Source organism: Streptomyces sp. NPDC022910, from assembly GCF_055561075.1.
The window spans coordinates 54,899-112,569 of sequence record NZ_JBVHHL010000022.1 but is presented as its reverse complement, the minus strand read 5'-3'; the positions used below and the strand labels follow the sequence as shown (position 1 = coordinate 112,569).

The following is a 57,671-nucleotide window of genomic DNA, read 5'->3' as shown; positions in this document are numbered from 1 at the left end:
GGCACCACCCAGCTCTACAAGTGGGGCGACCTCCAGAAGCAGATGGCCGCGGGCAAGTTGGGGATGTACATCGCCGCCCCTGACGACATCACCTACATGGTGCAGAGCCTCGGCGCCCACTACGAGGACTTCGGCATGGGCCCGATCCCCGGCCAGAACGGACCCGGCGTCGGCACCCTCACCGGCGGCGACGACTACATGTTCAACGTCAAGGACACCCCCGAGCAGATCAAGGCCGGGATCCAGTTGCTCAGCTACCTCTGGCTGACGGTGGGCCAGGGCCAGCAGTACAACTACGCCCGCTCCAAGGCCTCCGGCCAGGCGGTCGGACTGCCCCAGCCGCAGTTGTTCCAGGGCGCCACCGTCGCCAAGGACACCCAGCTCAAGGCCGCCAACGCCACCATGTCGGTGAAGGCCTTCGAGCCCTTCGTGAAGGCCAACGTCACCGGCGTCACCGAGCCCGCCAACGCCCAGGCCATCTACAAGATCCTCGACACCACGATGGCGTCCACGCTGACGAACTCCAACGCCGACCTGCAGAAGCTGCTGGACACCGCTGAGCAGCAGGTCAACCAGGTCCTCGCCAACGCCCAGTAGCCGCAAGGGGCGCCAGGCCCCGGGACGAGCAGCCTCCCAAGGAGATCGACGATGGCGGTCGCGACCGCATCCTCCGGAACCGACTCGCCGCCCGCCACGGCGGCCGGTCGGGCCGGGGCACTGCGCACATCCGTACGGCGCAACCTCGCCGCACACGGCTTCCTGATCGGCGCGGTGCTCTGCTTCGCCCTCTTCCAGTGGTATCCCATGGTCCGCGAAGTGATCATGAGCTTCCAGAAGGTGAAGGCGGGCAGGACCACCTGGGTCGGCCTGCACAACCTCGACCAGATCGTGAACGACCCCAGCTTCTGGCCGGCCTGGCGGAACACAGCCCAGTTCACCGGACTGGCCCTGCTGTTCGGCTTCGCGCTGCCGTTCGTCACGGCCGTGGTGATGAACGAACTGCGGCACGCGCGCGGCTACCTGAGGATCCTGGTGTACCTCCCGGTGATGCTCCCGCCGGTGTCCTCACTGCTGCTGTTCAAGTACCTGTACAACCCCGAGTACGGTCTGATCAACCGGTCACTGCAGCTGCTGCACCTGCCCACCTCCGGCTGGCTGCAGTCCCCGGACACGGCGATGCTCGCCGTCGTCATCGCCTCCACCTGGATGAACATGGGCAGCGCCACGCTGATCTACCTGGCGGCGCTGCAGAACATCCCCGGTGAGCTCTACGAGGCCGCCGAACTGGACGGAGCCGGACTGCTGCGGCGCGTCTGGCACGTGACGATCCCGCAGACCAGGCTCATCCTCTCGCTGATGCTGATGCTTCAGATCGTCGCCACCATGCAGGTCTTCGTCGAGCCCTTCATCCTCACCAACGGCGGCCAAGGGGTGGAGGGTTCGACCACCACCGTCGTCTACCTGATCTACCAGTACGCCTTCAACTTCTCCAACTACGGCGCCGCCTGCGCCCTCGGGCTGCTCCTGCTGCTGGTGCTCGCCGGGTTCTCGGTGATCTACGTGCGACTCAACCGGAGGCTGGAGTCATGAGCGACACCCGCACCTTGGTCAATCCGGCCCAGCTCAACCGCACGCTCTACCGCGCGACGCTGGTCCTGGTCGTCGTCGCCTTCACGCTGGTCTTCCTGGGCCCCCTCTACCTGCTGGTGACGGGAGGGCTCAAGGGCACCACCGAGTCCATCCAGACCCCGCCCACCTTCTACCCGCACCACATCGAGGCCTCCAACTACAGCGACGCGTGGACTCGCCTCAACATCGCCCACCTGCTGCTCAACACGCTCTGGTACGCCTTCGGGGCACTCGCCTTCCAGCTCGTCCTGGACGTCGCCGCGGCCTACTCGCTGTCCAAACTACGGCCGGTGCTGGGCAACGCGATCCTCGCCCTGATGCTGGCCACTCTCATGATCCCAGCCATGGTGCTGGTCGTCCCGCAGTACCTGACGGTGCTGGACCTGCCGCTGATCCACCAGAACCTGCTCAACTCCCCCTGGGCGATCTGGCTGCCGTCGGTGGCCAACGCCTTCAACATCTACCTGCTGAAGCGCTTCTTCGACTCGGTGCCCCAGGAACTGCTCGATTCCGCCGCCATCGACGGCGCCGGACCGCTGCGCACACTGCTCTCCATCGTGCTGCCCATGTCCCGGCCGATCATCGGCGTGGTGTCCATCTTCGCCCTGGTCAACGTGTGGAAGGACTTCCTCTGGCCGCTGCTGGCCGAGCCCGACCCGACCAGGCAGACGCTCAACGCCGGCATCTACTCGCTCTCACTGGGCGTGCCGGAGAACGTGCTGATCGCCGCCTCGGCCATCTCCGCCGTGCCGACGGTGATCTTCTTCCTGATCTTCCAACGCAACATCATGTCCGGGCTCACCGCCGGCAGCCTCAAGGGCTGACACCATCTCCCGAGGAGACTTCTACCGTGCACCAACCCCACGAGTGGTGGCGTGGCGCCGCGATCTACCAGATCTACGTGCGCAGCTTCGCCGACGCGGACGGCGACGGGGTGGGCGACCTGGCGGGCGTCCGGTCCCGGCTGCCGTATCTCGCCGAACTCGGTGTCGACGCGCTCTGGTTCACCCCCTGGTACGCCTCACCGATGGCCGACGGCGGCTACGACGTGGCCGACTACCGGGCCATCCACCCGGCCTTCGGCAGCCTGGGGGAGGCCGAGAAGCTGATCTCCGAGGCACTGGCGTCGGGTATCCGCACCATCGTCGACATCGTCCCCAACCACGTCTCCGACCGGCACCGCTGGTTTGAGGAGGCGCTCGCCGCAGGTCCTGGCTCCCCGGAGCGCGATCGGTTCTGGTTCCGCGAGGGCCGAGGCGAGAACGGCGAACTTCCCCCCAACAACTGGATGTCGCAGTTCGGTGGCAGCGCCTGGACCCGCGTCCCGGACGGCCAGTGGTACCTGCACCGCTTCGCCTCCGCCCAGCCCGACCTGAACTGGCAGCACCCCGAGGTGCGCCGGGAACACGAGGAGGTGCTGCGCTTCTGGTTCGACCGGGGCGCGGCCGGGGTCCGCATCGACTCCGCCGCCGAGGTCATCAAGGATCCGGCGCTTCCCGACCTGGTGGACGGCGCGGACCCGCATCCCTACCTGGACCGCGACGAGATCCACGACGTGTACCGGGACTGGCGCAAGGTCGCCGACTCCTACACCCCGCCGCGTGCCCTGATCGGCGAGGTCTGGCTGCCCGACCCCCAGCGCTTCGCCCGCTACCTGCGCCCCGACGAACTCCACACAGCCTTCAACTTCGGCTTCCTCACCTGCCCTTGGGACGCCGTGCGGCTGCGCGAGGCGATCACGACCACGCTGGCCGTGCACACGCCCGTCGGCGCGCCCGCCACCTGGGTGCTGGCCAACCATGACGTGACCCGGACCGTCACCCGCTACGGCCGTGCCGACACCGGCTTCGACTTCGCGGCCAAGACCCACGGCACCCCCACCGACCTCGCACTGGGCATCCGGCGCGCCCGGGCGGCAGCGCTGCTGAGCCTGGCCCTGCCCGGCTCCGTCTACCTCTACCAGGGCGAGGAGCTCGGCCTGCCCGAGGTCGAGGACCTGCCGCACTCGGTCATCGAAGACCCGATGTTCCACCGCACCGGAGGAGCCGACCCCGGCCGGGACGGCTGCCGCGTGCCGCTGCCGTGGAGCGGCGACGCCCCGCCGTTCGGCTTCGGCCCCGAGGGCGCTCAGCCCTGGCTGCCCCAGCCTCGTAACTGGTCGGCGGTGACGGCGGAGCAGCAGGTGGCGGACCGGGACAGCATGCTGAGCCTGTACCGCACGGCGCTGCGCCTGCGCCGGAGCGAGACCGCACTCGGCGACGGGCAGATGACCTGGCTTCCCAGCGGTCCCCAGGTCCTCTCCTTCACCCGCGACGCCGGCTTCGGCTGCGTCGTCAACCTGGGCCAGGAGCCGGCACCGCTGCCACCGCACCGGCAGGTCCTGCTGAGCAGCGCACCGCTGACGGACGGGCAGCTGCCCACCGATACCGCGGTCTGGCTGCGCCTGCCCTGACCCGGACGCGGCACCGACCGCACCCGGGCGGTGCCGCTCATGGAAGTGAGCGGCACCGCCCGCCCCTTCCCACAGCTCCCGCGAGGATCCATCGCCTTCCACCACAGAATCGAGACGCAGTGAACCGCACAAGCAGACGTACCGGCGCAAGGCGAAGAGCCGCCGCGGCCCTGGCGGTCGTGACAGCGTCGGTCGGCCTCACCGCCGTGCCGGCCGGCGTTGTCGCGGCGGCGGCACCGGCCGGTGCCGCCGGGGAGACCCAGGCCACGCCGGTGACCCGCGCCGGGCTGGACCCCGCCCTGGTCGCCGGTCGCGGAGCCGACCTCGGCTTCCTGGAGCAGGAGGCGGAGCACGCCCCGACCGACGGCACCGTCATCGGGCCGGGTCGCACCGCGTACACGCTCGCCGCCGAGGCTTCGGGCCGCAGTGCGGTCAGTCTCGCGCCCGGCCAGTACGTCGAGTTCACGCTGCCGCGGGCCGCCAACGCCATCACCGTGCGCTACAGCATCCCGGACGCTCCGACCGGCGGCGGGATCACCGCCCCGCTCGACGTCAGCGTGAACGGGCGCCACCGCAGCACCATGACGCTGACCTCGCAGTACGCCTGGCTGTACAACCAGTATCCCTTCACCAACGACCCCACCGCCGACGTGCTGCACCCCGACTGGTGGATCACCGAGTGCGGCTGCGTCCCCAACGCCACCACCCCGGCCCCGGTGATTCCCAAGCCTTTCCGGCCGAACCACTTCTACGACGAGCAGCGGCTGCTGCTCGGCCGTGCCTATCCGGCCGGTGCACACATCCGGCTGCGCGTGCCGCAGCGCAGCGAGGCCGCGACCACCGTGATCGACCTGATGGACTCCCAACTCGTCGCTCCGCCGAAGGCGGACCCGTCCGCGGTCAACGTGCTGGCCTTCGGAGCAGACCCCAGCGGACGGCGCGACTCCGCCGACGCTGTCGACAAGGCCATCGCGTTCGCCAGACGAGCACACCGGAAGGTCTACATCCCTCCGGGGACGTACCAGGTCAGCCGTCACATCATCGTCGACGACATCACGATCGAGGGCGCCGGCAGCTGGTTCACGATCATCAAGGGCCACCAGGTCACCCTCGCGGCACCGGCCCCGGACGGCTCGGTCCACACCGGCGTCGGTTTCTACGGCAAGGACGCTTCGGCGGGCGGCAGCCACCACGTGCACCTGTCGGGCTTCGCCATCGAGGGCGACGTGCGCGAACGGATCGACACCGATCAGGTGAACGGCATCGGCGGGGCACTGAGCGACTCGACCGTCGAGGGGCTGTACATCCACCACACCAAGGTGGGCATGTGGTTCGACGGGCCCATGAGCAACCTGCGGATCACCGGCAACCAGATCGCGGACCAGATCGCCGACGGCATCAACTTCCATACGGGGGTGACCGACTCCCTCGTCTCCAACAACTTCATCCGCAACACCGGCGACGACGGGCTGGCCATGTGGTCGGAGAAGACGCAGGACGCGGGCGACGTCTTCGACCACAACACCGTGCAGACCCCGGTGCTGGCCAACGGAATCGCGCTGTACGGCGGAACGGACAACACCGTCTCCGGCAACCTCGTCGCGGACCCCGTCCGGGAGGGCAGCGGTATCCAGGTCGGCTCCCGTTTCGGCGCCGAAGCCTTCACCGGCCACCTGTGGATCACCGACAACACCACGGTGCGTGCGGGTACCTACGAGCTCAACTGGAACATCGGGCTCGGGGCGATCTGGTTCTACGCCCTGGAGAAGGACATCGGCGCGGACGTCGAGGTGGTGGGCGACTCCTTCCTCGACAACACCTACAACGCGGTGATGTTCGTCGCCGACTGGCCGGTCAAGGACAAGTACTCGATCACCAACGTGCACTTCAAGGACATCAAGGTCGACGGTACGGGCACGTCCGTGGTCAGCGCCCGCGCCGCGGGGTCGGCGAGTTTCGAGGACGTGCAGGCCCGCAACGTCGGCGCGGTGAGCGTCAACAATTGCGGGTCCTTCCACTTCACCCCCGCCGGTTCGGAGTTCTCCGTCTCCGACCGCGGCGGCAACGGGTCCTGGCTCGCGCCGTGGGAACTGCCCAACACCATCACCTGCGACGACCGGCCTGCGGTGGTGCCCCCACCCGCACCCAGCCCCTGGCCGTAGGAGTCCAGAGGATCCCATGTGACGGGTCACCTCCCGGGTCTCCAGGCTCCGAGGGCCGGGGGCGGCCGGCTGCGAGGTCTTGGACCGCCGCTTGCTGCGCAGTGCCCGCGGCAGCAGCCGGGCCGGCGCGGTGAGCAGCGCCCGGTCCGGCCAGGTGGGATTCGGGGCGGCGACATGGCGGCGCAGGATCGCAACCTCGTGCCGCAAGATCAATATCTCGGTGTCCTTGGAGGCGGAGGATCGGGACAGCAGGACCAGCCACGCGAAGATCCGCGAGGTGATCAGGTAGAGCGTTCGTACGAGCACAAGCATCGATGCTGCCCTACTGGCCCCGAGGAGCCTCGTCCCAGGCCACGGGCTGCGCAGTCATTCTGAAGCGGTACGGGTCACCCAGGCCTACGACGCCCTCGGCCGGACCACGGCCGTGTGGACGGCCTCGCAGGACCCCGCCACTGACGACCCCTCCAAGACGTTCTCCTACGACACCACCATCGGTAAGCCGTGCGGGTGCCGATTATTACGTCCGAGCTGGTCAGGCCGCATGTGCGTACTCGCGGAAGAAGCGCCGAGTCGGTCATGTCGACGGACGTCGAGGCGGTCGAGTTGCTCGGGTTCGGTGATCGGTTCGGGGAGCGGCCGCATGGGTGCCGCGCTGTGCAGGGTGCGGTGAGGCCGATGCTGGTTGTAGGTCGACTCGAACTCGCCGAGCGTGTGGAGCAGGTGGGCCTGGTTCCAGATCAAGGTGCGGTCGAGGAGCTCGTGGCGGCAGGTCTGCACCCAGCGCTCCATGATCGAGTTCATGCGGGGCACGCGGATGCCGGTGGTGACGACCTCGATGCCCTCGGCCTCGAAGACGGCATCGAACGCACGGGTGTAGTTGCTGTCGCGGTCCCTGATCAGGTGTCGGACGGTGGCGCTGGCATCCTGGAGGTCCATGACCAAGTTCCTTGCGGCCTGGGTGACCCAGTCCGCGGTGGGGTGGGCGGTCGCGCCGAGGATGCGGATGCGGCGGTTGGCGTGCTCGATGACGGCGAAGACATAAAGGGTCGCGCCGTTAAGGGTAGTGACGGTGAAGAAGTCGCAGGCCAGAATCGCGTGCGCCTGGCCGCGCAGGAACGCGGCCCAGGTCTGACGGTCACGTTCGGGCGCCGGCTCGATCCCGTGAGGTCGCACGATCTCCCAGAGCGTGGAGGGTGCCACCTTGATGCCGAGCACGGCGAGTTCGCCATGGATGCGCCGATACCCCCAGGAGTTGTCGCCGCGCGACAGAGCAGCGAGGACGGTGACACTCAAGCCTTCGCGAAGCGCAAGCGAGAATCTCGAGACGGTGCCCAGGTCAACCGAGTGGTTCGCGAGCGGGGCACTGATCGGGGGAGACATCGCTCGGTGCCTGGGCCGGTGCCGGCCGGACGGGGCTCCGGAGCGGATCCGGGAGCCGTGCCGGCCGGCGCCGACCTGTGGGCGTGGGATCAGATGTGGCCGCCGGGCGTCACTGTGAAGGAAGCCGGACCGGCCGGCAGGTCCACCGTGTACTGGCGCAGGTAGGTGTCCAGGTACGGTGAGCGCTCTCCCTGGGTGGCTACGTCGTCGGACGGGTCGTCCAGGGACAGCCTCAGGACGGCGCCCGAGACCTTGACGGTCTGACCCGATGGGGTGTCACGCCACGACCCGGTCTGGATCGAGCCGATCTCCACGGCCAGGACATGCCCGGCCGCCAGCGTCCAGTCGGTCGCCTTGAGGTCGACGCTCATCCGGCCCGCCTTCAGCAGGGAGACCTGCTCGTCGAACATCACGGCCTTGCCGTCCGGGCCGACGTCGTAGAGCTTGAGCATGACGTTGCCCTGGCCCTTCGCGGTCAGCGAGATGTTCGGCGTGGCGGTCAGCCGTACGTCCTGGGCGAGCGGCTGCGACCAGACGAAGAAGCTGGAGCTGACCTCACCGGCCTGCTGCCTCTTCGCGATTCCCTTGGCCAGACCCTTGGGTGCCGGCTGCTCGGTCGCCGGGGCGTTCTCCATGTCCCAGTTGCCCGACGGCTGCACCGCCTTGGGCGCCGGCGTGCCGGCTGCGGCCAGGTTGGCGCGGGCGGAGGCACCGCCGTCGTCGAGGTAACTTCCCCTCCCCAGCGGGAGGGTGACGTCGCGCTCCGCCACGGGCCAGGTGTCCTGGGCTCGCCAGTGGCCGGTGGAGTCCTCGACGGAGTACGTCGGGTAGTCGACCGAGGGCTGAACTCCCTTGAGGTACTGGTCGTAGAAGGACAGCGTCTCGTCGTACCAGCCCTCGCGACCCATGGCCAGGCGACCGTCGCCCACCCGGTCGCCACCACGCACGTGGTCCCACTGGCCGACCCAACCGCGCTCCGGGCCGTTGTGGTTGGTGAGGTACTCCTGCATCTCCTCGGGCTTGGTGTTGTTCTCGATGAAGCCCTGGGTGACGAAGAGCGGCGTGTCGGTGCCCTGAGCCATCTTGGCCAGGTCACGGGAGGTCCAGAACGGGTCGTTCTGGTCGGATATCCGGTAGCCGGCCGAGTTCTCGGTCAGGCACCCGGGGTGGTCGTCCTCGTACCGGGCGTTGGCCTGATAGTGCCCGTCGTCGTCCGACAGCGGGGCCATCGTGGCAATGCCGTTGTAGGCATTCGCGGTTCCGGTCACATTCGGGCGGGGGACGCCGTTTGAGTAGATGTACTGGTACATGTCCCAGAGGGGCTCCCCGGCGACAACGGCCTTCAGTGCGGGCTGCTTCAGGTCGTTGCCGATGAGGCCGGTGACGGCGTCGTAGGACTTGCCGTACATGCCCACCGCGCCGGTCGACCACGGCTGGCTCGCGGCCCAGTTGATCGCGGCCTTCACGTCGGCCTGCTCACCGGGACCGCCCCAGTCGAGGCAGCCGGTCGAGCCGCCGAAGCCGCGCAGGTCGACCATGAGGAACGCGTAGCCGTGGGCGAAGAGGTCGCTGCCCTCGATGAAGTCCTGGAAGCGATTCGAGGGACCGGTGTGGGTCCAGCCCTCGGGGTTCGTCTGGCCCATGTGCCCGAAGTACGGGCCGATGGAGAGGATGACCGGCACCTTCTGTCCGTCGGGCACGCCTTCGGGCATCAGCAGGTCGCCGTGCAGTTCGGTACCGGAGCCGTCCGAGGACGGGAAGTAGTGCTGGGTCCAGACCGAGCCCTTTGGGACACGGTCGTTCTGCTCGTGCGTGATGCCGTCGGTCGCGGTGGCGACCGCCGTGGTCGGGGTCTGAGCGGAAGCGGCGGCCGGTGACGCGACGGCGGGGCCGGCGAGTGCGCCGGTCAGTGCCAGAGTCGTGACGAGTGCCAAGGCGGCCCAGCCGGGCGCGCGACGTCTGTTCACATGCTCTCCCGAGTCGTCGGTACGGAGCGGAACGGCGTTTCCGGTAGAGCGGCAGTGCCCTGCCCGTCATCGCAGCGACGACGACGGTCGCACACATGTCAGGAACGGGACCATGTGTGCGAACTCTGGCCGGAACCGATGGCGAGCGAGCCTAAGGTCAGCACTGAAACGCGTCAACGGTGCTGTGTATCCGTCGCGTTACCGATGTGATGGGAACAAGTCCGTTTCCTGTAGAGGCAGTTTGCAGGAGGCGACGGTGGAAACGACTGCTGTATCCCAGTGGACGGGGCTGGTGCGCCAGGTCGGCCGGGTCTTCGCCGACCCTCGCCACGACCCTGAAGGGGGCAGCCGGGAACGCCCTGGCCGCCCAAATCACCGCGTTCGCGATGGCCTGCTGCTCCAGGCCCGGCGTGGGCATGGCAGGCGTCCGTCACTCCCCTTGGGCAGCCGCCCAGCCCAGGGCGTAGCCGAAGCTGTTGAGTGCGCAGTGCACGGCCATGGGCGGGATCAGGCTGCCGGACCGGCGGCGCAGTTCGCACAAGAGCACGCCGGCGATGCCCGTGCCGACGACGGCGGCCGCGACGGACAGGATGACGCCGGGTTTCCCGGCACCGAAGACGGCTTCGGCCGCGGCGTTGGCCTTGGTGAGTCCCCGCGACGGCAGCACGTGCCAGAAGCCGAATAGAGTGGAGGAGACCGCCGTGGCCCATGCGGGGCCACGAAGCCGGTTGATCAAGGCCCACAGGACGCCACGGAAGCCCACCTCCTCCAGCAGCACCGTGCCGAACGGCACGCGCACCAGGACCCGGAACAACTGCTCCGCGGAAGAATGTCCGGCAGCGCGCTTGTCCTTGAAGGCCTCGTGGGTGAGCGGCAGGTGCCACGCGAGGAGGTAGACGGCGAGGACGGCTCCGGCCAGCACGAGTCCCCAGTCCAGCCCACGCTGCGCCGATGCGCGACCGAGGCCCAACTCCTCCCAGCTCAGACCGGACCGGCGGGCGATCGTCACGAGCAGCGCGGCCGCGGTGACGCACACCGGGACATACCAGTCGTCGGACAGCACAGTGGTCAGCGTGCTCACAGCCGTGAGCACGCTGACCGCGAGGAGCAGTGACCGCATGGTCTCTCCAGCATCCCTGACACGTAGGGATCCGGCAGATCACGACGCGCTGAGCAGGCGGGCATACCGGTACGGTTCGCCGCGCTGGACCAGCGCGGGCCTGTGCCGCTCGATAAGTCGTCGCTGCACGTCACGCCGGCGATATCTCCTGGCTGCGGAGACAGGAGATCGCCTGAGCGGGGGTGGGCCGCACGGACTCCCTGCCGAGCGAAGCCGACGCAATCGACTCCACGTGGCCGGTGCAGCGGAGGAGCAGGCGGGCAGGTGCGGCAGAACATGGTCTTCGCATAGTCCCGAGACGTGCGGATCTTGCGGTTGCACCTTCGGTGCCGGGCACGGCGATGCGGCGCATTTCCAGCCCCGCGGGCGGCCTGCACTCCCGGCGGGGAGTCCTCGACGACCGTGCAGTGATGCGGGGGCACGTCGAGGCGGTGGGCACCTCGGGGAAGACGTCGGGAGGTGGTTTGCCGTGTGGGACCGACGAACCCCTGCGACAGAAGATCCAGGACCCACTGTCACAGGTGTCCGTCAGCTGCACGTCTAGCCGCACGTCAGCGTCGGCGCTGCCCAGTCACCGTGGTCGTTGCCGTTGCCGTCGCCGGCGTCACCGACCTTGAGGTCGACCACCTGGGCGCCGCTGACGTCGACGTCGATCGGCACCGCGGCCTGTTTGCCGCGGAGCGTCGGCGTGGTCACCAAGGTCTTGCCGTCGGCGATCACGGAGAACGTCACCGTTCCGGCACCACCTGTCTCGTCGTCGACACCGACGTCCGCCGTCAAGCGAGAGCACTTTCCGGCGAGGTAGAGCTGGACGTCGCTGACCGAGTTGGTGCCCAGGCCCTTGGCGTAACTGACACCGGCGATGCTGATCGGACGGCCGTCCCCGGCCGCCTGTTCGCCGACGCTGCTGTCGCGCTCCACCGGCCCCCACCCGTTGGTGGACGACAGGAACGGCAGGTCGCTCACAGCGCTCTTTCCGGCCGGCGGGGCCGGCGGGATCCCGCCGACGATGCGCTTGTCATCGCCGACAGCCTGCCGTCCGTTCTGCAGGTAGCGCACGGTGACGGTGAGTGCCGAGGCGGACGGCAGTTTCCCGGCCGGCGGCTGGACCTTCCAGGTGAAGGTGGCCGATCCGCCGGGTTGCAGGCGCTTGACCGACGTGGGGCTTGTCGCGCTCACGCTCCAGCCGTCGGGTGCGGAGAGCGAGGCCGTCAGTCGGGCGGCGGACGGTCGGTCCTTCGGCACCTGCACCGTCGCCTCGGCCGTGAAGGCCTGTGCTGACTGGGCGGTGTTCGGCACGTCCAGGGTGACATCCGCTCCGGGACGCTTCGGCATCGCGTACTTGCGGTGGTCGTAGCGGGGGCTGTCGTTCTGCGCGACGCGCAGGGACGAGGCGTAGCTGCCGTAGTTGGTGAGCGAGACCTCGCCCAGGCCGCCGGTGCTGCCGTCCAGGTTCAACACGGCGATGGCGATGCTGTTCCGGCCGTTCGGATCCAGGATCCCGTTGGGGACCGGGAAGGTGTGCTGCGGACCGAGGTAGTTGACGTAGTTGCCGACCTGCCAGCCGTTTACGAAGATCGTGGCACGGTAGTTGCGTGACGGGTCGTCGGTGAACGTCAGCCCGAGAGAGGTGTCCTGGCCGTGCGGCAGGTCCAGGTTGACGTCGGTGCGGTACCAGGAGACCCCGGGGCGCGTGTCGGTCGTCGGCAGGGACACCCGGTTCCAGTTGCCGTCCGGGTAGCCCGGCAGGGACCAGCCGGCCCGCTCGCCGTACAGGCCGCCGGTCGAGAGCGGGCCGCGCACCGTGTCCTGCAGGTCCTCGCCGCCCCGTACGCCCTGCAGCCGCCAGGTGACGGTCGTCAGCGGCGCCCCGACGAGGGAGGCGCTGGTGAGGCCGCGCGCGGTCTTGTTGCCGTTGGTCGAGTTGTAGTCCTCCTCGTGCCCCATGTTCACGGTGAGTACGGAGAGGACGTTGTCCCCCTTGGACTTCACCGAACCGGCCGGGAAGGTGAAGTCGGCGCTGCCTGTGGTGGAGCTGCCCAGGAAGGTGCCGTTGAGCCAGGCGGAGAACGCCTGAGCCTTGCCGCCGGAGTCCGAGACCAGGTGGATGCCGGTCTCCTTGCCAGTGGCGCGGAAGCGGCCGCGGTACCACGTGTTGCCGGTGTGGAACCCGTAGTCGTCCGCGTAGAGCACCGGCAGCGAGTTGATGCCAGAGACGCTGTTGGTGGTCGTCCTGTCGGCCACCTGCCAGCTGGAGTCGTCGAAACCGGGGGCCGCTTCGGGGGACTCCTCGGCGTGCTTCCAACTCGTCAGCGCCGGCAGGTGTATCGGGGCAGCCACCGGGATCTTCCCCGTGAGGCTTCCTGTGTCGCTGGCCTGGGTGTCCGATGCCTTGCCGTTCCAGGTGACGTGGTCGGCAGAGGTGAACACCTCGATGTTCTTGTCATCGGCGTTGTCGCCGCTGAGCGCCACGGTCCGGCCGCCGTCCAGGCTGGTCGCCGTCCGCAGCAGGTGGGTGCCGCGCACGAGCACCGGGCCGGTCGCCGTGTCCTGACGCCAGAAGGTCTCGGCCGTGGCCTTGTCGCCCACGAGCAGCAGCAGCGGGCGCTTGCCGCCGTCGCTGATGCTGATGCGGATCAGGCCCTTGTGCGTGTAGTTCAGTCGCAGGTCACCGGTGGCCGCGTCCCAGGTGGTCGTGACCGCGCCGCCGCTGGTGGTCACGGCGGGCTTGGAGGAGTAGCGAAGGACGGATTCGCCGTCGCTGCCCGGGTCGCCGTAGAACACGGCGACGTCCCGGTTGCCGATGGTCGCGTCGGTCATGATCTCCGACGTCGAGTACTGCAGTTGTGAGTCCCCGAGACCGTAGTTCGCCACGATCACGTGCGAGTCGCGTCCGTCGAGCGTGATCGCGGTGCCCGGCTGCTGCGGCACGACCGGGTAGGTCGGCGTCGCGGTGGCGGCCGCCGGCACGTCGATGGCGTCGATGGACACGTAGTTGTCCGTCGACCCCGAGCTGTGGTTTCCGTCGACGACGATCTTCAGCGTGTGCGCCCCGGGCGTCAGGCCGGTCTTCTGGAAGATCACCGCCTGGTTCTCGCCGCCGGAGTCGTCGACCGTCGCCACCTTGGTGCCGTCGAGGTAGACGTCGGCGTAGCCGTGGTTGTTGGTCTTCGAGCCGATCCAGCGGATCGCGGTGCCGTCGAAGGGGACGGTGACCGAGTCACCGGCCTTGTTGGAGAACGACTCGGTGTGCTTGTAGTCGCCGCCGGTGTAGCTCTGGTCGGCCACGTGCGACCACGAACCGGTGTACTGCAGCGCTGAGTCGGGGTCGTCCCAGGTGTAGGTGGTGTCCGCGGACGGCTGTGCGTTGAAGTCCAGCGAGATGTGGGTCTTGTCGACCGCCGTGGACGTGGAGTTCCCGTGCCGCAGCACGTGGAACTGCGTCTTGGTGTCCGGGTTCATCCGGGCGGTGTCGACGACCGCCGAGTCGTCCGGCGGCGTGGCCCTGATCGCGTCGGTCTTGGTCAGCGGGGCGACCGACTGCGTGAAGTACCCGATCAGCTTGTCCTCGTAGTACTTCGGATCGAGCTGGCGGTTCTCGCGGATCGCGGCCCCGTAGTCGTAGGAGGTGTAGTTCTCCGGCATGCCCAGCCAGCCCCAGTTGGTGCCGCCGTAGGTCATGTAGAAGCTCTGCGCGGTGGCGCCGACGGCGATGTTCTGCTTGTAGAACACGTTGGCGAACTGGTCGTTGATCAGCTGGGCGCACTTGTCGTAGCCCGGCCCGCCCCAGGGGTCGAAGGCGCCACCCTGGAACTCCGGTGAGTACAGCGGCTTGCCGTCCGGGTGGTCGTAGCTGATGTCGGGGACGCCGTTCCACTTCGAGGGGCTCGAGCAGTCGAAGCCCTGCGGGTAGGAGTCCGGTCCGTCGACGTCCAGGGCGCCGGTACCGGAGTTGAAGGTGCCGTTGTTGTTGCCGGTCAGTGGTACCGTGATGCCGTCGGCGCGGGCCTTGTCCTCCAGGTGCTTCATGTAGGAGCGGCCGGCGGCCGTGCCGTTGTAGTACTCGTTCTCGACCTGGTAGGCGATGACCGACCCGGTGCCGTTGGTCAGCTGGTGGCGGGCGATGATCCGGTCGATCTGGGTCAGCCACTCGTCCGCGTACTTCAGGAACTGCGGGTCGTCGCTGCGGTTGTGCCCGGCCTTGGTGGTCATCCAGCCGGGCAGACCGCCGCTGTCGACCTCCGCGTTGATGTACGGCGCCGGGCGCGCAATCACGTAGAGCCCGGCCTCCTGGGCCATGTCGAGCAGCTTGTCGGCGTCACGCACCCCGCTGAAGTCGTACACGCCCGGCTTCGGCGAGTGGTATCCCCAGTCGAAGTACAACGAGGTGGCGTTGAACCCGGCGGCCTTCATCTTCTGGAAGATGTCGCGCCACAGGTCCGGACTCGGGAGCCGGAAGTAGTGGAACTCGCCGGACCACAGGTAGGTGCGCTTGCCGTCGACGAGGAACGAGTAGCCGTCGAGGCTCACCGTGTGCGCCCCCGTACTGGCGGCAGACGCGGCGGCGGGTGGCCTGCCGACGTCCTGCGCCGCGGCGGGCGCGGTCATGCCGGCGGCCAGGGCGATGGTCGCGGCCGTCGCGAGGACCGCCCTCCACCACCCACGGCGAACGGGTCTCGCAGCTTCTGAACCGATCCGATTACTCCGCACTGCGACCTCCATACCGCCTGAGCGATCAGCATCAAACAGACTCAGGCAAAGTCGAACAGTAAAGGGGCGCAAGGAGCGACACAATGGGTCGGGAGCACGCGGTCGAGGTGGCAGGGGCGCCTTGGAAGCCGTACGTCCGTCCGGTCACTGACCATGCGTCACGGGGTACGGTCACCGAACGGCACAGGAGGGGCGGAGATGACTGGCAAGAGCACCCTGACGCTCCTGAAGGCCTATCACGAGGCTTGGGAGCGTGGTGACCGGGAAGCAGGCCGCGGACATCGTGATCACCACCGCGCTGATCCCGGGCCGGTCGGGACCGCGCCTGGTGACGGCGCGGGACGTGGCGGTCATGAAGCCGGGCAGCGTCATCGCCGACATGGCCGCCGCCCAGCGCGGCAACGTCGAGGCCACCGTGCCGGGACGTGCGGTCGTCACCGACAACGGCGTCACCATCATCGGCTGCACCGACCTGGCATCCCGGCTGCGGGGTCCCCGGCGAGTTGTGGCCAGGGATCCGGCCATGGGCCCGGTGTTGCTGTACGGGGATGCGCTGTGCAGGTCGTGCGCGACGACGATTTCGCCGTCAAGGCGCGCCACCGGCCCGGCCTCAACGAAATCCGGAAGTGATCACTGTCGCGGACGCCTTGCTGACTGCTTCTGCCGAGAACCACTGGTGCGTGGGTCGGCCTGCAGGTCCAGTCTCAGCACACTCTGCACCTCCTCGACCCGGGGTTCGTGCTCGATGTGCTGACGCAGTTCGGCGAGACGCTCACGGGGTTCTGGCCGTCGTAGAGCACCTCGCCCCTTGACGTTGCGTTGACGGTTCGTCAGGGTGCATGCGGTCAAGCTGGAGTTCCTGGAGCCGGACGATCTGATCACCGCGATCGATGCCTCAGTGGACGCCGTGAAGTTCACCGGTTCAGTCGGACACCTGCTGAACCGCTGGGCCGGCACCTGTGCCTGGAGAAGCATTGCCATACGAGGGGTATTGACGGGCCTCGCCGACACCTTAAGATCCCTGCTGCTCGAAGTACCGATCATCATACGAGATATCGAACGGAGCCAGCTGACAGCTCAGGCCGGCTGCCCTACTCCGGCCGGTACGCAACGCAACGGTCTGTCACAAAGGAATGAGCCGCATGCCTTCAGATGCCGGAGTGCCGCGCAGAACCGTCCTCACCGTCCTGGGCGCCGCCTCCCTCGCCGGGACCTTCGCCGCCGCCGCTCCCGCCGGGGCCGCCGGACTCACCGGCACAACCGCGAGCGCCACTGCCGCGGACCTCCCCGCGGCAGCCGTCCACTGGACCTTCGACGAAGGCTCCGGCACCTTGGCCGCCGACTCCTCCGGCAACGGTCGCACCGCGACGCTCCAGGGCGCGGCCGGCTGGGACACCGGCAAGGTCGGCACCCACAGCCTGAGCCTCAAGGCAGGCGGCAACGCCACGGCGTCCGGTCCGGCCCTCGACACCTCCAAGGCGTTCTCGGTGGGCGCCTGGGTCAACCTCGCTCAACTGGGCGGCTACCAGACCGCCGTCAGCATCGACGGCAAGGCCGTCAGCTCCTTCTACCTGGGGCTGCGCGACGACACCGGCACCTTCGCCTTCGCCCGGCTGGGCTCGGACGCCACTCAGAGTGCCGCGGTGGCGGCCGCCGCTTCAGCGCCCGCCACCAACACCTGGATCCACCTGGTCGGCGTCAGCGACCCGACCGCCGGCGTCATTCGCCTCTACGTCAACGGCGTGCTGGAGGGGGAGACCGCCTACACCGCGGGCTGGGCCGGCAGCGGCGACACCGCCATCGGCCGTGCGCTCTACGGCGGTGGGCACGTCGACCAGTGGCACGGCCTGATCGACGACGTATGGATGTTCCCGTCCGTCCTCACCTCCGACCAGGTCGCAGCGCTGGCCGGGGTCCCCGTGGAGACCACGACGCCGCTGCTGAGCGTGGACGTCGGCAACCCCGCGCACGCCGTGTCCCCCATCCTCCCCGGCTTGATGTTCGAGGACATCAACCACTCCGGCGAGGGCGGCATCTACGCCGAGCTGATGCAGAACCGCTCGATGATGGCCAGCGACACAACGCCCGTCCACTGGTCCGCCGTCGGTGGAACGACCCTCGCACTCGACACCGCCACCCCGCTCAACGCCGCACTCAACCGTTCCCTCAAGGTCGTACTGCCGAGCAGCGCGGGGGCCGGAAACCGGGCCGGCGTCGCCAACGACGGCTTCTGGGGAATACCCGTGCGGCCCAGAACCGCCTACACCGCCAGGCTGTTCGCCAAGGCCTCGCGACGCATCGGCCCGCTCACGGTGGCCCTCGAGTCGGCGGACGGCGCGACGGTGTACGCGTCCGCGCACGTGCCCCACATCGGCACCGCCTTCCCCGACCGCCCGTTCGAGCTGACCCTGCGCACCGGTTCGCGCACCCCCGTGGTCGGTGACGCGAGGCTGACCGTCACCACGGCCGACCCGGCCGCCGCAGGCGAGACCCTGTGGCTCCAGCACGTGTCCCTCTTGCCACCCACCTACAACAACCGGCCCAACGGCCTGCGCATCGACCTGATGGAGAAACTGGTCGCTTTGAGGCCGAAGTTCCTGCGCTTCCCCGGCGGGAACTTCGTCGAGGGAAACACCATTGCGACACGGTTCAACTGGAAGAACACCATCGGTCCGGTCTGGGAGCGCCCCGGCCACATGGACGACGCGTGGGGCTACTGGTCCACGGACGGCCTCGGACTCCTCGAATACCTGGAATGGGTCGAGGACATGGACGCCCAGCCGGTCCTCGCCGTCTACGCCGGCTACTCGCTCAAGGGTGAACACGTCACCGGCGACGCGCTGGAGCCGTTCGTCCAGGACGCACTCGACGAGATCGAGTACGTCACCGGTCCTGTCACCAGCACCTGGGGCGCACGACGTGCCGCCGACGGACATCCGGAGCCGTTCCCGCTGGAGTTCGTGGAGATCGGCAACGAGGACTGGTTCGACTCCTCGGGGTCGTACAACGAGCGGTTCGCGGCCTTCTACGACGCGATCAAGGCGAAGTACCCGCATCTGAAGCTGATCGCCACGACGTCCGTGACGAGCCGCACGCCGGACCTGATCGACGAGCACTACTACCTCGCGCCATCCGCCGCCCAGGCCTCCACCCACAAGTACGACAACCGGGACCGTAATTCGACGAAGGTGTTCGTCGGAGAGTGGGCCGCGCAGGAGGGCCGCCCCACACCCGACCTCAACGCGGCGCTCGGCGACGCCGCTTGGCTGGCCGGGCTGATCCGCAACTCCGACCAGGTCCTCATGGAGTGCTACGCGCCGCTCTTCTCGCACGTCAAGAACAACGTCTGGGCCACCAATCTGATCGCCTACGACAACCTCACGAGCTACGTGTCGCCCAGCTACTGGGCACAGCACATGCTGACGAGCAGGCTCGGCAACACGGTGCTGCCGGCCGCCGCGCGTGCGCTGCCCGGCCTCGCCACCGTGGCCACCCGCTCCGGGAACCGTCTCTACCTCGCGGTCGTCAACTGCGGGACGGAGAAGGTGAACGTGCCGGTCGAGCTGAAGGGGCTGGCCAAGGGGGTCAAGCGGCAGGCCACCGCGACGGTCCTGACCGGCCCCTCGCGCGCCACCACCAACACGCCGACGGCACCCGACACGTTGGTGCCCAGGACGAGCACTGTGACCGGCGTGGCAGCGTCCTTCACCAGCACCGTGCCGCCGCTCTCGGTCACCGTGCTGGAACTCGTCCTGACCTGATCGGTCACTGCTCGACGCGCCTGTTTCCTGCAGAGTGCGGGTGACACCCGCGATGACGGCGGTCGTCAGCACCCAGCCGAAGGCGATCAGCAGGTAGGTCAGCCACTGGAGGCTGTTGTTCGACCAGTACCAGGCCGTCCGCTGCCCCAGACCGCCAATGGGGATCAAGAGGTCGAGTGTGTAGACGAGGGGCTGGAACGGGGCGCCTTGGCCTTGTTGGACCGGCTTGGGGGAGTGAGTGCCGAAGGACAGCGTGCCCAGCAAGATCAGCGCGAGGAGCCAGACGCCTGCCAGCCAGGGGCGGTAGCCATAGCCGACGGTCGCGTCGAGCAGGTGGCTCCACACGCGCGCGGCGGGGCGCTGGGACCGGGAGGGGCGCGCAGGGCGGGACCGAACCCGTGAAGCACCGGTGGAAACCCTGCGGAAGCAGTGCCGGTGGGGCCGCTTATGCTGCCCCAGACGATCACGCGGAACCTGGGGAGGGTGCGGCGGCATGTTCGACAAGCTGTTCGGCAGGGGTGCGGAGAGACCAGTGGCGGATCCGTACGCCCTTCCCGTCCCGCGCAGGCAGAGGAATGGGATGTACACGCTGCGCGCGCTCGGAGACGCGCGGGTGCTCGCGCTGGTGGAGGCGGCCGACGCGGGTGACTGGGTGGCGGTCAAGGCGGCGCTGGCCCCCTTCGATCTCGGCCGTGACGATCAAGTCCTCGGTGAGCTGGCCGACCTGAACGGTGTGCAGGACTGGATCGGCCAGGCCGTCGAGGAGGACAAGGAGTACCGGACGACGGCCCTGCTGATATCCGGGGCGCGCCACATCAACTGGGGCTGGGAGGCGCGCACCCGTGCGCGTGCCGTGGACGTCACGCCGGAGCAGTGGCGGGTTTTCCACGAGCGGCTCCACATCGCCGAGGAGCAGCTGCTCGAGGCCGCCGAGTTGCGGCCGGAATGGGTCACGCCGTGGCGCCGCCTACTCACCTCCGGCCGCGGCATGTCGCTGGGCCCCGCCGTCAACGAGACCCGGCTCGACGCCGCCCTGCGCCGCGACCCGCTGGACCTGGAGACGCACGTCGAGTGGGTGTCGCAGTTGCAGCCCCGTTGGGGCGGCGAGCCGGGCCAGGCCTTGGCGTTCGCCCGTGAGGCGTTCGCCGGGGCGCCTGAGGGGCATCGCCTCGGCTGTGTGATCGCCATGGCCCATATCGAGGAGTGGGTGGAGTCGGACAGCAAGGACTGCCTCGACACAGCTGGCACTCAGGAGGAGTTGAGGGATGCGGCCAGGCGCAGCATCCTCCACCCCGCCTACGAGCGACGCCCGGGCTGGCAGCAGGACTTCAACATGTTCGCCATGGCCCTGGCGCTGTCTTCGGAGAGCATCGTGGCCCCGCGTGTCTTCTACGAGCTTGGTGGCGCCTACACCTCGTGGCCATGGAGGTTCATGGCGCAGCCGGAGAAGATGTACGCCCGCTTCCGGCGCACCGCCTGAGCCCGCCACCCCGCCTGTCACTCCTCGATCACCCAACCCCGGACTGCCCGATGACTCTGCCCGACACTCCTGTGACTCCGGCCGGCGCCGACCGCACCTTCCAGGTGGATCTGCGCGGCCTCGTCGATCTCCTCTCCCACCACCTCTACTCCAGCCCCCGCGTCTACCTGCGCGAACTCCTGCAGAACGCGGTGGATGCGCTGACTGCGCGGCACGGCCTCGACCGGGCCGCCCCCGCCGACGCCTTCGGTATCCGCCTGTACGCCGATGGTTCGGTTATAAGTGTCGAGGACGACGGCGTCGGTCTCACCGAGGCCGACGTGCACACCTTCCTCGCCACGATCGGCCACAGCAGCAAGCGCGCCATGGGGGTCCCCCCGGCCGAGCACATTCGAGGCTGGGGGAGGATCGCCGAGCAACGTGGCGACTTCATCGGCCAGTTCGGCATCGGCCTGCTCTCCTGCTTCCTGGTCGCGGACGAGATCCATGTAGTGAGCCGTTCCGCGCGCACCCCCGACGCCCCCGTCGTGGAGTGGCGGGGACGCGGTGACGGCAGCTACAGCTTCCGCACCCTGCCCGCCTCCGCCCGCCCCCGCCCCGGCACCACCGTCACACTGACGCCGCGCGTCGACACAGGCGAGTGGACCCGGCCGGCACAGGTGCATGCGCTGGCCCGGCACTTCGGCTCTCTGCTGCGCCACCCCGTGACCTTCGACGACGGCACGGGCGGCCCGGGGGCATCCGTCAACCCCGAGCCCGCGCCTTGGGCGCGCACGTACCCCACGCCGGGAGCACGCTCCCGCGCGCTGGCCGCGTACGGCGAGGAGATCTTCGGATTCACGCCGCTGGACACCATCGAGCTGGACCTGCCGGCCGTCGGCCTGAAGGGCATCGCGTGCGTGCTGCCCGAGGCGGTACCGGCCGGGCGCCGCCACGGCCACCGCGTGCACGTCAAGGGCATGCTGCTGTCCGAGCAGGCCGAGGAGATCCTGCCCGAGTGGGCGTTCTTCGTACGCTGCGTCGTCGACGCCGAAAGCCTGCGTCCGACGGCGTCCCGCGAGTCCCTGTACGAGGACGACACCCTCGCCGCGGTCCGTGATGCCCTCGCCGAACGGCTGCGCGCGTGGATCGCCCGGACCGCCGCCAGCGACCCGGACCTCCTCGGGCGCTTCCTCCAGGCCCACCACCTGGCCGTGAAGTCGCTGGCGGTGCACGACGACGAGATCCTTCGGATGCTGCTGCCGTGGCTACCGTTCGAGACCACCGACGGACACGCCACGCTGGACGAGTTCGCGCGCACCCACCGCACCGTGCTCGTGACATCCAGCGTGGAGGAGTTCCGGCAGGTCGCGGCGATCGCCTCGGCCGCCGGGCTCGGCGTCGTCAATGGCGGCTATACCTACGACCGTGAACTGGTCCACCGGTTGCCGGAGATCAGGTCGGAGGTCAACGTCGCTGACCTCGACCCGGCAACGCTCACCGCCCACCTCGACCCCGTCGACCGAGAGACGGAACTGGCCGCCGCAGCTTACCTCGCCCTGGCCCGCGACGCCCTCGCCGTCTTCGACTGCGATGTCGCGCTGCGCACCTTCCAGCCCGTCTCCGCTCCTGCCCTCCTCCTCGACAGCCGCGAGGCCCGGCACGAGCGCACTCGTTCCCAGCTCGCCCGCGAGCAGCAGGGAGGCCTCTGGGGCGACATCCTTGGCCACCTGCGTCAGGAGGCTCCGCGGGCCCAGCTGATCCTCAACCAGCTCAATCCGCTGGTCCGCACGGCCGTCACCATCGACGAACCCGAACTGGCCCGCACCAGCGCCGAAGCCCTCTACGGGCAGGCGGCGATGCTGTCCCGGCGCCCGCTCAGGCCCGCCGAATCGAGTCTCATCAACCGCTCCTTCCTCGACCTTCTCGCCCACGCCCTCCGCAAGGACAGCTGACGATGCCGACCGCACCCCAGACCACTGACGAGCTGTACCAGGCGCTCCAGGAGAACGACCGGCGCCCCTACGGCCGTACCCGCACCGTCACGGCCGAGGAACTGGTGGACGCCGCCGAGCAGTTCGCGGAGCCGATCCCGCTCGTCCACGCGCTCCTCGAACTCCAGGAGGCGTACACCTACGGCTCCGAACCGCGGAAGTCGCCCGTCGTCTTCGCTCGCCTGCTCACCCTCTTCGACGAGCAGCCCGACGTCTTCGACGAGCGCCTGCGCCACATGCTGTTCTGGCGGTTCAAGTGGGTGGCCAACGCCCTGCGCGCGCTGCCCGAGATACCGCTGGCCAGCCTGCGCCAGTGGTTGACGGAGATGCGCGACCGGTACGAGAAGGCCGGCCTCGGCCTCCAGCCCTACTACGGACAGGCGTACCAGCTCGCCGCCCACGTCGGCGAGGGCACCACCCTCGCCTACGAGCTGTGGGCGGGCCGTACCCGCACCAGGCTCAGTGACTGCGAGGCCTGTGAGATCTGCGAGCGCGCTCTGTACCACCTCGCGGCGGGCGACGACGAGCGGGCGCTGCGCACCTGGGAGCCCGTCCTTGAGGGGAAGGAATCCTGCCAGGAGGAGCCCGCCCGCTCCGTCTCGTACGCGCTGCTTCCCCTGCTGCGCACCGGCCGCAGCGACCGGGCCCGCGAGCTGCACCTGGCCGGTTACCGCGGCTGCCGCCGCAATCCCTCGATGTCCGGAGAGGTCGGCCGGCACCTGGAGTTCTGCGCGCTGACCGGCAACGAGGCACGCGGCCTGGAGCTGCTCGCCGAAAACCGGAGCCTGTTCGACGACGTCGACTCGCCGCTGGACCTGCTCAGCTTCCTCACCGGCGTGGAAGTCCTCCTGCAGCGCGTCGAATTCCTCGGCCACGGCGAACTGCCCGCCGCCGGATACGCGGGCCGCATCTGGACGGTGGCCGGCCTGCGGGCCGAGGTGCGTGGCCGCGCCGACGACCTCGCCGCCCGCTTCGACGCCCGCAACGGAACCACGGCCCACACCGACCGGCGCAGGGCCCGCCTCGATCGTGCCCCCCTCCTGGACGCACTGGAACTGACCCTGCGCACCCGCGGCCTCGACGACGTGGCCCCAGCCGCCCCGGCTGCCGCGCCTGCCGCCCGCACGGCCGCCGCCGTTCCCGAGTCGCTGCCCGAACTCATCGTCCGGGCACGGGCGTTGGACGAACAGGGGCATCCGGACGCAGCGGTCTGCTGGGCACGGCTGCGCACGCTCGTCGCCGCCCCCGACTACGCCCACCCCGACGACCCGGCCGTGGGACCGCTCGTACAGCTGCGCGCGGACCTGCTGGCCGACGAGGCGAGCCGGGCGGGCGAGAAGGACGAGTTCGACGAAGCCGCCGCCCTGCACGAGGAGGCCGCGCGCCTGTACGACGAGGCCGGAGCGCCGGGGCACGCGGCGCTCGCCCGCGCCTGCGCCCTGCTCCCCGCAGGCGAGATCCCCGCGGAGCGTGCCGACGGAGCCGAGGCGAAGGCCGCCGCGCTGACCGCCGCCCACGCGGCCCTCGTCCGTTTGCACGAGGAGACGCTCGGCCTCGCCCCGTACCTGGAGGCCCGTATGCTACGGCTGCGGGCGACCGCGCTCGGCCTGCGTCTGCAGACGTCGAGGAACGAGGAGCACGTCGCGCCGGTCTTCGCCGAGGTGGACCTGCTGCTCGCCTTCGCCACCCGGCACGACATCGCCGGACAGGTCTCCGGCGCCCGCATGCTGCGGGCCAGTACGTACGCCCTCTCCGGCGATCTGCCTGCTGCGGTCACGGAGATCGACGCCCTCCTCGACCGGCTGAAGGCGCACGGCCCCGCCTGGCACCTGCCGCGCACACTCGGACTGCGCGGCCGGATCCAGCTGGGCCTCCAGGACGCGCAGGCCGCGCACGCGGACCTGACCGAGAGCCTGCGACTGGCCGCCGACTGGCCGTCCGACACGGTCGACACCGCCCGCCTCCATGGTGATCTGGCCCAGGCCTGCATGCACATGGGCCGCCCCGACGAGGCACTGCGGCACCTGACGCGCTCCGCGGAGCTGGAACTGCGTCACGGCAGCCGGACGGACGCGTTCTGCACCTACAGCAACGCGGCCCAGCTCAGCCTCGACGTGGGTCGCGTCGAGGACTGCATCGCTCTGCTCGACTCCGTCCTGGCCGAACCGGACGTCGCCGCCGGAGAGCTGGACGACCGGCTCGTCGCCCAGCTGCGCCTGACCCGCGCCCGCGCGCTGCACGCGGGGGAGGACCTCAAGGCCGCCACGGCGGAGTTCGCCGCCCTCGCGGCCGAGTCGGCCGGCTGGGACGACGACCCCGGGAGCCACGCCATGATCGCCGCGGAGACTGCCGTGCTCCTCGCCGAGTCCGGCGAGTTCGGCCGGGCCCGCGAGGCCGCGAACCAGGCCCTCGCCGCCCACGTCCGGGCCCCGCGCTACGAGCAGCTCAGCAGCTGCCTGCGCGAACTCGCCCGCCTCCAGGCCCAGCAGCAGGGTTCCGAGGGCCTGGCCGACGCCCTCGCCTTCCTCGCCGACGCGGGCAGGATCGCCGACGAGGCCCGCGCTGCGGGGTACGAGGCCCGTGGCCGCTCCCTGGACAGTGCCCTGGCCTACGAACACGGACGGGTCAACGCCTACGCCCGTGCGTACGAGCCCGCCCTGGCGGCCCTGGACAAGGCCCTCACCCTGCTCTGCGAACCGGGACCCGACGTGGACCACGCCGGTGAGTGGGCCGAGTGCGTCCGTCTCGCGGGTGCCGTGGAGGGCATCTACCTGGAACGCCCCGCCCCAGCCCTCACCCGCCTCGACGGGGCGGTCTCCCGCCTCACCGCCCTGGGCCACACCGAGGAGACCGAGCCGCTGACCTCCCTGGCGGCCCGGCTGCGCGACGAGGGGTGATGCGTCGGGGGCGGTGCCGGGGTGGCAGCCTGCCCCGGCACCGGGGGCGCCGCCATCCTTGGACATGTGTGGGCTTCGTGCAGGGCATCGGCGCGGCACTCGTCAGCCCGGCGGCGCTGTCCCTGGTGACGCTGCTGTTCATCCGGCCGCAGGAAAGGGCGCGGGCGATGGCCATCTGGAGCGGCCTCGCCGGAGTCGGCGTGGCCCTGGGCGTCGTACTCTCAGGGATCCTGACCGACCTCGCCTCCTGGCGCTGGATCGCCAAGCGCGGTCGGCCTGACGTCCTCGGAGCCGTCCTGGTCACCCTCGGCCTGCTCCTGGTCGTGTTCGGTCTGCTGGAGAAGGGCAACCACGCGTGGCGCGGAGGCGGCCGACGCGACCGGGAGCGCGGTGCCCGCGAGGGCGAGCGAGACAGTGACGAGTGCGGTGGCCGTGGCCCGGCGGTGGCACCGGCGTGACGGCATGGCAGAACTGCTTCCCATACGTGTGTTGCCTCCCGGTAGAGGCGTTCGCCCCCCGATGTGCAGCTCAAGCGCAGGGCGCCGTAGAAAAAATCCTTGATCCGCGGCAATACTTCGCAGTTCGGCGACCATTGACTGCACGTAAGCCACGCGTCGGCGCGGGCTGTTCAGTGAGGCCCAAGGGAGACGGCTCCCCACCTCGCCGTCTCGGAGGATGCTCAGTCGAGACAGAACTCGTTGCCCTCGATGTCCTGCATCACGAGGCACGACTCGTTGTCCTCATCGGCAAGCAGTAGTCGCACGCGTACCGCGCCGAGCGCGACCAGTCGTGCGCATTCGGCCTCAAGCGTGGCCAGGCGCTCTTCACCCACGAGCCCGGTGCCGACCCGCACGTCCAGATGCAGCCGATTCTTGACGACCTTGCCTTCGGGAACGCGCTGAAAGAACAGTCGCGGGCCCACACCTGAGGGATCAATGCATGCGAACCATGAACCCCGATCCTCAGGCGGCAGCGTGCGGTCGAAATCGCCCCAAGTAGCAAACCCCTCCGGCGGCGGCGGTACGACGTACCCCAACACCTCGCACCAAAAACGAGCGACGCGTTCAGGTTCTGCGCAGTCGAAGGTGACTTGGAACTGCTTGATCGATGACATCGGCGCACCATAGCAGGCCGGGAAGGATCGGGTAGGTGAAGTACAGGGCGTCGATCCCCTTCGTCGCCTCCGCCAGGGAGTTGAGGTCGAGGACGTCGCCTTCCACGATCTGCGCCCCGAGGCCGGCATGCCTCTCGGAGCGCTCAAGCTTATGGTGATGTGGGGTGGGCCGGTCGGGGGCGAAGGCCCGGGCGATCGGCACCGCTGTACTTCGGCAACAAGTTGCTGCGACGTCCGGCGCGGGCAGGTGGGGTACCGGCCCGAGAGAGCTCAACGACCTTCTCCAGGAGTCCTGCTGGGGCGGTTCGGTCACATCCCGCTGCTCGAACTCTCACTTCACGGCGTTGATGGCCGATTCGATGACCTTGGCGACCGGATCCGGGTTGGAGATGAGGGTGAGGTGCGAGCCACCTTGGAACTCGGTGACCTTCGAGCCTGCGCGCCGGGCCATCTTCATCTCGGACACGGGGGTGATGATCTGGTCTCCGCTGCTGATGAAGTACCAGGAGGGAATGGTCTTCCACGCTGCGTACTTGGAGGGGGTGTCGAATGCGGCGCTCGAGGCGGCGCGTTGCGAGGCCCAGAGATCTGTGGCCTGTTGCACCGGCAGGCTGTTGGCGAAGTTCTTGAGGAAGATGTCCTTCTTGAGATAGAGATTGCTGGCTCCAGCCGGAGCGTTCGCGTAGGGCACCGAGTCGAACAACGTGTTGGCTGGCGCTTTCAGGGCGGATGTTAAACCGCTCAGAGAGCCGGTGGTCTCCCCGACGGCAGGAGCAGCGGCGTCGACGTAGACGAGTGCCTTCACGTTCCCGCTCTCAGCGGCGGCATTAGTGATCACTGAGCCGCCGTAGGAATGGCCCACCAGGACGACGGGCCCGGGGATGCTCCGCAGGAAGGAGGCGACCGTGCGCGAGTCGCTGGTCAGGCCTTCCAGTGGGTTGGCGATGGCGCGGACGGCGTACCCCTTGCGCCGGAGAATCTCGAGCAGGTCCGGGACAACGGCATCGCGGAGAAGGACGTCACCGTCTACGTCGGCCCCCGCTGCCACTTCGTCCAGTACGCCCTGCGGGGCGGCGACATGTTCAACCAGGTCGCCGTGTTCGAGTCGCCCAAGGCCCTGGCCGGCCAGGCCGAGTGGGGCACTCCCGACGAGCTGGACGCGGCCTTCGAGGCCACCTGCGACACCGTGCGCAAGGGCATACCGCTGATGTGGCGGGAACGCTGATGGCAGATGCTCGACCGCGACCCCGTCGAGACCTGGGTGCACGGGCGGATCGCCCTGCTCGGCGACGCCGCGCACCCGCCGCTCCAGTACATGGCGCAGGGCGCGATCATGGCGATCGAGGACGGCTGGGTGCTCGCCCGGCACTACGCCCGGCTGGCCGAGGCCGCTCCGGCGGGCACCCGACCGGACTGGGACGCCGCGCTGACGGCGTACGAGGCGGTACGGGTGGAGCACTGCGACCGGGTGCAGACCACGGCCCGCGCCTGGGGCGAGCTGTGGCACCTCGACGGTGAGGCCCGGCACCGGCGCAACGCGATCATGCGGGCGCGGGACACCCATGACTACTCCTTCACCGACTGGGTGTACGGCCCGACCGCGCTGACGCCGGACGAGGAGCCCCCCATGTTCACGCCGATCCCGCTGTCCTCGGCGGTCGTCGAGGACGCGGCGGACGAACCCCTGACGGTGACGGGGAGCGGCACGCTGTGAGCGATGCCTACCTCTACGCCGCGGCCCGCACCCCGTTCGGCCGGTTCAACGGAGCTCTGGCCGGGGTACGGCCCGACGATCTCGCCGCCACCGCGCTGACCGACATGCGCCGGATCGGACAGGACACTCCTGACTTCGCGTGCTTCCAGTACTGGAAACGGAACGGTGGCGCCCGCGAGCCCTTCCGAACTCGTGGGCGCCACCTCGGAGGAGACCCGTTCCTGCGTGCGTCAGGTGTGCAGGAGCCGTAGGTCGATCGCGTCGGCCATTGCCTTCATGCCCGCGTCGTTGGGATGGATGTGGTCGCCCGAGTCGTAGGCCGGGGCGAGGGCCGCGGGGTTTGCGGGGTCGCGCATGGTCTGGTCGAAGTCGATGACGCCGTCGAAGGCACCGCTCGTGCGGATCCACTGGTTGACACTTTGGCGGATCGTCTCGGCGGCGGGCGTGTAGTACCCGTTGCCCTCGTCGGGCATCAGGGTTGCGCCGATGATGTTGACGTGGGCGGCATGTGCCTCGTCGATCAGGGTGCGGTAGCCGTTGATGAGGTCCTGGGCGCTCAGCGGCCGGCCGTCGGGGCCGGCGTTGTTGCCGATGTCGTTGATGCCTTCGAAGAGGATCACGTCCTTGACGCCTGGCTGGCCGAGGGCGTCGTGCCCGAAGCGCTTGAGGGCGCTGACCCCCTGCCACAGGTTGGGGACGTCGGTGAGGACGCGGTTGCCGCCGATGCCGGCGTCGACGACGCTCAGCCTCTGCGGGCCCGGTTCGGTGCCCAGCCGACGTCCGAGGAAGTCCGGCCACCGGGTGTAGGTGCCCGTGGAGGAGTGGTAGCCGTCGGTGATGGAGTCGCCGAAGGCGACGACGGTGCCCTTCGCGGTCGGCGACACGACGTCCAGCCCTGCCAGGTAGTACCACGAGGTCGTAGTGGTGCCGAACGCGGCGGCACTGTCGTCACCAGTGTGATTGCCGGAGGCGATGTAGGTCGTGTCGAATGCGTCGGAGTGCCAGGTCGACGTGCCCGTCGTGCCGGGCACGTAGAGGCTGACGAGCAGGTTCTCCCCGGCGCTGACCGAGATCGGGATGACGTCGCTGACCGCCTCTTCGCCGGCGGGGACCGTGACGTGGACGGAGTTGCCGAAGGTGACGTTCCGGGTGGTGCCGCGCGTCGCCTCTCCACCGCCGGCCTGGACGGCCACGTCCACGGCGCTGATGTCGAGCGGGGTGGTGCTGTACCGGTTGGACAGGGTGATCCGTGCGCCCGAACCCGCGACGCTGCTGTGCACCACCATCCGGATGGTCTGGTTGGTGAAAGACGGGCCGCCGGTCGTCATGCTGGGTGACCAGGCACTGACCCGGGTGCCCTTGCCGGCCGTCGAAGACGTGGCGGCGCTTGCCACGTTCGCCGTGCTCAGCGGAACGACCGCCAGGGCCATACCGGTCAGCGCGCCGACCACGGACAGCAAGGACCTGCGACGCGGTCGGCAACCCGCCGCGAGGCTTTCCTTCTTGGGGGACATCGTCAATCTCTCCACTCTTCTCGTCGTCCGCGGCGGGCTGGGCTCGCCGGCTCCGGGCTGAGGTGCTGCGGGGGCGTATGAGGCGGCGTCATCCCATGTCCACCCGGCGAAGACGCGCAGCATGCTGCGGACACCATGAATCCCCATCTCGGCGGGGAAGTTCGACCCGGTCCGGATTCAGGTCACAGACGGTATTCCGGACAGGAGGACGGTCAGTCGAATGACACGTCACAAGGTGGGGCTTCTTCGGCGGCCGGACATACGCCACCGACGTGGCGGTCAGGGGCTGGTCCTGACCGCCACGACCAGCGCGGCGGTGCCCTGCCCACAGGGCCTCGTTACGCGGGCCGAACGGGCCGTCCGGTCACGGGTGCCGAGCCGGCCTCATCCGAGGTTGCCCAGCGTGACGGACTTACCGGGGGTGAGGCTGATCTTGCGCGAGGCGCTGCCGGCGACGACGGTCGTGTCGCGACCGCCGACGCTCTTCAGCGTCACCTGGGTGACCTTGCCGTTCTTCCAGCTGAGGTCGGCGACGAAGCCGCCGCGGACGCCGACGCCGGACACCGAGCCGGATTCCGCCCACGCGGCGGGCAGCGCGGGCAGCAACTCGACGTGGCCCGGGCGCGAGTAGACCAGCATCTCGATGATCGCGGAGGGGGTGCCGAAGTTCGCGTCGATCTGGAAGATGCCGCGGCCCCCACCCATGTCCATGATGTCGAAGAGGTTCGCCGCGCTGCCGTTGCTGCCGTTCACCGACGGCTTCAGGTTGTTGACGACGAGTTGGTAGGCCTTCTCCGCGTTCTTCAGCCGGGCCCAGCACAGGCTGCGCCAGGCGTTGGCCCAGCCGAAGCTGTTCATACCGCGGGCAGTCAGCAGGGCCGTCGCGCCGGCGAGGATGTCCTTGGGCGTGGAGTCGTCCGGGCGGATCCGGTCGCCGGGGAAGAGGCCGATGAGCGGGGAGAGGTGCCGGTGTGTGGTCTCGCCGAGGTTGTCGGGCGACATCCACTCCTCCAGCCAGCCGGTCGTGGGGCTGACCACGGGCAGGTACAGGCGCTGACGCAGACCGTCGATGGTCGCGCTGTAGGAGGTGTCCTTGCCGAGTACCTGAGTTGTGGTGTGGTAGTTGCCGAAGAGGTTCCACACCAGTTCCTGGGCGTAGGTGATGCCCTTGGCGTCGAGCGGACCCTGCTCGGGCGACCAGTCACTGTCGGCGATCAGGACCTGGCGCGAGGCTCCCGAGGCGTCGGTCACGCTCGTGGTGATGAGGCGTGCCTCCCAGAACTCCACGGCGCCCTTGATGAGGGGGTAGATCTTTTCGAGGTAGGCGCGATCCTGCGTGTACTCGTAGTGCTCGAACAGGTTCTGGCAGAGCCAGGCGTTGCCAGCCGGATGCCACCACCAGCCTCCTCCGCCGTAGGGGTTGGTGGAGATGGCCACGGTCCAACCGGCGATTTTGCCGCTGGAGTTGCGGTACCTGTTGGTCGGGCTGTTGAACAGCCGCTGGGTGACGTCCGTCCAGGAAGGCAGCTGCGCAAGGCAGTAGTCCGTGAAGGCGTCGAAGCAGTCGGACAGGCCAGCGCGGTCGGCCATCCAGTAGTTCATCTGGATGTTGACGTCGGTGTGGTAGTCGCCCATCCAGTCCGGGTCGTTGCCGTCCAGCCATGGGCCCTGCAGGCCCATCGGCAGGCTGCCCCGCGACCCGGAGATCATCAAGTAGCGGCCGAACTGCAGGTAGGCCGCCTCGAGTTCCGGGTCGGGGACGTTGTCCCGGTAGCGGGCCTGCACCCGTTGCCAGGTGTCCAGCTTGCGCTGTGCGGCGGACGACGTGCCGAGGTTGATGTCCAACTGCTCGAACACCGGGCGGAAGTCGGCGACATGGGTGTGCAGCAGCGTGCTCGCTGAGTGGCCGGCCGCGTTCAGGACCTTGGTCCGCGCGAGGCGCTCCGGGTCCACAGACGGGTCGCGGAAGTTGGCAGCCGCGTCGGGCGCGTAGTTGGTGCCGCCGCTGACGACGACGGTGAGGTCCTTGCAGCCGCTGAAGGAGATCGACGTACCGTTGACGGCGACCGTGCCGGCGCTGCTGTAGGCCGTGACGGCGGCGCCGTACTTCAGCCCGTTGGCGAAGGAGGCGCCGAACGAGGCGTAGCGCCCGGCACTGCCGGCGGTGGTGGACTCGCCGTGGGTGCCCGCGAGGGAGACGGTACCGGTGTAGGTGCCGCTGCCCAGCTGGGAGAAGTACAGGACGATGACGTCGTCCGGGCGGCTGGCGAAGATCTGCCGCTGGTAGGTGATGCCGGACAGGTCGTACGACGCGCTGACGAGGCCCTGGGCCAGGTCGAGGGAGCGACGGTAGTTGTTGACGGAGCCCAGGTCGTGCCCGGGGATGTCGACGGTGAGCTTGGCCAGCAGGGTGAGGGAGCCGAAGTGCTCACGCTCGTAGGGGAACTGGCCCTCGGCGTCCAGGGTGTCGTTGAGGTCACCGGTCCACAGGGTGGCGTCGGTGATCATCAGGAGTTCGCCGGCGGGATCGTTGCTCGCGAGCGCTCCGAGGCGCCCGTTCCCGACCGGCAGACCTTGCTGGATCATCGAGTTGGAGGAGCCGGGAGCCTGCCACCAGAGCTGGTTCTTCACGGCGGCGGCCGCGGACAGCAGGGGAGAGTCGGTGGGGCGGACGGGGGCCGCCGAGGCGGTGAAGGCGGGCAGACCGCCGAGGGCGGCGGCCGCGCCGGCGGTGGCGGCGAGAGCGAGGAAGCCCCTGCGGCTCGGGTGGTTGTCGCGCGATTCGGTGTGCTGGGTGTCCACGTTGTGCACTCCATGTCCGGGGAACGGCGCATGCGGGAACGACGGATGCGGGCCGTCGGGCGTTGTGTGAGGCGAATACGGCGGGCGTGGGCACACCCGGCCGCTGCGTACGCTGCGGGACCGTAATTGGGGCGGGGACGGTCCCCGGGTGCGGGGCCCGGTCGTGTCACTCCCGGGCCCCGCGGGACTGATCAGGCGGAGTTGGGTACGTCGATCCGGTCGATGTCGGGTGAGTAGTCCCAGCCGCTGTCGAACGTGATGGTGTTGGAGCCCGCCTTGAGGGCCAACTGGACGCTGACGGTTTCGACCGTGCTCCAGTCGCCGGTGGAGGGGAACTTGAGGCTGGTGCCGTTGCCGCTGTTGGAGTAGACGGTCACCGAGCGGGGGTCGCCGCTGACGTAGGCGACGTTGACGGTGTAGATTCCGGCCTTCTTCACCGTGATGTCGTTGAACTGCAGCTTGCTGTCGAGGTAGAGGTTGCCGACCTTCTTGCCGCCGGAGCAGGAGTCGCATGCGGCGACGGAGGCGTTGCCGGTCAGGGTGTTGTCCGCGGACTCGGCCTCGTAGCCGGTGGTTGCCAGCGGGGCGCCGCCGGGCTTGACGGTGAACAGCCGTGAGCCGTGTGCGGGCAATGTCGCGGTGATCTTGTTCTTGTACGTCCCGAGGTCGTGGTGGTTCCACAGGTCGCGTACGGAGGCCGCGCCGGTGAACCCGAAGGATGCCCAGTCGGCGGTGACGGAGGCCGACGAGTTGCCGAGGTTGAACAGGGCGACGGTGTAACTGCCGTCGGAGTTCTTGGTTCCCCAGACCTGCTGGTCGCCCATGGGGGTGACGGGACGTGCGACGGGCGAGTTGTTCTGGTCGACGGCGATGACTTCCTGGTTGGTCAGCAGGGAGAGACCGTAGCTGTCCAGCTTGGTGAGGTCGTCACCGGTGAACAGCGGCGATTTGTTGATGGCCCACAGGGTCATGTAGCTCTGGCGCTCGGCGTTGGTGAGGCCGTCCATCGCCCCGTTGCCGACGTCGATCGCGTCGAGGTCGTTCCAACCGCCCGGGCCTGCCTTGCTGCTCCACGCGGGCGCGTCGTTCCACCGGTCGTTGACCGAGTTCTCCCAGGTGACCAGGGTGTCGCAGTAGCACTCGACGTCGGTGTCGATGCGCCAGCCGTTGGAGTACTTCTTCCAGTCGGCGGCGTGAGAGATGTCGAGCGACCAGGAGAGCTCCAGATGGATCGGGCGCCCGGTGGCGGCGATGGCCTTGTGCCAGGCGGCGACGTCCGCGACGTTGTTGTAGTTGTCACCGGACTTGAACGAGCCCGGACCCACCCCGTCCAACTTCAGGAAGTCGTAGCCCCAGTCGGCGAACATCTGCGCCTGCGAGTCGATGTACTTCTGCGCACAGGGGTTGTCGAAGTTCAGCTTGTAGGCGCTGTCCCAGCCGTTGGTGGTGCGCAGGTCCGGGTAGACGACGTCCGCGGTGGTGCAGCCGGGGGCGTTCCAGATCGGCACCTTGCCGTCGCCGTAGGCTCCCTTCTCCAGGCCGACGGGCAGGTAGATGCCGGCCTTGAGGCCCTTGGAGTGGATGTGGTCGGCGACCGACTTCATGCCGCCCGGAAATCGGACCGGGTCGGGCGTCTGCCGCCCGTACTGGTCGTACTCGGGCGTCCAGTTGTAGTCCATCCACCAACCGGCGTCGATGTTGACGTAGGTGTAGCCGTACTTCTTCAGCGTGGCGGCGAGCGCGTCCGTCTGCTTCAGGACGTTCGCCTCGGTGAGGTAGCTGTAGTTGCCGTCCGGGTTCAGGCCCGGGTATTTGGAGGACTGCATGCTCCAGCTGGACCAGCCCATGTACGGCTTGGCCGCCATGCCTGAGGTGGCGTCCGCGGTGGTCGCGGCCGAGGTGACGGCCGCGGTCGTGGAGTTGGAGGGGGCAGCCGTGGCCTGCGTGGCCGCGACCGGGACCGCTGTGGCGAGTCCGGCCGTGACGGCCAGGACCAGCACGGCTCTGAGGGTACGGCGCGGGGAGCCGGAGAGGGCTCCGCGCAGGGCTCTGTACGAGGATGACCGCATGGGTCGGGCCTCCTGTTGGTGGGGTGTGCGGGATCGCGCGGTTGTACCCGGTGGGGGACGGGCGTTGTTCCGGGCAGAGGACGGCGTTGTTCCGGGCAGGACGCCGGGGGAAGTGGTCGGGCAACCGACCGCCGGTGCGTCGGGTCGCGGCTCAGCCCTTGCCCGAGCCGATGGTGAGCCCGCTGATGAACTGTCGCGGCAGCGCGAAGTACACCAGCAGCGTGGCAATCGCGGTCATGAGACCACCTGCCGCGATGAGGTCGGTGTCGGTGAAGTACGCGTACGCGCTCTGGAGATGGGCCTGTGCGGAGGTGAACGGACGGTGGTCACCCGTCTCGATCCCCGGCGCCGAACAGCTCCTGGAGCACGGCTGTGCGGCTGGGTCCTGAGGCGGTCTGAGGGCTGCGGCTCTGCAGCGTCATGGCTACTCCTCGTACGTGTCTGATCCGATGAAGGACTGGATCGCGGTGGCCGCGGCCCCGCGCGCCCACTCCTCGAAGGGCAGGGGACGTGTCATCACGTCGCAATGCGAAGCGGTACCGAAGGCCGACGCGGCGAACGCGTCCCGGATGCCCTCGGCGAACAGGTCGTAGGCGGCCAAGCCCTCCCCGGAGATGATCACCCGCTCGGGTCCGAGGAGGTTCACCAGGGAGCCGATGGCCTTGCCGATGGCTTCACCGGCCCGTGCGTAGACTTCTCGGACACCCGGGTCTCCTCTGTGGGCCAGGTCCAGCGCCTCGTCTGCAGCGGTCACGTGCTTGCCCGTGGCCTCGCGCACTCCGCGGAGTATCGCGGGGTCCGCCGCGATCGCCTCCACGCACCCCCGGTTGCCGCAGTGGCAGAGCGGGCCGAACGGGTCGAGGGACAGATGTCCGATCTCGCCGGCCACGCCGTGCGCGCCCGACACCACCCGTCCGTGCACCACCAGGCCACAGCCGATGCCGGCGCCCACGGTCACCAGGGCGAAGTCCGAGAGCCCGACTCCGGCCCCGAACCAATGCTCGGCGACCGTGAGCGCCCGCACGTCGTTGTCGACCGTGACCGGCAGTCCCGTCGCGGTCCCCACGATCTCGGCGAGGGGTACGTCACGCCACTCCAGGAAGGGCGAGTAGCGGACCACACCGTTCGCCCGGTCCACGTCCCCCGAGATCGCGATGCCCAGCCCCCGCACCGGCACACCGAATCCGTCGGCCTCCGTGAGCAGTTCCTGCACCAGCGCGGTGATGGCGGGGAGAACTGTCTCCGGCTCGCGGCCGGTGAGCCGTACGTGCCGGGGGATCCGGATGCGGCAGCAGAGATCGGCCAGCACGGCGATGATCTCGTCGCCTGTCACCTTGATCCCGATGAACAGCGCCCTCCCCGCGTCCACCCACACCAGGCTGGCCGGACGTCCGACAGCGGGTCGCGCGCCTTCGTCCACACCCTCGACCAGATAGCCGAGCTCCATCAGCGGCCGAACCGCCTTGGTGATGGCGGCCGGGGAGAGCCTGGTCCGCCGCGCCGTCTCGGCCCGGGTGAGCGGGCCGTGGGAGAGCAGGGTGGTGAAGACCAGGGAAGCGGCCGGCGTCATCGCCGGGGCCGCCTCAGGGGAGGGGGTCGAGCGCATGGCCGGAAACCTAGGGTCGTTCTTTTTCGCTGTCAATGAAAAAAACAGGCTCCTTTTGAAGCATGCGAGTTGACCAGGGTCAGCCTGGAAAACAGAGACGGTGACCGGGCGTTGACACGTGATCCGAGGCAGGGTTGGCTGCGCACTGCTCCTGTGCGGCACTCCCTGAACGTGAGGATCAATGTCTGCGATCTCCTTCGACCCGGTCTCCGGTGTCTGGCTGCTCTCCACTGCGTGCACGACGTACGCGATGCGGATCGACGACACGGGAGCACCCTGCCACCTCGCCTGGGGACCTCGGCTGCCCCTTGCGGCGGCCGGCCAACTCGTGCCTCCCCGGGCCGGGGAGATCAGCAGCTTCGAGGGCCGCTCTCCGGCCGGCGAGGAGTTGCCGGTCGACGGTGGGGCCCGGTACGGATCGCCGTCCCTCAGGGTGCGGTTCGCCGACGGCACCCGTGCCTTCGAGTGGGAGCCGCTGGGCCACCGGATCAGCGAGCCGGTGCCTGGAACAACGGAACTCGCCCTTGAGTTCCACGACCGCCACTACCCGCTGGCGGTCACCCTCCACTACCGCGTCCACGACGACACGGATGTCATCGAGCGCTGGACCGTGCTGCGCAACACCGGACAGCAACCGATTGCTGTGCTGCGCGCGGACTCCGCCGCCTGGACGCTGCCGCTGCGCGACGACTACCGGATCAGCCATGTCACGGGCCAGTGGTCGGGGGAGGGCCTGCTGCACCGGGAGCCGGTCCCACACGGCGAGATCGTGCTCACCAGCCGGCGTGGCATCACCAGCCACCACGCGAACCCGTGGCTGATGCTGGACGCCGGCGATGCCACCGAGGACCGGGGCGAGGTGTGGAGCGCGGCTCTGGCCTGGAGCGGTAGCTGGCACCTCACCGTGCAGCGCACACCCGACGGACGTACGGCCTTCACGGGCGGGGCAGGGCATGACGGGGCGGCACTGCCACTCAGCCCGGGCGAGGAGTACGCGACCCCGCGCTTCGCGGCCATGTACACCGACCGCGGCTTCGGCGCGGCCAGCCGCTCCTGGCACGCGTACGTCCTGGCCCATGTGCTCCCGCACCCGGACGAGACGCGCCCCGTGCTGTTCAACTCCTGGGAGGCCACCGGCTTCGATGTCGACGAGGCCAGTCAGAAGGCGCTTGCGGCCCAGGCGGCGAAGCTGGGGGTGGAACTCTACGTCGTCGACGACGGCTGGTTCCGAGGCCGCCGCGACGACACTGCCGGACTCGGCGACTGGGCACCGGACTCCGAGCGGTTCCCCCAGGGGCTGGGTCCGCTGGTCGAGGAGGTCCACCGGCTCGGCATGAGCTTCGGCCTCTGGGTGGAGCCCGAGATGGTCAACCCGGACAGCGACCACTACCGTGCGCACCCGGACTGGGTGTTGCACCTCCCGCACCGCGCCCGCACCGAACTGCGCAACCAGCTGGTCCTCAACTTCGCTCGTGACGACGTCGCCGAGTGGGCGTACGGATGGTTGACCCGCTTGGTCGCGGACAACGGAATCGACTTCCTCAAGTGGGACATGAACCGCGCCTTCAGCGAGGCCGGCTGGCCCACCCGCGAGGACGGCCAGGACCTACTGTGGACGCGGTACGTGCACAACCTCTACGACGTCATCGACCGGCTGCGGGCGGACCACCCCGGGCTGCGGATCGAGACGTGCAGCGGCGGCGGCGGCCGCGTCGACCTGGGCATCCTCTCCCGTACGGACCAGGCATGGCCGTCCGACAACACCGACGCGGCTGACCGGGTCTCCATCCAGCAGGGCTTCAGCCAGATCTACCCGGCACGGGTGATGGCGGCCTGGGTGACGGATGTGCCCAACCAGCTCACCGGCCGCTCGGTGCCGCTGCGTTACCGCTTCCACGTCGCGATGGCGGGGGTCCTGGCGGTGGGCGGCGACCTCGCACGCTGGACACCCGAGGAATTCGCCCAAGGCGCAGACCTGGTGGCGGAGTACAAGAAGGTCCGTCACATCGTGCAGCACGGCACGCAGCACCGGCTGCGCGGTCCCGTCGACGACGGGCCGACCGCAGTCCAGTACACCACCACGGACCGCCGGGAGGTCTTCGTGCTCGTGTGGCAGCGGGCACCCCGCCACGGCACGCCGCGTCCCGCCCTCAGGCTCGCCGGCCTGGATCACGCCGCGCGCTACCGGGACGCCGCTACCGGCGCCGTGCATCACGCGTCCGTACTGACCGGGTACGGGATCAGGCCCGAGCTGCCCGCCGGTGACTGGTCGAGCACATCCCTGCACCTGATCAGGCTGGACGACGAGGCGGCTGACGGCACCGGCCGATCGGCGTCATGAGTGACGAGGCGGCGGCCCAACTACGTGAGTTGGGTGGTATCCGGTGTCGGCAATTCGAACCACACGGTTTTCCCTCGTCCGCTCGGTGAATTGCCCCATGCTGAAGCCAGCGCGGAGACGATGACCAGTCCTCGCCCGCCCTCGGCCTGGTCCTCTTCGCGGGGGACCGTCACGGCCTGCGCGGGATGCGGATCGCTGTCCCGGACCTCTACGCGTATGTGTTCGGGATACTTTCGGACGTAGACGTACACGTCGCTGTCACCGTGGACCAAGCCGTTGGTGACGATCTCCGACACCAGTAGTTCCTCCTCATCGGCTATGGCGGACAGCTCCCACCCCGCCAACCACTGCCGCAGAAGTCTGCGCGTCCGCTGCGCTCCTTGCAGATCGCGCCGGTGGATTCTCAACTGACGCACATTGCGCTGGGCTTCAGCCGAGGGTCCTTCGTAGACGACTAGGAGCAAGGCGGCGTCATCGGCGCACCGTAGGGGCGACTCGCTGAAGCCCCTGATGAGTTGGTCGCCGACAGACTCAAGATTCCCGGGGTGGTCGAAGGCCGCGCGCAGCACCCTGGGGTCCACATCGCCTCCGAGACCGGCCAGACCGTCCGTGTAGAAGGCGAGCAACGTGCCTGGCTGGAGTTGCAGGTCCGTCACCTCGAAGGTCGTCTCCGGGTCGATGCCGAGAGGTATGCCTGTGTCGAGGGAGACGGGTGGCATGCGGCCGTCAGCGGTGCGCATCAGAGGTGGTGGATGCCCAGCTGTGGCCATCTGCATCCTTCCGGTGTCCGGATCAAGCCAGGCGCAGCAACACGTGGCGAAGAGGTCGGTCTCCAGGCCGATCAAGAGCTGGTTCGCCCGGGAGAGCACGACTCCAGGGTCATGTCCTTCGGTCGCGTAGGCGCGCACCCCGCTGCGTAGCTCGCCCATCACCACGGCGGCGGCCGTGTTGTGGCCTTGGACGTCCCCGATCACCATCACGACCTGGCCCTCGGGAAGTCTGATGAGGTCATACCAGTCTCCCCCGAGTTCGATCCCGCTGGTCGCCGACGCGTACCTGCTGGTGCTCACCACTCCGGCCGGCTGGGGCAATACGGCTGGCAGCAGCGCGTGCTGCAGGTCATCGGCCAGCGCATGCTGAACATCCTGCATCTGGGTTCGTTCCACCGCTTGACCAACTGCCGTCGACAGCGCTGTCAGCGTTCCCCGCTCGGCGACGATGTCCCTGCGCTCGACGCCGAACGCCATCGACAGGGCGCCCACCGCTCTCCGACCGGCGAGCAGCGGCTGGATCATCCAGAAGTACTCCTGGTCCGACAGCGGCTCGGGCAACCGGCCGGCTGTGTGTGGATCCGCAGGGACGTACAGGATCTGCTGCTGCCGGTCGACCGTCTCCGTCTCGGGCATGCGCTGCGCGAGCAGGGAGCCGTTCAAGGTGCGTACGAATTCCCTTGCACAGCCTGCTGCATCTGCTACGCGAAGCCGATCTCCATCGACCAGGCTGACGACGGCGGCCTGGGCCTGGAATCCCTCCATGACACGGTCCATGGAAAGCTCCACGGCATCCCGGGTGCGGACCGTCGTCGTCAGGAGCGTGGCGAGTTTGTGCAGGTGGTAGATCAGCGGAACGGTTGATGGGGTCATGTTTTCGGCTCCCGCACCCTCGCCTTCCACGGCGACCACGTGCGGCACCCGAGGTGGAGCCATCGATGTCCCATGATCGGCCAACCGGTCCAGGTCGCGGGCCAGGAACGAGGCCGCGGTGGCCAGTCGCTCCCGTTGCAGCTCAGGGATCTCGTCGCCGACGCGCAGCCAGAAAGCCGTGAGCGTCCCGAAGCGACGGGTCGGGGAGAAGAGCGGTGCGGCCGCGGCGTCCAGCGGGAAGGGAGCGAAGACTGCCAGGTTCGGGTGACCTGCCGTGATTTCCATATGACGCACGGTCTCTACACGGCCCGCCTGCCATGCCCGTGACGACGAGTAGCTGTTGTCATCCAGCGGTACGCGTTCGGGGGCTCCCACTCCCATGGCGGTCACCGCCACGACCGCAGCATGGAGATCTGGAGTGCCGGGCACTTTCAGAAAGACCGTCGCGGCGGACGCGCCCAAATCGCGAACAACGTTCTCGGCCGCCGAAACCAGCAGCTGCTCTCTGTCCCACGTTGCGGTGGGGAGACGATTCCAATCCGGCGGTGTGGGCCCATACCGTTCCATCAATCTCGCCGCCCAACTGCCGTGGCGCTGATGCTGGCCCTATTTTACTTCCGCTGCCCCGACCTGCTCCGATTCCTGTGTGCTTATCGGGCCCGAAAGGTAGCGGCAGGGATCTCGTCGCCCTTCACGGCCGGTCTGCCGGGCCCGTCCTGCGAGTGTGGACGCGCCATAGGGGCGAGTGCCGCGGGACTGGCGGGTGCGGTCGGCGCCGGATCTGCGGGCTGCACTGTTCATCATCGACACCTGTTCCTCGCGATTCATCGTCATCATGCGCCACACACGCATCTCGGCGCCCACTCGAGCTCCTGCACCATGTCGTCTGCTGATCCAAAGACCATGAAGAAGTGGACTTCGCCTTTTCGGGGCGCGATCAGGTGCCGGAGCCCTACCCGGGGCCCCGCTCCGGACGGCGACGGGGGTGAGCGCCCCGTCCCCGTCCGGCAACCCGTGGCGTACGGGACTGATCAGCAACGTGTTCAATCCGAAGATCGCAGTCTTCTACACGGGCTTGCTGCCCACGCTCGCGCCGTCCGGTTTCTCGCCGCACAGTGGGATGGCTCTGCTGGTACTCATCCACACGGCCCTGACGCTCGTCTGGCTCGGCAGCTACGTGCTGGTGCTGGCCAAGGCCCGAGCCTTCTTCGAGAAGCCCGCCGTACGGCGCACCATGGACCGCATCACAGGTGTCGTCCTGATCGGGTTCGGCGTCAACGTGGCCACCTCCCAGACCTGAACCGGAGCACCCATGGAGCCGCGGCGCGGCGCCCCGCTCCTGCCCCTCGTACGGTTCTTCCACCCAGGGGCGTCGGGTGTGGCTTTCAAGGTTCTGCCGCTTGTGGCTTCCAATCGTCCAGCTCGGCCGGCGGAACGACCACCGGCGAACTTGTGAGCGCTTCGGCGAATTGACCCCAGATTTTCGTCGTCCGGTCAATCGCGGCCGCTAGACCTGCCGTTGACCAGTGTCGCTTGCGGGCCACGGTGCACGGCCGCACCGCGCCGCCCTGCCCGCCCGCGAGGGATTCCCTGCGATCAAGGAAATCTGATGCGAGTTGTCCAACTGATGACCGCGCCGGTCGTCGCGTTCATGGCCCTGGCGGGACTGGCCGCGCCGGCCACGGCAGACACGCTGTCGAGCAAGGACCCCCACTCGAGACACATGGAGGTTCGCCGGGATCACCCGGATGTGCGGGTGCCGGTCGTCGTTTCGAAGTCAGGCGAGGCTGTCATCGACCTGAACGCCGCGGCACCGGGCACCGACTGGGCCTTGGCGGGTGCCGAGTCCGCGGTCGTGTCCATCTCGGTCGACGGCCACTACGCCACCGACCTTGTCGTCTCCGGCGGGCAGCCCCTTCATCGGCAGCTCGCACTCGGCCACCTCACAGCGGGCGTGCACATGCTGCGTCTGCATTTCTCCGACGAGAGCTCTTCGGCGGCCGCCACCTCCGCCCTCGTCGACTCGCTGAAGGTCACGACCTACGCGCCGGACAGCCCCGAGTATCTGGTGCTGCGCTACGCCCCGGTCGTTTACGGGCGCAGCCTCGCCGACCTCGGCAGCCCATACCAGAACGCGACCACTGACACGCCGCTCATCGCCTGGCACGAGATCGCGCCGGCGGCCACTCCCGGCCACCGGATCCTCACCTACTCGGTGATCTGGAGCAACGAGGACGGCGGGACGAACACCCCCGCGCTCATGGCTCGTTGGGGTCGCACGACCGACATCGAGTGGATCTACTCGGTCGAGGTCGACGAACATGGCAACCGGGTTGCGGGCAGCGACACCTACCAGGCCCCCAACCATGCGACGCTGCACTTCAGTGGCAAGTACGAGGGTGATCACGCCCTGCTGGAGACCTGCACGTCGAACAACAACATGTGCGACGTCGTGGACGACCCGATGCGTTTCTTCCTGTCGACTCTGCAGACGCTGCCGGCCGATCAGCCTCGCGAGTACCTCATGGACACCAACCCCTGGACCTACGAGATCATGGCCAAGGAGATGCTCCGCGAGCACAAGGTCGAGGCTCCTTCGGCGTCCACGCCGTTCACGCCGGAAATGAGCGACCAGCGCAACTACCTGTACGCCGTCGTCAAGAAGACCACTCAGCCCGCCAACACGGGTTCGTCCTGGGTCGGAGTCTCCCTCGGTGTGCGCCTCGTCTCCGGCCAGACCGTCTACCTGTCCCACCACGTCGATCCGACCTGGTCGATCAGTCGTGACCTCCCGGCGGCCACGACGGTCGAGCTGCCGGCAGGCACCAAGGCCGACGACGTCGCCGAGGTGAGCGTTCATCGTGTGGTGGTCGGCACCGACACGGGCGCCACTGTGCACGTCACAGGCATCAACCGGGGCTTCTTCCTCGGTCAGGACTACCGTCCCCAGCAGTCGTTCCTGACCTGGAGCGGCGATGTGATCCTCGACGCGAACAACACCTCTGCCGTGATCTGGCGCCGCTGACGCCGTTCGTCAGGCGGGTGCCGGCCAGGGCGGTCGGCACCCTCTGTCGGCTCGGAATGCGGCGGCAGGCCGTCGTCCCGTGTGAAGGCGGGCGGGTAGTTCCCGGTGATGCTGTCGGCGGGCCCTGCTTATGTGCAGGCGATCCGGGTGTTCGGGAGGCCGCAGGACGCGTGTGGCGTGCACGCGGTCGCGTGCACGCCACATCAGGTCCGGACGGGGAAGGACGCAGAGCACCGCCTACTTGAAGTGGACCACCTGAGGGTCGTGGTCGCTCGACTGGTCGGAGAACTCGGCATTGATATGGACGACCTGGTACCCGGGCTTCTTGATGGCGGGAGAGACCAGGATGTGGTCCAGGGTCTGGGAGTTGCCGTCGTAGACGTAGCTGTAGCGCTCGTCCAGCGGCAGGGTGTTGATCAGGTCCGTGAGGACGCCACCCGAGGTCAACGTGGCGAGCGGCTTGGAGAACTGGTAGTCGTTCAGGTCGCCGAGGACGACGACCTTGGCCTTCGGGTCCTTGGCGAGAAGGCCGGAGACGAAGGTGTTGACTTCCTTCGCCTGGGCCGTGCGCTGGGTCTCGGAGCCGAGCGTCGGCGGCTGGAATGCGCCGTGCACCGGCTGGTCGCCACCCTTGGAGTTGAAGTGGTTGCCGACGACGAAGACCTGCTTGCCGCGGAAGGTGAACTCACCGACCAACGGCTTGCGGCTGCTCGCCCAGGCGTCCGAGGCGGGGTCGATCCGGCCCGGGGAGACCGAAAGCCGTACGCCCTTCTTCCCGTCGCTGACGGCTTCGACGGCCGTGGTGGAGTCGCCGCCCGGCCGGTCCACGAAGGTGACACGCTGCGGGTTGAAGAGGAAGACGCTGCGGATGTTGCCACCGGGCTCGCCGCCGTCGGAGTCGTTGACCGGATCGATGGCGCGCCAGTCGTACGACGGGCCGCCGGCCGCCTTGATGGCGTCGATGAACTGGGCGATGGTCTTGTCGGCCGTGACCGTACCGTCGTCCTCGGGGCCGTTGTCGTCCTGGATCTCCTCCAGGCTCACGATGTCCGGGGTCGCCAGGTTCGTGACGATCCCTTCGGCCAGCCGGTCGAACTTGCTCTGCGGGTCGGTCGGGTCGAGGTTCTCGACGTTGTACGTGGCCACGGAGAGCTCGTTGGACTTGCCCTTCTCGGCCACGTCGGGCGTGAGCCCGCCCGGCTGGACCTTTCCGAGAGTGGTCGCCTGGATGTTGTAGCCGCCGTAGTCGGAGTAGTCCACGGGGCCCGCTGTGGTGCCGGACAGGGTGTCGCCCACGTCGGCCTTGAGCTGGTCGCCCGTAAGTGAGGTGACCAGGAGCCGCCCGGAGTTGGGGTTGTCGTAACCGGTGATGATGGTGCCACCGCGGGGAGTCGGGTTCTGGTCGGGCTTGGTGGTGATCCATGTCTCGTTGTAGGCGTTGGTGGCGCCCACCACGCGCGAGTCGCCGATCTGCGCCAGCATGCCCTCATGGGCTTCCAGCCAGTCCAGCGCATAGGTGCCGGGCTGCAGTTCCAAGGACTCGATGCTCGCCCCCTGTGCCTGCGGCGCATAGGCGTCGGGCAGCGTCGCGGACTCGATGACCTCGGCCTCGGGCAGCTTGTTGCCCGAGGACAGTACGGCGGCCGTCGGGCCGGTCAGTTCGGTGACGGACTGCGTGCCGCTGCTCTTGCCACCGGGGTAGTACTCGCTCACCTTGCCCGAGACGAGCACCGAGTCGCCTACCTTGACCAGGGGCGTGGCGGAGCCCGTGTAGACGAAGACGCCCTCGCTGGTGGCCGGGTTCGCGTCCGGTTCGGGGTCCTGGATCCAGTAGCCCTTCGAGCCGGTGCTGCGCACACCGGTCACCAGGCCGGGCACGTTGGTGACGGTCTTGCCGTTCTGAGGGGAGATCCGGCCGGTGCCCTGGATGTCGTGGATGCGGAGGCTGCCAGGGGTGGGGGTGGGCGAAGGGGTGGGGGTGGGCGACGGATCGCCGGCGCCGCCCCCTGTGCTGTTGCGCGGGCTCGGCGCGGAACCGGTGAAGTCGGCCGAGTTGTCGTCGGTGTCGGCGAACGCGGCATCGCGCGAGACGGAGGTGGTGTTGCCGGCACCCGTGGCGGGAGAGCCCTCACGGACCACGGCGGTGCCGAAGCCGACCAGGTCCTCGATGGTGCCGTCCGCCGCGCAGTCGGCTGCGGTCAGGCAGGTGAGCGGGGTCGTCGAGTGGACCAGCGCCACGGTGCCGCTGGTCGCCGACATGGGGATCGTGCCGGTGGCGTCGGGCGTCGGCAGGACGGTGTCACCGCCGGACCCCTTGGCCTCCTGGATCAGGTAGGTGCCGCCCGCGGGGACGGCGCCCGTGAGCGGGGTGACTTGCCACTTGCTGGCGGCGCTGGGCGAACCGGGCAGGTACTGCACCGACCATCCGCTGAGATCGAAGGGGGCGGTGGCGGCGTTGCCCAACTCGATGAAGTCGTTCGTGTAGGAGGCGCCGGAGTTGCCACCGCCGCCGTACACCTCGGAGATGGCGGCGTCCGACGACGGTGCCGCCTGGGCGGTGAAGGGGAGCGCGACGAGCGACCCGGTGAGACCGACGGGAAGCGCTACGAGGAGGGCCTTGGCACCTCGGCCGCGCAGGGCCGGGGGTATGCGTGTCACGTGAGACTCTTTCTCGCGGGAGCAGTTGTGTCAGAGGCGCGGCTGAGATGTGGGGGGTATGTGGAGCTTTCAAGTCGCCGTAAAAATACGCGCGTAGACCCGTGTCGTACAAGAAGTTCAGCCGACTCGGCGGCAAACGTTCGCCGCCCGTTCGCCGTCGTCTCGATGATTCGGTCCGACCTCGGACCCACGGACGGCCGCTTGGCGGCGCTGCTGCTCCGGTGCTAGCGCGCGCCCTCCCAGAGCAGGCGCTCCCCTTGCCGCGGGTCGTCCTCCAGAGCGGGCTCTTCGGCGAAGACCTTCGTCGTGCGGGTGGTCGTGTCGTACGCGGGCCAGCCGGGGTTGCCGGTCTTCGCGAAGGAGACCCATGCTCCGTGCATCGCGTCCGCGAGAGCCTGGGGTGGGTGGGTGCCGAGCATCGGGGTGTACGACGGGTCGTGGAGGCGGTCGAAGACGAAGGCCAGTTCCAGGGCGTGGCAGGCGCCGAGGCGGCCGGCGAACCGTGGGGAGCGCCAGGCGAATTCGTACAGGTACGAGCCAGGGACGGACTCGGCCAGACGGATGGCGGGAATCCGGTAGAACCAGTCCGTCGCCACCGCCTCCAGAAGCTCGCCCGGGCCGGCGCCGGGGCGGGTTGCGTGGTACAGGGGGAGTGCCTTGTCCGGATCCAGGCCGTAGGCGGCCGCCATGGCACGCAGCCGCGATGCGGGGAAGGTGTTCAGGCGCTCCGTGGGGACCAGGAAGAGGCGGTACTCCTCGCGGTTGCTGCCGATCAGGAGGTCGACGCCGCAGTCGGGCCCGGGAAGAAGCAGACCTGCTGTCACCGGTTCGAACGGCATCATGTTGAGCGCCGCCTCGCCCCACAGGGCCGGGTCCGGACGGGCGCCCACCTCTGCGCGCAGTTCGCTCTGGGCGGGCAGGAGGTGGTGGAGCGGAACCGCGGCGAAGGCCTGCGGGGTCGGTTCGATGCCGAGCTTCGCGGCCAGGCGGGCCGCGATCAGGGCCGCCGAGGCGGGGCGCAGGAAGTGGTGGCAGGCACCGCTCTGCAGGATCGCCCGGCGGAACAGGCCGCGTGCCTCGCCCGTGGCCAGCAGTACGCCGATGCTCATCGCGCCCGCCGACTCGCCGAAGACCGTCACCTGATCCGGGTCGCCGCCGAAGGAGGCGATGTTGGCGCGGATCCAGCGCAGGGCTGCCAGCTGGTCCAGGAGGCCGCGGTTGTCGGGGAGATCGGGAAGGTGGAGGAAACCGTCCGCGCCCAGGCGGTAGTTGAGGGTGACGCAGACGACCCCGTCGCGGGCGAAGGCGCCGCCGTCGTACGCCGATGCCGAGCCGGAGCCGTTGGAGAACGCCCCGCCGTGCAGCCACACCATCACCGGCAGGCCCGCCCCCGGCTCCGGGGCGGGGGTCCAGATGTTGAGGTTCAGGCAATCCTCGCCGGGGATGTCGTCCTCCGGGATGAGGACGTCGAAGGGCGGGGCGTAGGGCGCGTGGGGCGCGGTCGGGCCGTAGGCCGTGGCGTCGCGTGTGCCCGTCCATGACTGCGGGGGGCACGGCGCGCGGAAGCGACGCGGACCGACGGGCGGGGCGGCGTAGGGGATGCCGAGAAAGGACGCCACGCCGTCCGGGGAGCGCCTGCCGCGGACGGCACCCTGATGAGTGGTGCACACGGTCATGCGGACAGGATCCCCAGCAACGCCGCGCCGAACTCCTCGGGGCGTTCCAGGTGCACGGCGTGTCCGGCGCCGGGCACGGCGATCTCCCGTACCGTGCCGCCCGCCGCTGCGTAGAGGTCAAGAACGTGGCGTGTCTGCGCCACCATCGGCTGGGCGGGGGTCCCGTCCCAGCCCGGCACCGCGCCGATCGAGCCCAGGTGTGCCAGGTCGAACATCGAGGTGTCCGAGACGATCACGTCGTCCTCGCCGCGTATCCACAGCAGCGGTGGCTTGGGGTCGATCAGATGCAGCTCGTCGATGCGGAAACGGAGGGGGGAAAGGCAGTTGAGGACCCCATGGGTGCCGGGTGCGACGCCCGGCCAGGCGGGGGACGCCACGCTGTCGCCCGGGTAGTGGTCGTCGCCGGTACGCGTGGTGAGCATGGACTCGACGTACTCGTCCTCGTACTCGGGGCGCAGGGGCGGCTTGACGTAGCAGTTGGCCAGGACCGAGCGGGGCGAGAGCGGGGAGTCCTCGCCTCGATCGCCCTTGGCGAGCCGCGCCACGAAATCCGGGTTGGCCGTGCCGCCGCCCGAGCCCGCCCCGTCTTCGGAGTTGAGGGTTCCGTCCTCTCCGTGCGTACCGCCGAAGCCGTACGGGGAGACCGGGTTGACCAGGGTCAGGGAGCGCACCGCGGACGGATGGTCGCAGAGGTACTGCATGATCACGCCGCCGCCCATCGACCAGCCCACCAGGTGTGCCCGGTCGATGCCGAGGGCCGCCAGCAGTGCGGCGAGATCGTCGGCGTGGTCGCGCAGGCCGCGCGTCGCGTCGATGGGCAGCGGGTCGGTGCCGCCGAAGCCGCGCAGGTCCGGTGCGATGGGGCGGTACCGGTCCGGAAGGAGGGACAGCGTGGTGCGCCAGAAGGCGGAGGAGGAGACGTTGCCGTGGACGAGGACGACCGGTTCGCCCTCGTCCCGGACGTCGGTGATCTGGACGGTGAGACGGTCGGTGGGCACGCGGCGGGTGCGGATCGTGGTCATGTGCGGTCCTTTACGAGAGCCAGGTGGCGATCTGGGCGGAGGCTGCGCTGTTCCATCCCAGCTCGAGGTGGTTGGCGCCGGCGATGGTGGCCGTGCCGCCGACCGTGGGGATGCCGGTGGTGTCGAGCGCGCTGGCGATGAAGACGACACCGTCGCTGGGCCCGCGGTTCTCGTTGAAGATGCCAGGCACGTCCGGGGATCCGCCGGCCAGCAGGTAGGTGGTGACGGAGGCGGGCACTCCGGCGTTGTGCAGCGGCGTGATCAGTGAGCCGGCGTCGATGGCGGCCTGGATGCCGCTGCCCGCGGTGTAGAAGCCCTGGCCGCCGTAGTACGTCGTGTACCAGTCCTGGGCGGCGCTGTCGACTCCGTACTCCCCGTCCCAGCGGGCCAGCATCTGACGCTGGCCGGGGTAGTCGTCGTAGCCGCCGGAGGGGGTCATCGAGAACTCGGGGTGCGCGGTGTACTGGCCGTAGCACGTCATGTGCGAATGCGGGGAAGGGGCGTTGACGTTCCCTCCGCACTCGGGCCAGATGGAGAAGTCGTGCGCCCAGCCGTGGGCGTACGGGTAGTCGTAGCCGCCGTTCGGGCCGCCGACGGTGATGAGCTTGCGTACGTCACCGGCGTACGACCGTCCCCAACTCGGCTTGAGGGACGACACGTACGCACGGGTCGACATCTCGCCCTTGCTCCAGCCGACGAGGTCCACCGTGCCGACGCCGAGCTTCGCCTTGATGACGGCGATCGCGTCGCCGACGATCTGCGCCTGCATCAGGTTGTCGCCCTGCTTGTGCGCGAAGCCGACGGCGAAGACGCGGTAGCCGCGTCCGGACAGGTACTGCATCAGCCCGGTGGACGGGCAGGACATGGCGCCGCAGCCGTAGCCGCCCGCCTCACCCGGATCGGCCCAGGCGCGATCCGCGGTGTCGTTGGCGCCGTGGACGAGCAGGACCGGCGTGGTGCGGCTGCCGGTGTTCCAGCCGGGGGCCGAGTAGAGCAGGAAGCGGCCGGAGTAGGGGCGGGAGACGCCGCCGAAGTACGTCACGCGCTGTCCGTCCTGGTCGCCGCGGCCGTCCGGCGGGTATTCCTCGGTGCGGAATCCGGTGGTGGTGTCGAGATAACGCTCCACGCGCTGCCAGCCGTTGGTGACGGCCCCGGCCCCGTAGCTCGCCTCGAGGGAGAGATAGGAGGGCGGCCCGGCCGCGGACGCGGCGGTGGCCGGCAGCCCGGCCACCACCGCCATCAGGAGGGCGACCGGCAGCCGCCACCAGCCTTCACGGATTCGCCCGTACCGCATGTCCTGGGGGTCCCCCGTCCGTGTCTTCACGACGTTGTCCCGCTCGGCGCACACGTTAGGCAAGGGGTGCAGGGGAGGGCATGTGTGCGGGCCCCACAACGGAGGCAGGCCGTATGGGGCGGCGGCCTGCTGTCCGGCTCTCTGCCCGACAGACGAAGCACGCGACCGCGGTCTTGTCCGGGAACTCGGCGAGGAAGACGACGCCGAAGGCGAGCGCCCTCACGCTGAAGCTGGTCAAGGTTCCTCGATCGGTCGGGGCTGTCCGTCGGGAGAACCGTCCGCTGACGCTGTCCTCGGCATCCCGCCCACACGGCCACCGTGGAGAGTGGCCGGCACCAGGAAGCCGCGCCCCCGGGCGCGCCGAACACCGGCGTGACCGGGCCGTGCGGAGCGCCCCTGAGCGGTGAGGAGCCGCCAGGCGGCGGGCAGCAGGACGGGGGCGACTGCTGCGGTGAGGGCGATGGTCCAGCCCGCCGGGCCGAGGGGCCGGCTGCCGAAGAAGTGGCTGAGGCCGGGGACGGCGACCACCAGGCCGAGGGCTGCGAGGGATCCCACGGCGGCGAGGGCGACCACCGGATCGCGGCCCGCGTCGGCGAGGGTCTGCATGAGCTGGGAGGCGATGAGGGCGACCAGGGAGACGGTGTCGGCCCGGGCCCGGGTTCCGGTCGCCCGGGCGACGGCCCATGCGCTGCCCGCGGCGAGCGCGGTGAGGGTGGCGCGCAGGCGGATGTGCCGGGTGAGGGCAGTGCCCAGGGAGGCCTCGGGGCCTTCCGCGAGCAGGTGCTCGGCTCTGCCTGCCGGAGGGCGGGCGGCGATGGCCATGGCCGGCAGCATGTCCGTGAGCAGATTGACGAGCAGCAGTTGGCGTGCGTTGAGCGCGCTCCGTCCGGTGAGCAGGGTCGTCGCCAGGACGAACGCGATCTCCCCGAGGTTGCCGCCGAGCAGGATGCCCAGCGCCTTGCGGACGGACGACCACATGGCCCGGCCTTCCACGATGGCGTCGACGATGGTCTCGATGCGGTCGTCGGTGACGACCATGTCGGCGGCGGTGCGCGCTGCGGGAGTCGCTTGGGAGCCGATGGCGATGCCGACGTCGGCGAGCCGGATGGCGGGTGCGTCGTTGGCGCCGTCGCCGGTCACGGCCACGACCCGGCCGGCCGAGCGCAGCGCGGCGACGATGCGCACCTTGTGGGCGGGGGTGACCCGGGCGAAGACCGAGATATGCGGCAACGCCTCGGCGAGGTCGGCGTCGTCGAGCGCGTCCAGTTCCACCCCGGTCATCATCCGCAGCCCCTCGTCCGGCTGTAGCTCACCGGCGATCGCGGCAGCGGTGCTGGGGTGGTCTCCGGTGAGCATGACGACCCGCACTCCGGCCCGGACCAGACGGCGGACGCTCTCGGCGGCGGTGGCCCGCACCGGGTCCGCCAGTCCGAGCAGGCCCAGCAGGCACAGTTCCTCGACCTCCGCGTCGTCGAGGGTCTGGTGAGCGTCAGCGACCCGGTACGACGAGGTACGTTCGGCGACCACCAGCACCCGTAGGCCGCGCCGCGCCATGCGGTCGATGTCCTGGTTGACCGCGTCCCGCAGTCCCGCGGTGAACGGCACGGTGGTGTCGTTCCGCCGGACCCGTTCGCAGCGGGGCAGGACGACCTCGGGTGCGCCCTTGACGACCAGCCGCGTCTGTCCGTCGGCCCGGCCGAGGACGGCGTGATATCCGCGCCCCGGTTCGAACGGCAGCTCCGCCAGCCGCTGCCAGCCGTGCGCCGCTTCCGCCCCCACCGGGACCGGGGCGGCCCCGGCCTCTTCGGCCCCGGCGGCGATGGCACGGTCCGTGGGATGGGTGAGCGCCGAAGCCGGGCCGGCGGGACCCGCGAGGGCCGCCGCGGCGACGACTCGGCGCAGTCGCGGGGTGAGCGCGTCGAGCCGGTGCCGTTCGAGGCCGTCGGACACCTGCTGGAGGCTGATCCTGCCCTCGGTGAGCGTGCCCGTCTTGTCGAAGCACAGCACATCGGTGCGGCCCAGGGCCTCGATGGTGGAGGCGCTGCGCACCAGGGTGTTGCGGGTGGACAGCCGGCGGGCCGCGGCCAGTTCCGCGACGGTGGCGACGAAGGGCAGTCCTTCGGGTACGGCGGCGACGCACAGGCTGACCGCGGAGCCCAAGGCTGCGCCGAGGGAGCGCCTGCGGATGAGGTCGACGAGGAACAGCGCGACGCCTGACGCGATGGACAGGGGCAGGAACCAGCGGCCCAGGGTGTTCAGGCGGTGTTCCACGCCGCTTTCCGGGGGCCCGCCCGCCGGGGCGGCCTGGGCGGCGCTGCCGGCCTCGGTGGCGGTTCCGGTGGCGACGACCACGGCGAGAGCGCTGCCGGCCGCCACCGTCGTGCCCTGGTACAGCATGGAACGCCGGTCCGCGACCGCCTGTGCCGCGGTCGGGGCGGGTGACTTCAGCACAAGCTGCGACTCGCCGGTGAGGCTGGCTTCGTCCACTTCCAGGCCCGTCGCCTCGAGCACCCGGCAGTCGGCCGGGACCGTGTCACCGGCGCGTAGTTCGATGACATCACCGCGCACCAGTTGGTCGGCGGGTGTCTCGGCGTCGGTCCGGCCCGCCCTGCGCAGCCGTACGCGGGCGGACGTCGCCTCGACGAGCCGCTCGGCCGCGCGGTCCGCGCCCAGCCGCTGGGCTCCGCCCACGAGCGCGTTGACGCCGAGCACCCCGCCGATGAGCACCGCGTCCAGTACGGAGCCCAGAATCGCCGAGATGCCGCCGCCGATCGCGAGGACGGGCGTGAGCGGATTGGCCAACTCCTCCGCGACCCTACTGACCAGGCTGAAGGCGCCGGTCGGCCGCTCGTGCCCGTCGAACCGGCGGCGCCGTGCAGCCTCGGCGTCGTCGAGCCCCCGGGGCGACGTGCCGAGCCGCGCGACGACCTGACGCACGGTCATGGCATGCCAGGGCGTCGGCTCCACGGCGGCGGGGACCGGACGGCTGCGCAGCGCCCAACCCGCCCAGACAGCGGCCCCGATCCCGGCGATGGCCGTACCGTCGGTCACGAGGCGGGCACGCGCCCAGGCGCCGCGCCGGGGAATGCCCAGTGCCACCGTCGCACCCACAAGGGCACCGACCGCTTCCATGCGGACGCACAGCCGGCTCAGCCTGCGGGCTTCCGGAAGAGCGGTCAGCAGCAGGTGCGCGACGTCGGGCGGAGCGGCGACATCGGCGTCCCACGGCAACCGACGCAGGCCACCGGTCACCCCGATGCCCAGGTCGGCCTGGGCCAGGGAGCGGCGGGCGCCGGTCGCGACCACGGCGACACAGCGGCCCTCGTCCTGGAGGGAGCGGACCAGCGCGACCGTGCGGGCGCCGCCTACGGGAACGGCCTCGTCCAGTCCGAAGCGGCGGTGCAGCCCGGTCGGACCACCCGCGAGCACCACCCGGCCGCAGTCGCGCGCCGCCTGCACCAGATGCTCAGCAAACGGGTGCAACTGGGGCACCACACCCGCGACTGCGACGGGCCGGCCCTCCCGGATGACGAACAGCACTTTCGCGCCCCGCTCCGCCCACTCCCCGGCCACAGCGGCTGTCTCCCCGCTCAGTGCCGCTTGCGTGTCGTCGTGCTCGGCAAGCGGCCGCAGCGCCCACACGCCGCGTTCCTGCGGCTGTGACGGGTCGGCGCCGTCGATCAGTTCGTGGATCACAGCGTGGATCTCGTCGAGGTCCCCACCGGCGACCGCGGTCCCGCCAGGCGTCTGCCCTGGGGCCCGTCCTCGGAGAGGGGCGCCCATCGCCCCGCCGCCATCCGTGCTCGGCGTGCCACCCGTCTGCTCGCCGGGCGGCGCCAGGGGCACCACCGTGCCGACCGTCCACGCACCGGTGGCCAGCACGCGGGCGTCGAGGACGACCGTGTCGATACGGTCGAGCCGGCGCAGTGCCTCCGGGCGCAGCACCAGAGCTCCCCGACCGGAGGCGGCCTGTCCCACCGTGGCGGCGAAGACCTCACGGCCGGACCAGGCGCCTCTTGGTGTACCTGCGATCATCAAGGCCAGCGCCCGGTCATGGCTGCGGGTCACGGCCGCCGTAAGGCCGTAACCCGCCAGTGCCGCCGGGACAGCCGCATTCGCGTACCGCCCGGTCTGCCCTGGCGGCATCGGCTTCGGCCGCTCATGGGCAGGTGCGGCGTCGTGGCGGTATGCCCCCTCGCGCCCGCCCAGCCGCAACGCCCAGTCCTGCCAGGCCAGGCGGCGGGCCTTGGCCTCCGTGTACCGCGCAGCGGCCAGGAGACCGGAGACGACGGGGCCGAGCGGACGGAACGTCAGCGTCGTGGTGATCAGATTCGCCGTCGCCCAGCCGGTCTCGGCAGCCGCCGCACCGAACTTGCGGCCCGCGGCGTCCCGCAGCCAGGGAGTGGCCTCCGTGAGTTGGACCAGGGCGGGTACGACCGGTGGCAGACCGGGGATCCGGGCGATCCGCCCCGCCACCGCCACGCCGAACGCCACCAGACTCCCGGCCACCTGCATCGCGGCACGGACCTCCGCCTCGGGGCCACCGGGGAATCCGACACCGCGCGGGATCCGAACCGCTTCGGCCGCTTTGCCCGCACCCTCCCCGTGGGCCGCTTCCCGAGCGGCCGCCTCGGCCTCCACCTCGGCTTCCGCAACCAGGCGGACGAGGGCGCCTGAGTCGATTCCGGCAGGTTCGCAGCCGACGAACACGCAGCCGAGCGTGCCGTTCACCTCCGCCCGGCCCACTCCAGGCACGTCACCCAGCCGGGCCTCCAGCTCGCGCGCCGTCTGTGTCGTCCCGGGCTGTCCCACGTGCCCGACCTCGATCTGCACCCCGCCAGGGACCTGCCATGTGCGACGCGTCCGCGGCATCAGCAGCCGTCCGAGCGCCGAGAGCGCTACCGGCGCGGCGGTCACCGCCCCCGCGGCACTCCGGACGGTCCCGGAAAGCAGTGCTGGAATCACACGGCCTCCACCAGGCGCACGGTGCCGTCCCCAGGGGGCGGCACCCCTTTCCGACAAGTATGGGCGCGTCACGTCGGCACCGTCCTGCGGGAGCCCGGGGCGTGGACGCTGCTCGTGTCGGTGTCCGTCATAACGCCAGGGTGGGATGAGTACATCTGTTCTATAGTTGTGTACTTTTGTTCTTATGGCGAGGCCGGACTTTGGGGAGTCTCTGGCGACTCCGCAGGAAGTGGGGCAGCCGATGGCGAGCACGAGCACCGGTCCGCTGCCACTGTGGCGGGCGAGGGGCGAGGGGCGAGGGGCGAGGGGCGAGGGGCGAGGGGCGACGGGTTCGTCGGCATGACCCGGAACGCAGGACACGCATCCTGGACGCCGCTCTCGATGTCCTCGTAACGGACGGGGCTGCCGGCATCACGCACCGGAAGGTCGCCGCACGTGCGGACGTGCCGTTGGGGTCGGTCACCTACCACTTTTCGAGCCTTGCCGAGCTTCAGGCACAGGCGTTCGCCTGGTACGTCGGACAACGGACTGCGGAGTTCGAGGGCCTCTTCACGGAGGTGGAGACGCGCGAGGACTTGGTTGAGGTCCTGGTGGAACTTGTGCAGGGGGGACCGTCCCGGCGCCGCAGTGCGGTCCTCGGCTTCGAACTGCACCTGGCTGCTCTGCGCAATCCCACTCTGCGCGTGCTCACACAGGAGTGGACCAGGGACAGCCGGGCCATATTGGCCCGATTTACCGGGCCGGAGATTGCCGGCCGTCTGGACGCCTTGCTCGAAGGGCTGATCATGCATGCGCTCCTCGCGACGGAGCCGGAGCCGCAGGAGGCGACGCGGGCGGCGATCGTGCAGGCCCTCGCCACGGTCACCGGATGGGAAACGTGACGCGGTTGCCGCCCTTGACCCGCGCCTGCGAGAGATCGCGGCTGGAGTGAGGTCGACGTACGCGGTCTTCGCGGGCTTGGGACTGGCCGGGGCGACGTGGGCTTCCCGACTGCCGCAGATACGCGCACGGATGGACCTGGCGGCCCTACTCTGATCGGACTCCTCGTCGGCCAGACCGCTCTCGCACATGCCTTGCTCGTCATCGCGGCCCTCATGGCCGGGTCTGTCACCCTCGCCGGCGCCGCCCGCTTCGAGCCGCCGGTCTCACGTGCACTGGCCCAGACCGCCACTCCCGTGACGCCGAGACCCTCAGCACACCAAGGAGAACCCCATGCCGAGCAACCCGCCCGTGATCGCGGTAAGTGACGCCGAACTGGCCGAGCTTCGCACCCGGTTGGAGGGCACGCGATGGGCCGAACCCTGGCCGGTCAACGGCTGGGAGGCCGGTACTGACACGGCCGAACTCCGTCGCCTCGCTGCGTACTGGGCCGGCGGCTACGACAGGCGAGCCCACGAGGCCGCCATCAACGCCCTCCCCTCACACCTCGCCGACCTCGACGGAACACCCGTGCACGGACTTGATCACGGCCGTCGACGGCTACCCCACCCTCGCCGACCTCACCCCCGACGCCCTCCACCGCCTCACCTGACACCCGCCGACCAGCCGGGGCCGGCACCACACGCCCGCGCCGTTCCAGGTCGCGTGGCCCGTGGTGGCGTAGCGGGAGCGAAGCACGTGACTACGCATGGCGTGTAGCGGCAGCAAGCGAGGGTTCGACTCCACGTCCGACGTTGTGCGGTCGGGCCTCCTCACCCACCTGGCACAGGACTCGCGCCACACCACGGCTGCGTCAACCCCAACATCCACTCCGTGTGGTCGCTGTTCCCGGGCGGCGTCGATGAAGTAACCCATACGGTTCCGGTCTCCTTGCCGGGCGGAGACAGCGGCGACAGCCGCCGACGAGAAATGCTGGACCGCATGCTGATCTGGAACCAGCGCTGTCTCCTGTACGCCTTACATGAGTTCGAGATCCAGCCGCTTCCGATCGAAGATCCGGGCACGATCGCGCACCTCAACGTACGCAGGCGCACGCGATGCGGCGGCATCCTCCACGAGTACACGCACGCGGCTTTACCAGCACGGATGAGGCGTTCGACAAGCACAAGGTCAGGACTTCCACCGGACCGGCAGCTGACGCGGGCCGCGGATGAGCATGCCGCGGCGCCAGGTCAGGGCGGCCGGGTGGGCGTCGAGGGCGAGGTCGGGGCAGCGCTCCAGCAGAGCAGGGATCGCGATTCGAGCCTCCATGCGGGCGAGCGGCGCGCCGAGGCAGTAGTGGATGCCGTGACCGAAGGCGACATGGCCGTGGGCGGGCCGCCGGATGTCGAAGCGGCCCGGGTCGGGGAAGCGTGCCGGGTCGTGGTTCGCGTCCGCCAGGGCCACGAGGACCAACTCACCACCGCCGGGGATGACCGTACTGCCGATCTCGACCGGCTCGGTGGTGAACCTGAACGTCGGCGTCTCCACCGGCCCGTCGTAGCGCAGCATCTCCTCCACCGCGTTGTCGATGAGCGTCATGTCCTCGCGCAGTGCGGTGAGTTGGTCGGGATGGGTCAGCAGGGCCAGCAGGCCGTTGGAGATCAGATTGACCGTCGTCTCATGGCCCGCGACCAGCAGCAGCCAGGCGGTACCGCGCAGTTCGTCCGCGGACAGCCGGTCGCCGTCCTCGTCCGTGGTGCGGATCAGGGCGCTCATCAGGTCCTGGCCCGGGGCCAGGCGCTTGCGTTCCAGTAACTCGGCGAGGTACGTGGACAC

At 69.5% G+C, this 57,671-nt stretch carries 31 protein-coding genes and 4 pseudogenes (2 of these 35 running past the window's edge); 18 read left to right on the top strand and 17 right to left on the bottom strand.

Translation table 11 applies throughout. The annotated features are described in order from the left end of the window. The 5 genes from ACZ3TS_RS21885 to ACZ3TS_RS21865 form a co-directional block, all read left to right on the top strand. A protein-coding gene (locus ACZ3TS_RS21885) for an ABC transporter substrate-binding protein (RefSeq protein ID WP_467620261.1) crosses the window boundary here: on the top strand, window positions 1–597 show its final stretch. It extends 762 nt beyond the left edge of the window; the window shows 597 of its 1,359 coding nt (coding positions 763–1,359); its start codon lies off the left edge, out of view; its stop codon occupies window positions 595–597. 51 nt (window positions 598–648) lie between these two features. Beyond that, window positions 649–1,590 (top strand): carbohydrate ABC transporter permease, encoded by a 942-nt coding sequence (locus tag ACZ3TS_RS21880; RefSeq protein WP_467620260.1) that lies wholly within the window; start codon window positions 649–651, stop codon window positions 1,588–1,590. Beyond that, entirely contained in the window at window positions 1,587–2,453 is an 867-nt protein-coding gene (locus ACZ3TS_RS21875) for a carbohydrate ABC transporter permease (protein WP_467620259.1), read from the top strand. Before ACZ3TS_RS21880 ends, ACZ3TS_RS21875 begins: the two co-directional genes overlap by 4 nt. Before the next feature lie 26 nt (window positions 2,454–2,479). Beyond that, the gene (locus tag ACZ3TS_RS21870) at window positions 2,480–4,081 is read left to right on the top strand and encodes a glycoside hydrolase family 13 protein (protein ID WP_467620257.1); all 1,602 of its coding nucleotides are present in this window, start codon (window positions 2,480–2,482) and stop codon (window positions 4,079–4,081) included. 179 nt (window positions 4,082–4,260) lie between these two features. Beyond that, window positions 4,261–6,243, top strand: a complete 1,983-nt coding sequence (locus ACZ3TS_RS21865) for a glycosyl hydrolase family 28-related protein (RefSeq protein ID WP_467620255.1) — start codon at window positions 4,261–4,263, stop codon at window positions 6,241–6,243. 532 nt (window positions 6,244–6,775) lie between these two features. Here the strand turns inward: ACZ3TS_RS21865 and ACZ3TS_RS21860 are convergent. From ACZ3TS_RS21860 to ACZ3TS_RS21845, 4 genes and pseudogenes are all read right to left on the bottom strand, one after another. Further along, window positions 6,776–7,527 (bottom strand): annotated as a pseudogene (locus ACZ3TS_RS21860) (integrase core domain-containing protein); the annotation flags it as partial. A 185-nt stretch (window positions 7,528–7,712) separates the two neighbouring features. Then, entirely contained in the window at window positions 7,713–9,590 is a 1,878-nt protein-coding gene (locus tag ACZ3TS_RS21855) for a CocE/NonD family hydrolase (RefSeq protein WP_467620253.1), read from the bottom strand. 430 nt (window positions 9,591–10,020) lie between these two features. Beyond that, complete coding sequence (locus ACZ3TS_RS21850; RefSeq protein WP_467620250.1) at window positions 10,021–10,710, bottom strand: lysostaphin resistance A-like protein; 690 nt, start codon at window positions 10,708–10,710, stop codon at window positions 10,021–10,023. A gap of 540 nt (window positions 10,711–11,250) precedes the next feature. Continuing rightward, a complete protein-coding gene (locus ACZ3TS_RS21845) occupies window positions 11,251–15,420 on the bottom strand; it encodes a beta-galactosidase (protein ID WP_467620249.1) in 4,170 nt (1,389 codons plus the stop codon). 277 nt (window positions 15,421–15,697) lie between these two features. On the opposite strand from ACZ3TS_RS21845, the pseudogene ACZ3TS_RS21840 reads away from it, so the two are divergent. The 6 genes and pseudogenes from ACZ3TS_RS21840 to ACZ3TS_RS21815 form a co-directional block, all read left to right on the top strand. Further along, a pseudogene (locus ACZ3TS_RS21840) lies at window positions 15,698–15,907 on the top strand (Re/Si-specific NAD(P)(+) transhydrogenase subunit alpha); the annotation flags it as partial. Between the two features lie 655 nt (window positions 15,908–16,562). After that, entirely contained in the window at window positions 16,563–19,181 is a 2,619-nt protein-coding gene (locus ACZ3TS_RS21835) for a LamG-like jellyroll fold domain-containing protein (protein ID WP_467620247.1), read from the top strand. Between the two features lie 493 nt (window positions 19,182–19,674). Continuing rightward, window positions 19,675–20,661, top strand: a complete 987-nt coding sequence (locus ACZ3TS_RS21830; RefSeq protein ID WP_467620245.1) for a hypothetical protein — start codon at window positions 19,675–19,677, stop codon at window positions 20,659–20,661. A 50-nt stretch (window positions 20,662–20,711) separates the two neighbouring features. Further along, complete coding sequence (locus ACZ3TS_RS21825; RefSeq protein ID WP_467620244.1) at window positions 20,712–22,595, top strand: HSP90 family protein; 1,884 nt, start codon at window positions 20,712–20,714, stop codon at window positions 22,593–22,595. A gap of 2 nt (window positions 22,596–22,597) precedes the next feature. Next, window positions 22,598–25,531, top strand: a complete 2,934-nt coding sequence (locus tag ACZ3TS_RS21820; RefSeq protein WP_467620241.1) for a hypothetical protein — start codon at window positions 22,598–22,600, stop codon at window positions 25,529–25,531. Between the two features lie 68 nt (window positions 25,532–25,599). After that, window positions 25,600–25,989 carry an MFS transporter gene (locus ACZ3TS_RS21815; protein ID WP_467620239.1) on the top strand — a complete coding sequence of 130 codons (390 nt, stop codon included), beginning with the start codon at window positions 25,600–25,602 and terminating at the stop codon, window positions 25,987–25,989. Window positions 25,990–26,210: 221 nt separating this feature from the next. Here ACZ3TS_RS21815 and ACZ3TS_RS21810 read toward each other — a convergent pair whose 3' ends face one another. Together ACZ3TS_RS21810 and ACZ3TS_RS21805 are read right to left on the bottom strand one after the other, a co-directional pair. Further along, window positions 26,211–26,645 carry a VOC family protein gene (locus ACZ3TS_RS21810; protein ID WP_467620238.1) on the bottom strand — a complete coding sequence of 145 codons (435 nt, stop codon included), beginning with the start codon at window positions 26,643–26,645 and terminating at the stop codon, window positions 26,211–26,213. Between the two features lie 331 nt (window positions 26,646–26,976). Further along, complete coding sequence (locus tag ACZ3TS_RS21805; protein WP_467620236.1) at window positions 26,977–27,693, bottom strand: alpha/beta hydrolase; 717 nt, start codon at window positions 27,691–27,693, stop codon at window positions 26,977–26,979. Between ACZ3TS_RS21805 and ACZ3TS_RS21800 the strand changes: the two are divergent. Beyond that, window positions 27,628–28,359: pseudogene (locus ACZ3TS_RS21800) on the top strand (FAD-dependent monooxygenase); the annotation flags it as partial. The gene ACZ3TS_RS21805 and the pseudogene ACZ3TS_RS21800 overlap by 66 nt on opposite strands. Beyond that, window positions 28,356–28,610 carry a hypothetical protein gene (locus tag ACZ3TS_RS21795; protein ID WP_467620234.1) on the top strand — a complete coding sequence of 85 codons (255 nt, stop codon included), beginning with the start codon at window positions 28,356–28,358 and terminating at the stop codon, window positions 28,608–28,610. The pseudogene ACZ3TS_RS21800 and the gene ACZ3TS_RS21795, both read left to right, overlap by 4 nt. Here ACZ3TS_RS21795 and ACZ3TS_RS21790 read toward each other — a convergent pair. The 4 genes from ACZ3TS_RS21790 to ACZ3TS_RS21775 form a co-directional block, all read right to left on the bottom strand. Continuing rightward, entirely contained in the window at window positions 28,590–29,873 is a 1,284-nt protein-coding gene (locus ACZ3TS_RS21790) for an SGNH/GDSL hydrolase family protein (RefSeq protein ID WP_467620232.1), read from the bottom strand. The two genes, ACZ3TS_RS21795 and ACZ3TS_RS21790, sit on opposite strands and share 21 nt — an antisense overlap. A 384-nt stretch (window positions 29,874–30,257) precedes the next feature. Beyond that, window positions 30,258–32,675, bottom strand: a complete 2,418-nt coding sequence (locus ACZ3TS_RS21785) for a glycosyl hydrolase family 95 catalytic domain-containing protein (protein WP_467620231.1) — start codon at window positions 32,673–32,675, stop codon at window positions 30,258–30,260. Between the two features lie 191 nt (window positions 32,676–32,866). Then, on the bottom strand, window positions 32,867–34,744 hold the full coding sequence (locus tag ACZ3TS_RS21780) for an alpha-galactosidase D (RefSeq protein ID WP_467620229.1): 1,878 nt from the start codon (window positions 34,742–34,744) through the stop codon (window positions 32,867–32,869). 424 nt (window positions 34,745–35,168) lie between these two features. Beyond that, window positions 35,169–36,350: an ROK family protein gene (locus tag ACZ3TS_RS21775; protein WP_467620226.1), complete on the bottom strand. Its 1,182-nt coding sequence runs from the start codon at window positions 36,348–36,350 to the stop codon at window positions 35,169–35,171. 181 nt (window positions 36,351–36,531) lie between these two features. Here ACZ3TS_RS21775 and ACZ3TS_RS21770 point away from each other — a divergent pair, with 181 nt between their 5' ends. Then, a complete protein-coding gene (locus ACZ3TS_RS21770) occupies window positions 36,532–38,691 on the top strand; it encodes an alpha-galactosidase (protein WP_467620224.1) in 2,160 nt (719 codons plus the stop codon). Between the two features lie 20 nt (window positions 38,692–38,711). Here the strand turns inward: ACZ3TS_RS21770 and ACZ3TS_RS21765 are convergent, their stop codons facing one another. Next, the gene (locus ACZ3TS_RS21765; RefSeq protein WP_467620222.1) at window positions 38,712–40,619 is read right to left on the bottom strand and encodes an ATP-binding SpoIIE family protein phosphatase; all 1,908 of its coding nucleotides are present in this window, start codon (window positions 40,617–40,619) and stop codon (window positions 38,712–38,714) included. A gap of 637 nt (window positions 40,620–41,256) precedes the next feature. Here ACZ3TS_RS21765 and ACZ3TS_RS21760 point away from each other — a divergent pair. Both ACZ3TS_RS21760 and ACZ3TS_RS21755 read left to right on the top strand, forming a co-directional pair. Continuing rightward, a pseudogene (locus ACZ3TS_RS21760) lies at window positions 41,257–41,634 on the top strand (LysE family translocator); the annotation flags it as partial. 309 nt (window positions 41,635–41,943) lie between these two features. Further along, the gene (locus ACZ3TS_RS21755; protein WP_467620220.1) at window positions 41,944–43,359 is read left to right on the top strand and encodes a hypothetical protein; all 1,416 of its coding nucleotides are present in this window, start codon (window positions 41,944–41,946) and stop codon (window positions 43,357–43,359) included. A 237-nt stretch (window positions 43,360–43,596) separates the two neighbouring features. Here ACZ3TS_RS21755 and ACZ3TS_RS21750 read toward each other — a convergent pair whose 3' ends face one another. The 5 genes from ACZ3TS_RS21750 to ACZ3TS_RS21730 all read right to left on the bottom strand — a co-directional run bounded on the left by ACZ3TS_RS21750 (window position 43,597) and on the right by ACZ3TS_RS21730 (window position 54,974). Then, window positions 43,597–46,017: an endonuclease/exonuclease/phosphatase family protein gene (locus ACZ3TS_RS21750; protein ID WP_467620217.1), complete on the bottom strand. Its 2,421-nt coding sequence runs from the start codon at window positions 46,015–46,017 to the stop codon at window positions 43,597–43,599. A 224-nt stretch (window positions 46,018–46,241) separates the two neighbouring features. Continuing rightward, complete coding sequence (locus ACZ3TS_RS21745; protein ID WP_467620216.1) at window positions 46,242–47,693, bottom strand: carboxylesterase/lipase family protein; 1,452 nt, start codon at window positions 47,691–47,693, stop codon at window positions 46,242–46,244. After that, window positions 47,690–48,715, bottom strand: coding sequence for an alpha/beta fold hydrolase (locus tag ACZ3TS_RS21740; protein ID WP_467620214.1), 1,026 nt, complete (start codon window positions 48,713–48,715; stop codon window positions 47,690–47,692). The genes ACZ3TS_RS21745 and ACZ3TS_RS21740 overlap by 4 nt, the downstream gene beginning before the upstream one ends. A gap of 10 nt (window positions 48,716–48,725) precedes the next feature. After that, window positions 48,726–50,063, bottom strand: a complete 1,338-nt coding sequence (locus tag ACZ3TS_RS21735) for an esterase/lipase family protein (RefSeq protein WP_467620268.1) — start codon at window positions 50,061–50,063, stop codon at window positions 48,726–48,728. A gap of 180 nt (window positions 50,064–50,243) precedes the next feature. Continuing rightward, window positions 50,244–54,974 carry a cation-translocating P-type ATPase gene (locus ACZ3TS_RS21730; RefSeq protein ID WP_467620213.1) on the bottom strand — a complete coding sequence of 1,577 codons (4,731 nt, stop codon included), beginning with the start codon at window positions 54,972–54,974 and terminating at the stop codon, window positions 50,244–50,246. A gap of 176 nt (window positions 54,975–55,150) precedes the next feature. On the opposite strand from ACZ3TS_RS21730, the gene ACZ3TS_RS21725 reads away from it, so the two are divergent. Both ACZ3TS_RS21725 and ACZ3TS_RS21720 read left to right on the top strand, forming a co-directional pair. Then, window positions 55,151–55,855 carry a TetR/AcrR family transcriptional regulator gene (locus ACZ3TS_RS21725; protein ID WP_467620210.1) on the top strand — a complete coding sequence of 235 codons (705 nt, stop codon included), beginning with the start codon at window positions 55,151–55,153 and terminating at the stop codon, window positions 55,853–55,855. A 331-nt stretch (window positions 55,856–56,186) separates the two neighbouring features. Then, the gene (locus ACZ3TS_RS21720; RefSeq protein WP_467620208.1) at window positions 56,187–56,612 is read left to right on the top strand and encodes an epoxide hydrolase N-terminal domain-containing protein; all 426 of its coding nucleotides are present in this window, start codon (window positions 56,187–56,189) and stop codon (window positions 56,610–56,612) included. A gap of 411 nt (window positions 56,613–57,023) precedes the next feature. On the opposite strand, the gene ACZ3TS_RS21715 is transcribed toward ACZ3TS_RS21720, so the two are convergent. Continuing rightward, a protein-coding gene (locus ACZ3TS_RS21715) for a cytochrome P450 family protein (protein ID WP_467620206.1) crosses the window boundary here: on the bottom strand, window positions 57,024–57,671 show its 3' portion. The gene runs 555 nt beyond the window's last position; 648 of the gene's 1,203 nt are visible here — the last part of the coding sequence; the start codon falls outside the window, past its right edge — the gene reads right to left on this strand; its stop codon occupies window positions 57,024–57,026.

Coding starts and splice junctions, on each gene's coding strand:
- ACZ3TS_RS21780 (WP_467620229.1), bottom strand. CDS start 34,744: ATGCGGTCATCCTCGTACAGAGCCCTGCGCGGAGCCCTCTCCGGCTCC.
- ACZ3TS_RS21740 (WP_467620214.1), bottom strand. CDS start 48,715: ATGACCACGATCCGCACCCGCCGCGTGCCCACCGACCGTCTCACCGTC.
- ACZ3TS_RS21790 (WP_467620232.1), bottom strand. CDS start 29,873: ATGTCCCCCAAGAAGGAAAGCCTCGCGGCGGGTTGCCGACCGCGTCGC.
- ACZ3TS_RS21835 (WP_467620247.1), top strand. CDS start 16,563: ATGCCTTCAGATGCCGGAGTGCCGCGCAGAACCGTCCTCACCGTCCTG.
- ACZ3TS_RS21755 (WP_467620220.1), top strand. CDS start 41,944: ATGCGAGTTGTCCAACTGATGACCGCGCCGGTCGTCGCGTTCATGGCC.
- ACZ3TS_RS21875 (WP_467620259.1), top strand. CDS start 1,587: ATGAGCGACACCCGCACCTTGGTCAATCCGGCCCAGCTCAACCGCACG.
- ACZ3TS_RS21770 (WP_467620224.1), top strand. CDS start 36,532: ATGTCTGCGATCTCCTTCGACCCGGTCTCCGGTGTCTGGCTGCTCTCC.
- ACZ3TS_RS21765 (WP_467620222.1), bottom strand. CDS start 40,619: ATGGAAATCACGGCAGGTCACCCGAACCTGGCAGTCTTCGCTCCCTTC.
- ACZ3TS_RS21720 (WP_467620208.1), top strand. CDS start 56,187: ATGCCGAGCAACCCGCCCGTGATCGCGGTAAGTGACGCCGAACTGGCC.
- ACZ3TS_RS21825 (WP_467620244.1), top strand. CDS start 20,712: ATGACTCTGCCCGACACTCCTGTGACTCCGGCCGGCGCCGACCGCACC.
- ACZ3TS_RS21850 (WP_467620250.1), bottom strand. CDS start 10,710: ATGCGGTCACTGCTCCTCGCGGTCAGCGTGCTCACGGCTGTGAGCACG.
- ACZ3TS_RS21745 (WP_467620216.1), bottom strand. CDS start 47,693: ATGACCGTGTGCACCACTCATCAGGGTGCCGTCCGCGGCAGGCGCTCC.
- ACZ3TS_RS21830 (WP_467620245.1), top strand. CDS start 19,675: ATGTTCGACAAGCTGTTCGGCAGGGGTGCGGAGAGACCAGTGGCGGAT.
- ACZ3TS_RS21820 (WP_467620241.1), top strand. CDS start 22,598: ATGCCGACCGCACCCCAGACCACTGACGAGCTGTACCAGGCGCTCCAG.
- ACZ3TS_RS21775 (WP_467620226.1), bottom strand. CDS start 36,350: ATGCGCTCGACCCCCTCCCCTGAGGCGGCCCCGGCGATGACGCCGGCC.
- ACZ3TS_RS21810 (WP_467620238.1), bottom strand. CDS start 26,645: ATGTCATCGATCAAGCAGTTCCAAGTCACCTTCGACTGCGCAGAACCT.
- ACZ3TS_RS21880 (WP_467620260.1), top strand. CDS start 649: ATGGCGGTCGCGACCGCATCCTCCGGAACCGACTCGCCGCCCGCCACG.